At 47.3% G+C, this 57,671-nt stretch carries 59 protein-coding genes (2 of these 59 cut by a window edge); 18 read left to right on the top strand and 41 right to left on the bottom strand.

The window, feature by feature from the left end; all coding sequences use genetic code 11:
- The 4 genes from EV213_RS07865 to EV213_RS07850 all read right to left on the bottom strand — a co-directional run.
- On the bottom strand, positions 1–262 hold the 5' end (the start) of the coding sequence (locus tag EV213_RS07865; RefSeq protein WP_166639212.1) for an AraC family transcriptional regulator. It extends 647 nt beyond the left edge of the window; the window shows 262 of its 909 coding nt (coding positions 1–262); its start codon is at positions 260–262; its stop codon lies beyond the left edge, outside the window.
- A 35-nt stretch (positions 263–297) separates the two neighbouring features.
- On the bottom strand, positions 298–1,692 hold the full coding sequence (locus tag EV213_RS07860) for a sulfatase family protein (RefSeq protein ID WP_166639211.1): 1,395 nt from the start codon (positions 1,690–1,692) through the stop codon (positions 298–300).
- Positions 1,693–1,727: 35 nt separating this feature from the next.
- Positions 1,728–2,759 (bottom strand): Gfo/Idh/MocA family protein, encoded by a 1,032-nt coding sequence (locus tag EV213_RS07855; protein WP_208112727.1) that lies wholly within the window; start codon positions 2,757–2,759, stop codon positions 1,728–1,730.
- A gap of 544 nt (positions 2,760–3,303) precedes the next feature.
- Complete coding sequence (locus EV213_RS07850) at positions 3,304–4,203, bottom strand: AraC family transcriptional regulator (protein ID WP_166639210.1); 900 nt, start codon at positions 4,201–4,203, stop codon at positions 3,304–3,306.
- Between the two features lie 125 nt (positions 4,204–4,328).
- Here EV213_RS07850 and EV213_RS07845 point away from each other — a divergent pair, with 125 nt between their 5' ends.
- On the top strand, positions 4,329–5,165 hold the full coding sequence (locus EV213_RS07845; RefSeq protein ID WP_133579965.1) for a phytanoyl-CoA dioxygenase family protein: 837 nt from the start codon (positions 4,329–4,331) through the stop codon (positions 5,163–5,165).
- A gap of 229 nt (positions 5,166–5,394) precedes the next feature.
- On the opposite strand, the gene EV213_RS07840 is transcribed toward EV213_RS07845, so the two are convergent.
- Genes EV213_RS07840 through EV213_RS07830 form a run of 3 tightly spaced genes read right to left on the bottom strand, consistent with a single transcriptional unit; the run spans position 5,395 to position 8,685 of the window.
- A complete protein-coding gene (locus EV213_RS07840) occupies positions 5,395–6,795 on the bottom strand; it encodes a sulfatase family protein (protein WP_133579964.1) in 1,401 nt (466 codons plus the stop codon).
- 33 nt (positions 6,796–6,828) lie between these two features.
- Complete coding sequence (locus EV213_RS07835; RefSeq protein ID WP_133579963.1) at positions 6,829–7,638, bottom strand: sugar phosphate isomerase/epimerase family protein; 810 nt, start codon at positions 7,636–7,638, stop codon at positions 6,829–6,831.
- A gap of 33 nt (positions 7,639–7,671) precedes the next feature.
- The gene (locus tag EV213_RS07830; RefSeq protein ID WP_133579962.1) at positions 7,672–8,685 is read right to left on the bottom strand and encodes a Gfo/Idh/MocA family protein; all 1,014 of its coding nucleotides are present in this window, start codon (positions 8,683–8,685) and stop codon (positions 7,672–7,674) included.
- A 166-nt stretch (positions 8,686–8,851) separates the two neighbouring features.
- Between EV213_RS07830 and EV213_RS07825 the strand changes: the two genes are divergently transcribed.
- Complete coding sequence (locus tag EV213_RS07825; RefSeq protein WP_133579961.1) at positions 8,852–10,393, top strand: methyl-accepting chemotaxis protein; 1,542 nt, start codon at positions 8,852–8,854, stop codon at positions 10,391–10,393.
- Between the two features lie 69 nt (positions 10,394–10,462).
- Here EV213_RS07825 and EV213_RS07820 read toward each other — a convergent pair whose 3' ends face one another.
- Positions 10,463–11,953 (bottom strand): Msr family ABC-F type ribosomal protection protein, encoded by a 1,491-nt coding sequence (locus EV213_RS07820; RefSeq protein ID WP_133579960.1) that lies wholly within the window; start codon positions 11,951–11,953, stop codon positions 10,463–10,465.
- A gap of 830 nt (positions 11,954–12,783) precedes the next feature.
- Between EV213_RS07820 and EV213_RS07815 the strand changes: the two genes are divergently transcribed.
- On the top strand, positions 12,784–13,665 hold the full coding sequence (locus EV213_RS07815) for a helix-turn-helix transcriptional regulator (RefSeq protein WP_133579959.1): 882 nt from the start codon (positions 12,784–12,786) through the stop codon (positions 13,663–13,665).
- A 486-nt stretch (positions 13,666–14,151) separates the two neighbouring features.
- Entirely contained in the window at positions 14,152–14,502 is a 351-nt protein-coding gene (locus tag EV213_RS07810; RefSeq protein ID WP_133579958.1) for a hypothetical protein, read from the top strand.
- A 128-nt stretch (positions 14,503–14,630) separates the two neighbouring features.
- On the opposite strand, the gene EV213_RS07805 is transcribed toward EV213_RS07810, so the two are convergent.
- From EV213_RS07805 to EV213_RS07765, 9 genes are all read right to left on the bottom strand, one after another.
- Positions 14,631–15,401, bottom strand: a complete 771-nt coding sequence (locus EV213_RS07805) for a hypothetical protein (protein WP_133579957.1) — start codon at positions 15,399–15,401, stop codon at positions 14,631–14,633.
- Positions 15,398–16,354: an ABC transporter substrate-binding protein gene (locus EV213_RS07800; protein WP_133579956.1), complete on the bottom strand. Its 957-nt coding sequence runs from the start codon at positions 16,352–16,354 to the stop codon at positions 15,398–15,400. The genes EV213_RS07805 and EV213_RS07800 overlap by 4 nt, the downstream gene beginning before the upstream one ends.
- Before the next feature lie 105 nt (positions 16,355–16,459).
- On the bottom strand, positions 16,460–18,061 hold the full coding sequence (locus tag EV213_RS07795) for an AraC family transcriptional regulator (RefSeq protein WP_166639209.1): 1,602 nt from the start codon (positions 18,059–18,061) through the stop codon (positions 16,460–16,462).
- Positions 18,062–18,149: 88 nt separating this feature from the next.
- Positions 18,150–18,551: a GNAT family N-acetyltransferase gene (locus EV213_RS21310; protein ID WP_133579954.1), complete on the bottom strand. Its 402-nt coding sequence runs from the start codon at positions 18,549–18,551 to the stop codon at positions 18,150–18,152.
- An 18-nt stretch (positions 18,552–18,569) separates the two neighbouring features.
- Complete coding sequence (locus EV213_RS07785; protein WP_133579953.1) at positions 18,570–18,827, bottom strand: hypothetical protein; 258 nt, start codon at positions 18,825–18,827, stop codon at positions 18,570–18,572.
- A gap of 102 nt (positions 18,828–18,929) precedes the next feature.
- Positions 18,930–19,592, bottom strand: a complete 663-nt coding sequence (locus EV213_RS07780; protein WP_133579952.1) for an HAD family hydrolase — start codon at positions 19,590–19,592, stop codon at positions 18,930–18,932.
- Positions 19,593–19,808: 216 nt separating this feature from the next.
- Positions 19,809–20,213: a rhodanese-like domain-containing protein gene (locus EV213_RS07775; RefSeq protein ID WP_243740029.1), complete on the bottom strand. Its 405-nt coding sequence runs from the start codon at positions 20,211–20,213 to the stop codon at positions 19,809–19,811.
- Between the two features lie 74 nt (positions 20,214–20,287).
- Positions 20,288–21,196 carry a LysR family transcriptional regulator gene (locus tag EV213_RS07770; protein ID WP_133579950.1) on the bottom strand — a complete coding sequence of 303 codons (909 nt, stop codon included), beginning with the start codon at positions 21,194–21,196 and terminating at the stop codon, positions 20,288–20,290.
- Positions 21,197–21,352: 156 nt separating this feature from the next.
- Complete coding sequence (locus EV213_RS07765) at positions 21,353–23,995, bottom strand: cation-translocating P-type ATPase (protein WP_133579949.1); 2,643 nt, start codon at positions 23,993–23,995, stop codon at positions 21,353–21,355.
- Between the two features lie 328 nt (positions 23,996–24,323).
- Here EV213_RS07765 and hmpA point away from each other — a divergent pair, with 328 nt between their 5' ends.
- Positions 24,324–25,550 (top strand): NO-inducible flavohemoprotein, encoded by a 1,227-nt coding sequence (hmpA, locus tag EV213_RS07760; RefSeq protein WP_133579948.1) that lies wholly within the window; start codon positions 24,324–24,326, stop codon positions 25,548–25,550.
- A gap of 231 nt (positions 25,551–25,781) precedes the next feature.
- Here the strand turns inward: hmpA and EV213_RS07755 are convergent, their stop codons facing one another.
- Positions 25,782–26,246, bottom strand: a complete 465-nt coding sequence (locus EV213_RS07755) for an NUDIX domain-containing protein (RefSeq protein WP_133579947.1) — start codon at positions 26,244–26,246, stop codon at positions 25,782–25,784.
- Positions 26,247–26,311: 65 nt separating this feature from the next.
- Positions 26,312–27,295: a phosphotransferase enzyme family protein gene (locus EV213_RS07750; RefSeq protein ID WP_133579946.1), complete on the bottom strand. Its 984-nt coding sequence runs from the start codon at positions 27,293–27,295 to the stop codon at positions 26,312–26,314.
- 481 nt (positions 27,296–27,776) lie between these two features.
- Here EV213_RS07750 and EV213_RS07745 point away from each other — a divergent pair, with 481 nt between their 5' ends.
- Positions 27,777–28,040, top strand: a complete 264-nt coding sequence (locus tag EV213_RS07745) for a hypothetical protein (RefSeq protein WP_133579945.1) — start codon at positions 27,777–27,779, stop codon at positions 28,038–28,040.
- 373 nt (positions 28,041–28,413) lie between these two features.
- On the opposite strand, the gene modB is transcribed toward EV213_RS07745, so the two are convergent.
- Genes modB through mobA form a run of 4 tightly spaced genes read right to left on the bottom strand, consistent with a single transcriptional unit; the run spans position 28,414 to position 30,925 of the window.
- Positions 28,414–29,085 (bottom strand): molybdate ABC transporter permease subunit, encoded by a 672-nt coding sequence (modB, locus tag EV213_RS07740; protein ID WP_424923034.1) that lies wholly within the window; start codon positions 29,083–29,085, stop codon positions 28,414–28,416.
- Positions 29,063–29,839, bottom strand: a complete 777-nt coding sequence (gene modA, locus EV213_RS07735; protein WP_133579944.1) for a molybdate ABC transporter substrate-binding protein — start codon at positions 29,837–29,839, stop codon at positions 29,063–29,065. The genes modB and modA overlap by 23 nt, the downstream gene beginning before the upstream one ends.
- Positions 29,832–30,341, bottom strand: a complete 510-nt coding sequence (locus EV213_RS07730) for a MogA/MoaB family molybdenum cofactor biosynthesis protein (RefSeq protein ID WP_133579943.1) — start codon at positions 30,339–30,341, stop codon at positions 29,832–29,834. The genes modA and EV213_RS07730 overlap by 8 nt, the downstream gene beginning before the upstream one ends.
- Positions 30,342–30,343: 2 nt before the next feature.
- Positions 30,344–30,925: a molybdenum cofactor guanylyltransferase gene (mobA, locus tag EV213_RS07725; protein ID WP_133579942.1), complete on the bottom strand. Its 582-nt coding sequence runs from the start codon at positions 30,923–30,925 to the stop codon at positions 30,344–30,346.
- A gap of 101 nt (positions 30,926–31,026) precedes the next feature.
- Here mobA and EV213_RS07720 point away from each other — a divergent pair, with 101 nt between their 5' ends.
- Positions 31,027–31,749: a Crp/Fnr family transcriptional regulator gene (locus EV213_RS07720; protein WP_243740028.1), complete on the top strand. Its 723-nt coding sequence runs from the start codon at positions 31,027–31,029 to the stop codon at positions 31,747–31,749.
- On the opposite strand, the gene mobB is transcribed toward EV213_RS07720, so the two are convergent.
- From mobB to EV213_RS07670, 10 genes are all read right to left on the bottom strand, one after another.
- Positions 31,693–32,211 (bottom strand): molybdopterin-guanine dinucleotide biosynthesis protein B, encoded by a 519-nt coding sequence (mobB, locus tag EV213_RS07715; protein WP_166639208.1) that lies wholly within the window; start codon positions 32,209–32,211, stop codon positions 31,693–31,695. The two genes, EV213_RS07720 and mobB, sit on opposite strands and share 57 nt — an antisense overlap.
- A gap of 4 nt (positions 32,212–32,215) precedes the next feature.
- A complete protein-coding gene (moaD, locus tag EV213_RS07710) occupies positions 32,216–32,452 on the bottom strand; it encodes a molybdopterin converting factor subunit 1 (protein ID WP_133579939.1) in 237 nt (78 codons plus the stop codon).
- Positions 32,449–32,922 (bottom strand): molybdenum cofactor biosynthesis protein MoaE, encoded by a 474-nt coding sequence (locus EV213_RS07705; protein WP_133579938.1) that lies wholly within the window; start codon positions 32,920–32,922, stop codon positions 32,449–32,451. The genes moaD and EV213_RS07705 overlap by 4 nt, the downstream gene beginning before the upstream one ends.
- A gap of 13 nt (positions 32,923–32,935) precedes the next feature.
- Complete coding sequence (locus EV213_RS07700) at positions 32,936–34,237, bottom strand: molybdopterin molybdotransferase MoeA (RefSeq protein ID WP_424923033.1); 1,302 nt, start codon at positions 34,235–34,237, stop codon at positions 32,936–32,938.
- 5 nt (positions 34,238–34,242) lie between these two features.
- A complete protein-coding gene (locus EV213_RS07695) occupies positions 34,243–35,244 on the bottom strand; it encodes a ThiF family adenylyltransferase (protein WP_133579937.1) in 1,002 nt (333 codons plus the stop codon).
- Between the two features lie 18 nt (positions 35,245–35,262).
- A complete protein-coding gene (gene moaA, locus EV213_RS07690) occupies positions 35,263–36,273 on the bottom strand; it encodes a GTP 3',8-cyclase MoaA (protein WP_133579936.1) in 1,011 nt (336 codons plus the stop codon).
- Positions 36,274–36,566: 293 nt separating this feature from the next.
- Complete coding sequence (narI, locus tag EV213_RS07685; RefSeq protein WP_133579935.1) at positions 36,567–37,244, bottom strand: respiratory nitrate reductase subunit gamma; 678 nt, start codon at positions 37,242–37,244, stop codon at positions 36,567–36,569.
- A gap of 21 nt (positions 37,245–37,265) precedes the next feature.
- Entirely contained in the window at positions 37,266–37,796 is a 531-nt protein-coding gene (gene narJ, locus EV213_RS07680; RefSeq protein WP_133579934.1) for a nitrate reductase molybdenum cofactor assembly chaperone, read from the bottom strand.
- Between the two features lie 19 nt (positions 37,797–37,815).
- Entirely contained in the window at positions 37,816–39,288 is a 1,473-nt protein-coding gene (narH, locus tag EV213_RS07675) for a nitrate reductase subunit beta (protein ID WP_133579933.1), read from the bottom strand.
- On the bottom strand, positions 39,278–42,961 hold the full coding sequence (locus tag EV213_RS07670; protein WP_133579932.1) for a nitrate reductase subunit alpha: 3,684 nt from the start codon (positions 42,959–42,961) through the stop codon (positions 39,278–39,280). The genes narH and EV213_RS07670 overlap by 11 nt, the downstream gene beginning before the upstream one ends.
- 122 nt (positions 42,962–43,083) lie before the next feature.
- Here EV213_RS07670 and EV213_RS07665 point away from each other — a divergent pair, with 122 nt between their 5' ends.
- From EV213_RS07665 to EV213_RS07660, 3 genes are all read left to right on the top strand, one after another.
- Positions 43,084–43,290, top strand: a complete 207-nt coding sequence (locus EV213_RS07665; RefSeq protein WP_133579931.1) for a hypothetical protein — start codon at positions 43,084–43,086, stop codon at positions 43,288–43,290.
- Between the two features lie 69 nt (positions 43,291–43,359).
- Positions 43,360–43,533 (top strand): hypothetical protein, encoded by a 174-nt coding sequence (locus tag EV213_RS20685; RefSeq protein WP_166639207.1) that lies wholly within the window; start codon positions 43,360–43,362, stop codon positions 43,531–43,533.
- Between the two features lie 80 nt (positions 43,534–43,613).
- Positions 43,614–45,119 carry a nitrate/nitrite transporter gene (locus EV213_RS07660; protein WP_133579930.1) on the top strand — a complete coding sequence of 502 codons (1,506 nt, stop codon included), beginning with the start codon at positions 43,614–43,616 and terminating at the stop codon, positions 45,117–45,119.
- Between the two features lie 99 nt (positions 45,120–45,218).
- On the opposite strand, the gene EV213_RS07655 is transcribed toward EV213_RS07660, so the two are convergent.
- From EV213_RS07655 to EV213_RS07640, 4 genes are all read right to left on the bottom strand, one after another.
- Positions 45,219–46,493, bottom strand: coding sequence for an MFS transporter (locus EV213_RS07655; protein WP_133579929.1), 1,275 nt, complete (start codon positions 46,491–46,493; stop codon positions 45,219–45,221).
- Between the two features lie 376 nt (positions 46,494–46,869).
- Entirely contained in the window at positions 46,870–47,196 is a 327-nt protein-coding gene (locus EV213_RS07650; RefSeq protein WP_133579928.1) for a branched-chain amino acid transporter permease, read from the bottom strand.
- Positions 47,197–47,203: 7 nt separating this feature from the next.
- Positions 47,204–47,911, bottom strand: a complete 708-nt coding sequence (gene azlC / locus EV213_RS07645; RefSeq protein ID WP_133579927.1) for an azaleucine resistance protein AzlC — start codon at positions 47,909–47,911, stop codon at positions 47,204–47,206.
- 257 nt (positions 47,912–48,168) lie between these two features.
- A complete protein-coding gene (locus EV213_RS07640; protein WP_133579926.1) occupies positions 48,169–48,576 on the bottom strand; it encodes a hypothetical protein in 408 nt (135 codons plus the stop codon).
- A gap of 185 nt (positions 48,577–48,761) precedes the next feature.
- Here EV213_RS07640 and EV213_RS21055 point away from each other — a divergent pair, with 185 nt between their 5' ends.
- The 3 genes from EV213_RS21055 to EV213_RS07630 all read left to right on the top strand — a co-directional run bounded on the left by EV213_RS21055 (position 48,762) and on the right by EV213_RS07630 (position 50,277).
- Complete coding sequence (locus EV213_RS21055) at positions 48,762–49,184, top strand: hypothetical protein (protein WP_243740027.1); 423 nt, start codon at positions 48,762–48,764, stop codon at positions 49,182–49,184.
- Complete coding sequence (locus EV213_RS21050) at positions 49,184–49,735, top strand: alpha/beta fold hydrolase (protein WP_243740026.1); 552 nt, start codon at positions 49,184–49,186, stop codon at positions 49,733–49,735. The genes EV213_RS21055 and EV213_RS21050 overlap by 1 nt, the downstream gene beginning before the upstream one ends.
- 83 nt (positions 49,736–49,818) lie before the next feature.
- Positions 49,819–50,277: a hypothetical protein gene (locus EV213_RS07630; RefSeq protein WP_133579925.1), complete on the top strand. Its 459-nt coding sequence runs from the start codon at positions 49,819–49,821 to the stop codon at positions 50,275–50,277.
- Positions 50,278–50,338: 61 nt separating this feature from the next.
- On the opposite strand, the gene EV213_RS07625 is transcribed toward EV213_RS07630, so the two are convergent.
- Complete coding sequence (locus EV213_RS07625) at positions 50,339–51,211, bottom strand: helix-turn-helix transcriptional regulator (RefSeq protein ID WP_166639206.1); 873 nt, start codon at positions 51,209–51,211, stop codon at positions 50,339–50,341.
- Positions 51,212–51,345: 134 nt separating this feature from the next.
- Here EV213_RS07625 and EV213_RS07620 point away from each other — a divergent pair, with 134 nt between their 5' ends.
- Positions 51,346–53,223, top strand: a complete 1,878-nt coding sequence (locus EV213_RS07620; RefSeq protein ID WP_243740025.1) for a beta-L-arabinofuranosidase domain-containing protein — start codon at positions 51,346–51,348, stop codon at positions 53,221–53,223.
- 42 nt (positions 53,224–53,265) lie between these two features.
- On the opposite strand, the gene EV213_RS07615 is transcribed toward EV213_RS07620, so the two are convergent.
- On the bottom strand, positions 53,266–54,072 hold the full coding sequence (locus tag EV213_RS07615; protein ID WP_133579923.1) for a class I SAM-dependent methyltransferase: 807 nt from the start codon (positions 54,070–54,072) through the stop codon (positions 53,266–53,268).
- 175 nt (positions 54,073–54,247) lie between these two features.
- Here EV213_RS07615 and EV213_RS07610 point away from each other — a divergent pair, with 175 nt between their 5' ends.
- From EV213_RS07610 to EV213_RS07595, 4 genes are all read left to right on the top strand, one after another.
- Positions 54,248–54,670, top strand: coding sequence for an XRE family transcriptional regulator (locus EV213_RS07610; protein WP_133579922.1), 423 nt, complete (start codon positions 54,248–54,250; stop codon positions 54,668–54,670).
- A gap of 289 nt (positions 54,671–54,959) precedes the next feature.
- On the top strand, positions 54,960–55,352 hold the full coding sequence (locus tag EV213_RS07605) for a hypothetical protein (RefSeq protein ID WP_133579921.1): 393 nt from the start codon (positions 54,960–54,962) through the stop codon (positions 55,350–55,352).
- Between the two features lie 67 nt (positions 55,353–55,419).
- Complete coding sequence (locus EV213_RS07600; RefSeq protein WP_133579920.1) at positions 55,420–55,863, top strand: hypothetical protein; 444 nt, start codon at positions 55,420–55,422, stop codon at positions 55,861–55,863.
- 18 nt (positions 55,864–55,881) lie between these two features.
- The gene (locus EV213_RS07595) at positions 55,882–56,076 is read left to right on the top strand and encodes a hypothetical protein (RefSeq protein WP_133579919.1); all 195 of its coding nucleotides are present in this window, start codon (positions 55,882–55,884) and stop codon (positions 56,074–56,076) included.
- Positions 56,077–56,415: 339 nt separating this feature from the next.
- Here the strand turns inward: EV213_RS07595 and EV213_RS07590 are convergent, their stop codons facing one another.
- Together EV213_RS07590 and EV213_RS07585 are read right to left on the bottom strand one after the other, a co-directional pair.
- Complete coding sequence (locus EV213_RS07590; protein ID WP_133579918.1) at positions 56,416–57,246, bottom strand: ABC transporter permease; 831 nt, start codon at positions 57,244–57,246, stop codon at positions 56,416–56,418.
- Positions 57,243–57,671, bottom strand: the 3' portion of a protein-coding gene (locus tag EV213_RS07585) for an ATP-binding cassette domain-containing protein (RefSeq protein WP_133579917.1). The gene runs 552 nt beyond the window's last position; the window shows 429 of its 981 coding nt (coding positions 553–981); its start codon lies beyond the right edge, outside the window; the stop codon is at positions 57,243–57,245. The genes EV213_RS07590 and EV213_RS07585 overlap by 4 nt, the downstream gene beginning before the upstream one ends.

The following is a 57,671-nucleotide window of genomic DNA, read 5'->3' as shown; positions in this document are numbered from 1 at the left end:
AATTGACGATTTCAATTTGTTTTCCTTTTTCGATATGGTATGTATGAACCTCACCAGGATTAATGATAAACACATCCCCAGCACAAAGCCTGTTCAGCTGACCTTCAAAAAAGTGCTTGGCCTCACCGTAAATGACATAAATCAGCTCCACAAAATCATGACCATGAACAGGAGGTGCATTGTCCTGAGCGTGCAACACCTTGCGGATAGAAAACGGAAAGCTTTTTTGGTCCAAGTGTTCATTGCTCGTTAAAATGCTCACGTACCGCACCTCCATGTGTATGGTCAGCCTTACACTTACTGGCGTGTCATCGCTTGATTGTGCAAGCGGTCGAATCGTTCCTTATCTGGGTTTTCAAGCCACTCTTCCCAAGTGAGTCCCACCTGATTGAGGATGGCTTCAATTCTTCGTCGAAAGGGCAGCCCTTGCTTTTGATAAATCTCCTTCATCGGATCCGTTTTTCCTAACAGTTTCTTCTCCACCCACTGTTGTAATTCCTGCTCGAACTGATCGGCAAGCGCAGATTGCGACGCTGCAAGATTAACGTCTTCCCCCGGGTCGTTCCTAAGATCGTACAGCTCACGGGTAGGACGTACGAAAGGTCCCGAATCATAGGTATGAATATACTTATGGGTGCTAGTGCGAATGCCTCGAGCAGCTTGCCACGCGCATTCACTCAAGAACACTGTATCATGTGTCCCATCTGTCTTCCCTTGAATCGCAGGCCATAAGCTTTTTCCATCCATTCCGACAGGCGCATCCAAATTGAATGCCTGCAGTAGCGTCGGCATAAGGTCCACCTGTTGAACGAGACCAGGCACTCTGCGTCCTTGAGGAATTTGCCCTGGCCACCTTAGGATCATTGGCACACGCACTGTTGTTTCATAAAGACCGCAATGGTCCCAATAGATGTCATGCTCAGTGAGGCTTTCACCATGATCCCCAAACAAGACAAGAAGCGTGTCGTCCTTAATTCCTAGACGATCTAAATGCTGATCCAGTTCTTCCAGCAACCCATCAAGGTACCGAATTTCAGCGTCATACAGTGCGTTTACGTACGCCGCATCCGTGACAGGACCAAGCAAATCATAGTGATGGTGTTTAAAAAAGGGGTACGCACGATGATTATATGCCGCCTCCATGCTTTGATGCTTGCGGTCGTAGGGATCTCTTCTTTGGTCGTAAAAAGCCCCCGTATGTTGCTTTGGGGGTAAATAAGGCGTGTGCGGATCCCAGTAATGCAAAAACAAAAAGAAATCCTCCTCAACATGCTGCTCTATCCATGGCAAAGCAAGATCATTGATCGTACGACCATCAATCCACCTCGTATCACCAATGGTGTTGATATAGTAGCGATAGCCACGTGCAAACCATTCCTTCAAATGGTATAAATTGTCCACAGCTGCCGTCGTATAGCCTGCTTTGCGAAGCAGCGTTGGTAACCACGGCACAGATTTTGGTAAGAAGCTAGCGTCCGAGCCATGCGCGACGACCCCTGTCGTCAGCCCTACCTTTCCCGTGAAAATTCCCGTATGCGCAACCTCTGTCGGAATATCAGCCGCAAAGGCCTGTTCAAACAACACACCTTGTGAAGCGATTTGATCCATATAAGGGCTCGTTGGAAGTGGATACCCGTAACAACCGAGGCGGTCAGCACGCAGCGTATCCAATGAAATAAAGATCGTTTTCAATGGTAACCCTCCTTGGCAATGATTGGCGGTTTTGTTTATCGATAAGATGCATCGTACGAGACGTCGATGACCTTGCCGCCTTCTTGATGAGAACGGATCGCTGCCTCAATGACCAATTGCACGGCAAGAGCATCTGCCCCTGAGGCCTCAATATCACTTGGCGCAATGCCGTCCGTCATTTCTTGGATAAAACAATCAATGCGGCGCTTGAACGTTTCTTCAAATCCGCTCACCCCATTCATGATCGAGTTCCGCACAACAGTAGCTTCATCCTTCTCGTGAGGATACAAATGAAGGTGTTCGTAAATATTGTCGAGGACAAACCTCCCCTTTGTTCCTCCCACTTCGCATTGTTCAATCGGATGGCGCATTGACATGTCGTAGCTTCCCGTTAAGTGACCGATCGCTCCCGAACGGAACTCGACGTGAATCGAGGCGGTCGACCAGATGTCTCGTCCTGGCGCTTTCAGCATGAACGCTTGCACGCGCTTCACATCGCCAGCAAAATAGCGCATTACATCCAGCGAATGTGGATGAAGGGCACGAAGCTGAAGCCAAGGGCTGCTCTCCTTCTGGTTACGGATCATCAGCTTCATATTGACGAATAAAATATCGCCGATTTCCCCGCGTTTGATCCAGTCCTTGGCCGTATAGGCGGCTGGCACAAAACGGTGATTTAAGTCGCAGGCAAGGTAAACGTTTTTTTCTTCTGCCAACGCCACCATCTCTTTAGCTTCATGAATGTTATTGGATATTGGCTTTTCAACAAAGACATGCTTTCCGGCATGAAGGGCCTCCATCACTGGCTGGTAATGATGGCTGCCATTTTCCTCACCCGCAGTTGCAACACTAATAAGATTTACATCTTCCTGCTGAAACATGATCGCCACATCCGTATACGCCTTCACTTGAAACTCAGCGGCGACTCGATCCGCGACAGCCTGATCAAGGTCGCAAACAGCAACAAGCTGACAATCAGGGTTTTGATCATACACTTTACAATGAATTCGACCAATATGATTGACGCCAACAACAGCGACCTTCTGCATACCATCAGTCCTTTTCAATAAGTTTGTTCTCCCTAGTGCCCCATCAGGTAACTTAGATATTATTTTATTCAGGATGGGTTATGGTTCTTGTTTTCGCACAAGATTCCTTTACCAATCGACATTCGTGTAAAAGGCACCAAGTGATCTACCTTGAAACATTGCACTTACTTGCCTTATTTGGTTGCAACACAGCTTTTACCCTCTATACGAGAGAGACCGAGACGCAATAAAAACAATTTATGCAGAAACAAACATCAGCGTAGTCAACATACGTAGACTCTAGTGGGATCAGCGCGAGCTGAAGATCCCCTCGGAAAGCCTGCTTTCCGAGGAAGCTGAAGCCTGCCCCACTGAAAGCGAAGTATGTTGACGGAGCCCGTGCACCCTAGCGCATAAAGACCTCGTCGTGTTTTCATTACCGTTGGAGTCTCACTAGTTACCGCTTTTGGTTAGTGTAAAGAACGAATGAAATGAGAGAGACTTTGTTGGTTCAATGTCGACCATGACCAACTAAGGGAGTAGAAAGGGCATTAGCCAAAATGCACTGGACGCCTTCATTGGCCTAGAGCGAAATGCTTTCTTTCCTAAATTGCGACGGCGTTTGCCCAGTCACTTCTTTAAAATTCCGGCAGAAATAATGCAGGCTTGTGTAGCCTAACTGCTCTGCTACAGATTCAATGCTTCCTGGGTCAAGAAGGAGTAGCTTTGCTTTGCGAATGCGTTCCTGAATCAAGTAATTTTTCGGTGACTGCCCTGTCGCTTCCTTGAACAATGTTGCAAAGTACGCTGGATGATAGCCACATAAGGACGCCAGCTCCTTAGCATCCCAGCTTGAATGCAGCTGTCTTTTCACTGCTTCTAGCGCAGGGGCTATTTTTCTATGCGCCTCCGGGGAACGTCCCTCATTTGCTTGATAGCGAAGAATGATGGCGAGTAGCTGCGATAGCATGCCTCGAACGATTACCTCATACCCAATTCTTCCGAACATAAATTCTCGTGCAATTTGGATAAACAGCGACTCTAGACCTGGCATTTCAATAACGTGAGGAAATGCCATCTTCCCACTATCATAAAGGTCTACAACATAGGCTTTTGGATGCTGGTCCAAAGCAGATTCAGGACATTCACAAATTCCATCCCCTGGATGAACCGGGTCAAACGAAGGACAATCCCAGTCGAAATGAAGGCTAACAAAGGATGACGCATCCGTGTGCGTTGCTTCAATGTGGTGCGGGCTGTCTGCCCCATAGAAAATAGTATTGCCTGCACGCAGAGTGTACTTTTGCGGACCAAGTCGAACAGTGGTCTGGCCAGAAAGAACATACAAAAGCTGGCAATCTGGAATGATCCTTGGTCCCCATATTGTGCCAGCGGGAACCGTCATCTGGTTTGCGTAATTCACAGTTGGGCAGATGGTTGTTAATGGACCCAGAAAAACCTCGGACGGTGTGTACTCATCCATAAGAATCTCCATTCTTTGAAAAGTACAATTCTTTTTATACATTCTGTAAAGACAGCGTTTCCAATCAGTCGTATCCTTGAATTGTGGTCAAAAGGTTTTATCCCAATCTGAAAGGAATGGTCCGAATGTTAACCAATGAACAGGTCGCCTCATTCCACAAAAATGGCTTTGTTAAAGGAGGGCAAGTGCTTGATGATGAACAGGTAGAACAGCTGCGTCATGAACTTGATCTTGTGATGTCAGGCCAATCCGTGAAAAAGCCTGTATTAAACCGCAACATGCTCGAAGGAAGCGAGCTCGACATGAACATGGAACAAAGCAAAAAAGTCGTGCAAATTGTGAACATTTGGATGGCTAGCGACGCCTTCTTAAACCATGCCGCAAACGCAAAAATGTGTGAGGAGGTCGCTCAGCTTGCACGTACAAACACGCTTCGCATTTGGCATGATCAAATCCAATACAAACCACCAGTGACCGGTGGGCCTACAAGATGGCACCAAGATCACCCCGCCTGGCCTATCATTCAACCCGCTGACCTTGTTAGTGCCTGGGTGGCGCTAGATGACGCCACCATCGATAATGGCGCCATGTGGATGGTCCCCGAGAGCCATACATGGGGAAACCATGACAAATTTTTAACGAGCACAGACGATTTCAAGCCCGTTCACCGTAAACCTGAGCTATTGCCTGATCATGCGAGCATTGAAGCAGTCCCGTTTGAAATTAAAAAAGGGCATGTTGGCTATCATCATTGCATGACATGGCACGGGAGTCATGACAATCGATCTGAGAGAAAACGGCGAGCCATCGCGGTTCATTATATGCCTGGACACACACGTTATGAGCCGACTGGCCAGCATCCAATGGAGGCGTTTATTGAAGTGCAAGCAGAAGAACGCTTGATTGGCGATACCTTCCCAGTGGTCTTTGAGCGCAATGCCACAGTGGTTCAAAACGGATAAGGAAGAGAGAGGTGGGCCGTACAGCTCACCTCTAACTGTTTCCTTGGATCTCCATTAAGATAGATTAAGGACGATCACTTAACATAGGGCCTATTTTTTCAACTCAGGTCGATCAATTTGTTCTGCAATGCTTTCACTTTCGCCGCTTACCCAAACACATCGAAGTCTGCCTTGATTCCCCTTGCTCCAACCTCCGTATAACGTTTTTATCTCTTTAAGCTCGTTGGTCTCATTTTTCTTCCAATTCTTTCTTCAGTTTTGCCTGAAGGGTTGCTGCTGCTTTTGGTGAACCGATATGCATCGCATCATACGCTTGCTGAGAGGAGGCAAATGGACCGCCCCCTTGCCCGTGCCAATCGAGGTTCGTATGCATTGGATTTGTTCGTTCCGTTTGCCGCTCCCGCTGTTCAATATGGCTTTCTAGCTTGTTCGTTAGCTCCTTAACGATGTCAGGCTGCGTTTCTGCCACGTTGCTCGTTTCCTCAGGATCATTCACCAAATCATACAGCTCAACCTCTGGTTTGAAATGAATGTCAGGCTCCAAGGCACGAATCAGCTTCCATTCTGGCGTGCGCCAGCCGTGTTTGCGCATCCACGTCGCCTCTGTCAGGTAAAACTCAGATGGGAAGTCACTTGCCTCACCGTTCATCAACGGCACAAGACTCTGCCCGTCAAATGAAATGCCACTGTCTATGCCAAGCAATTCTAGAATCGTTGGCATGATATCCTTGATTTGTGTGACATCCGTATGCCGCTGTCCTTCAGGCGTTTTTCCAGGATAGCGAAGGATGAGAGGAATGTGAAGATTGCTGTCGTATAAGCCATGATGGTCGTAATAACACTCGTGCTCATTTAAAGTCTCCCCATGATCTGAGGTAAGAATAATCAGCGTTTCTTCCTCAATCCCAAGGGCCTCCACCTTCTCAAAAATTGTCTGGATGCTTGCGTCCATATAGGCCACCGCACCATCATATTGCGCATCAATATACGCGGCATCTGTACAACCTTCTGGAAACCATGTCACAAAATAATCAACAAAGGGCTTGAATTGATAGATATCCTTCATTGATTCATTCAGCGGATCAAGTTCATCTCCTCCATAAAACATCCGTTCAAATGGACGCGGCGGCAGATACGGCGAATGAGGGTCCATATGGCGCAGAAACAAGAAAAACGGCTTATCCTCTTCCGCAAGTCGCTCCAGCTCTGGCAACGCTACGTCGTTTAGGTTTTCCGCTTTTGGGCTTCTCCCCGTTTCGTCTGCCGCCCAACCTTCAAAGTCAAGGTAAGTTTGGAAGCCGCGGGACGACGGATTGCCTGAAAAACCGATGCATGTCGTATTATACCCTTGCTCCCCAAGCAGCTCAGGCAAGGTTTTAACATGTGCCCCTAATGGCCCCTTATGCCGGAGGGCAACAACATCGGTGCCAAAGCAGTCCATGCCCGTAAGCATTGACGCATAACCTGGCGTCGTCGGAATGCTCGGGCTGTAGTGTTTTTCAAAAACCGTCGCTTTTTTTGCAAATTGATCGATATGTGGCGTCGTTAAACGCTCATACCCGTATAAGCTCATATGGTCACTTCGCAAGCTATCAATGCCAAGCAACAACACGTTTGGTTTTTTCGTCATCGCATCATTACCTCCTTTTGTCGATGAATTAGGTTATACCTTTGCCGTTTGACGATAAAGCGCTTGGAAGGTCGCATTAAGATACCCGTAGCTTTCAGCAGCAATTGTTTGAACGGCTGGAAGGTCGAGCTTGTTCGCACCGATGACCTCTAGACAAACGGGACCGTTATAGTTGCCCTGCACGAGCGCTTTACAATAGTCATATAGTTGAATATCGCCACGTCCACAGGCTTGGTTTGCCGGCTCTCCAGGACCAGATTGACGACCTCGACAGTCACGAATGTGAATATGCTTCATACGTTTCAGTACAGGCAAAAGCTCCTTCTCCGGCTCTTCACCAGCGCGAAAAATGTGGCTAGGGTCCATATCAATGCCAAAGGCCGGTGATTGGATGTCCTCCAACGCACGAAGAGTCATTGTCGTATTATCAATCACTTGCCCGAGATGTGCCTTCACACAAAGTGTTACGCCATACGCCTCAGCCTTTTCAGCCATGCTCCGAAGCTTTGCAATCTGTTGTTGATAATCCTCTTCACTCCCCGATTTGCCTCCGGGACCAACATTAATGACAGGAATCCCTATTTCAGCCCCTGCCTCGAAAGCGTGGAGGAGACGTTCTTCATCGAGAGAAGCCACCTCCATTGAGAGAAATTCTAGGCCGTTTGCATCGACAATTTCTTTTAATTCGGTGGCTTGCGCCTTCCAGCGGTCAAGCTCTAAATGCTCACACATGCCTTTAATGGCCGATATCTCGACCCCATCATACCCTGCGAGGGCGATGTGTTTGGCCGCCGTCGCAAAATCAAACCCTCCGTATAATACCGAATTTACGCCTAGCTTCATGTCTACATCCGCTCCTTTTCGTTGATTAGAATGCTATTGGACAGACGACGTTTCATTGGTCAGTTCTACAATGGTATTGGTTTCCCACGAAGTGATGCACGCTTCAATAATACGCTGTGCCTGGAGGGCGTCTTTTCCAGAGCCATCAATTTGATCATATGGAATGCCTTCATGAAGCTGTTCAATCCAGGCGCTAATGCGACTGTTAAAGGTTTCATTGAATGACCGCATCCCACCGAGGTAGTTATGCGTTTCTGTTTCGATCGCGTGCCGCGGTGTGAAGGTCAGCTGTTCACAGGCATCATCAAGGACAAAACGTCCCTTCGACCCGACCACCTCACAGCGCTCCAGACCATAGCTTCCGCCCGCATCATAGCTTCCGACCAGGTTGCCAATCATGCCATTCTCAAACTCGAGCAGCACCTGTGTATTCGACCAGATGGAGCGTCCTTCCCCCTTCATCATAAAGGCCGCTACTTTTTTGACATCGCCAGCAAAATAACGAATGACGTCAAAGGAATGTGGATGCAACGCACGCAAATGAAACCACGGTGAGGACTCTACCGGATTGTTGATCCACATTCTCATATTGATCATATGAAGCTGTCCAAGTCGGTCTTGTTCAATCCATTCCTTCGCTCTTTCAGCAGCAGGGGTAAAGCGGTGGTTGAGATTGATGGCGTATGGCACTTTCTTCTCTTCAGCGAGCGCCACCATCTGTTCGCCCTCTGGAATCGTATTGGAGATCGGTTTTTCACCAAGCACCGGGATGCCCGCCTTCAACAGCTGCATCGTTGGTGCAAAATGCTCGCTGCCGTTTTCTTTTCCTTTCGTTGCGACACTGCATCCGTCCAATTGAAGACCACTTGCCAGCAATTCCTCCACACTGTAAAATGCCTTCGCCCCAAATTTAGCGGCCGCGGCATCTGCCTTTTCTCGGTCAATGTCACACACAGCAACCAGCTCTGTTTTCTCATTCGCGTGATACACTCCTGCATGAATGCTACCAATGTTCCCAACACCTACGACAGCTACTCGTAACGTCATTGGAATCCCTCCAGTGTCATATTTGCCTCAATGTTCTCATAATAAAGCGCTTACATTCATTGCCGATTACGCCATTCGATTGGTCAAATGCGTCAATCCTTTTTTGTAAAATCCTAAACGTTTCCAAGAGAATGACCGATACATTCGATAAAAAGGTGGAAACGACTTGGTTCAGCAACAAAACAAAATCATGCTCCTACTCGCTCTATTTACAACAGTTCTCTCTATTGTTGTACATTTGCTTGGTCGTTGGATGCATTTGTTTGATACACATATGCATGGTGATGAGGCGCTAACGACCAGCGCCATTGAAGCTGACTTTGGTCTTGCTCTAAATGGATTGCTCATACTTCCCATCATCTTGTTCATTCTTGCATGGCTGGTGCACGTATTCTCTCCTACAAACAGATGGATTCCGTTGCTAAATACATTGGTTCTTACCTTCAGCAGCATTTCCCTTATCGCAGGGGGCAGTGGACGCGTCGAATTTCACTTTTCCATCTTTATGGTGGTAGCGATGGTCTCCTTTTACGGCCGTATTCCTCTCGTGATGACGATGACGACTCTGTTTGCTGCACAGCATCTATTAGGCTTTTTCCTCATTCCAGAGCTCGTGTTTGGGTCCCATCATTATTCGTTTGATATGCTTCTCATTCATGCGTTGTTTCTGGTATTCACTTCTGGAGCGACGAGCTGGCAAATGTATTCGAATCATAAAATGCGAGAACATATGAAGAGAGAGCAGCAACAACAGCGCGGAGCCATTATCGATACGATTGTGAGTCGCATCACAGCCACATCACAGCAAACGTTGGCTGAGGCAAATAAAGTACATAGCAAGGCAGCTGAGTCAGCAGACGCAGCGAGAACAATTGACATGGCGATTAAGAATGTTGCAGATGGCTCGGAGAAACAATGGAGCCGATCACAGACGCACGCCGGCGTCATGGAGGAAATGAACGTGGGCATGTCACAAATGGCAGTCGCATCGGAAACAATCTCTAAGCAATCCGACGAAACCTCTAAGCTGGCCGAAGCAGGCGCCCATTCGATGAAATCGTACATCGCTGGCTTTCAAAACACGCATGCCTCTGTGAACGCCTCGTATTCTTCATTTCAAACGTTAACTGAACGCATTCGTACGATTGATGACATGCTGCTTGTCATTAAGGACATTGCCGGCCGGACCAATCTACTCGCATTAAATGCCTCCATCGAAGCAACGGCAGCTGGTGAAAAAGGGCGCGGTTTTGCCATCGTTGCAGCAGAGGTACGACAGCTTGCCGAACAGTCGAGCGAAGCCGTGAATCAAATTGCTGGTCGCATTCAAGACATTACGAAAGACACAAAAGAAACAATGGACCGTATGCGCCAAGCCAATGAAGACACGAACGACCAGCTGATTTCGATACAGAAAGCAGGGACTGCCTTCGATCAGATTCTTGCCACCGCAAGCGAAGTGGACGAACAAATGAAAACAAACGCAGCCGCAGCCCAAAGCCTTGCCTCTGGTTCACACGAGGCAGCATCTTCCGTCTCTGAAGTGAGTCGCATTGCCCAACACATTCAAAGCCAAGCGGCAAACATGGTTAATGTTTCGTCATTGCAACAGGAAACCATTGATCAAATCTCAGCGTCAGCAGGCAACCTCCACACGCTGGCTCACGAGCTCGAAGCAATCATAGCTGCCCTCAAAGAGGATCGCTAGTAAGAAACGAAAAACCCCGCTGCGCTCTGGAAAGATTCAGAGGCACAGCGGGGTTGATTGGTGATTCTGTCATGTCTTTTCCTGAGAAATTTCATCGAATGACGCCTGCCGAACTTGCTGGTCCTCTATTCGATAGACGACGTCAGCAACACGTTCAATAAATGTTCGGTCGTGGGAGACAAGCAATACGGTTCCTTCATAAGCGGCTAGAAACTGCTCCAACGCTTCTATGCAAGCAACATCGAGAAAATTGGTTGGTTCATCAAGCACCAGAATATTGTAGCGCCCTAAAAACAACTGACAGAGCAACAGGCGAATTCGTTCACCGCCACTTAGGTCTTGTACGTTTTTCTTAAGATCGTTGCCCGTGATGTCCATCGCGTGCAAAACGGCTCGAATTTTACCTTCTTCCTCATCACTCCGCTCCTTCATATACGTCTGTACTGTCTCCTTCTTTGGGAACTGATAAGCTAGCTGTGCGTAATGTCCGAAAGCGACTTTCGGAGACAGTTCAATGCCTTCGCCGTCCTCTAATATATGTTCCAGTAGCGTTGTTTTGCCGGAGCCATTTTGTCCCTCAATGGCAATAACCTTGCCTACTGGAAATTGAAACCGCGCACCTTGCAACAGCATCTTTTCCCCCTTAACCAACGTCAGCTCGTTCGCCATGATGGGAAATTTATTGTGCAGTCGCAAGGCTGGTGATACATGAAAATGAATCGGTCGATTATCCTCTGGCGCATCAACAGCATCGAGCTGATCCACGCGCTTTTCAATTGCCTTGGCTGCCTTTTGCATCGCCTTTTGGCTTGTGTCCTTTGATTTCGTCATAAACATTCGATTGGCTTTTGCCTTCGTCTCTTTTTTGGACATTTGCTGGCTAGCCTGTGTGATTTTTTCCGCCTTGTTCATTTTCTTCTCTGCTGCCTGCATGAGACGTTGCTTGTCTTTGACATACTGTTCATGTTGCGCTTGCTGCTGTTCCCTTTGCAATGCCTTTTGACCAAGGTAATCAGAATAATTTCCCGTGTATTCTGTCACACGACCACCATCGACCTCCCAAATTTTTGTCACCAGTTGATCAAGCACATGCCGGTCGTGACTGACGAGCACCAATGCTCCGTAATAATAGCGCAGCTCTTCTATCAAAAAATCAATTCCCGCAGCATCCAAATGTGTCGTTGGCTCATCAATCAGCAGTCCTTCATAATAAGTGGAGAAGAGTTGCGCCAGCTTTAGCTTCGTTTGCTCGCCACCACTCAGTTCTTGAATCGTATGCTTTGGCACGGCAAGGCGACTGAGAAGCTCCCCATCAATGCTTTCTTCTTCAGAAATCTCCGTTTGTGTAAAGTAGCCGACCTCGGCATGACGATGCACCTGCCCCTGGTCAGGTAACTTCTCGCCTCTCATCACCTTCAATAGAGTACTTTTGCCGCCACCATTTTTGCCCACAACGCCGATGCGATCAAATTGGTGCACCTTGATATTTTGAATGTCCAAAACAACGCGATCCAAATAACGGACCTTTATTTGATCAAGCTCTAAACATAATGCGTCCATTGGTCAACCTCCCGTTTTTCTCAAAATAAAAAACACAGGCGATCTACCTGTGTTCAAGAGCAAACGGGGGTCCAATCTTCTTTACACGAAAGAAGCCTACTCTAAAAAGAGTAAAAGCCACCCAAAAGACCAAAAAGAAAGACCGCAATGAAAAAAATCAGACTGAATGAAAACACTTAGCTTTCGAAGCGCAACGCCTTGAGAGGTGCGAAATTGCCAACAGGGCAAAGAGCACCAACCAAAGTGAAGCAACGACGAAAACGAGCGTTTTTCATCAGCCTGACCCGTCTTTCTTTATATCCGATAAGAATGTTGAAAAGAACAGACTGATCCCGTTTCCTCTGCACACAAGCAGAGCCTTTGAACGTATGAAATTACGAGTTCAAAGTGAGGAAACGCAATCTGACTGAATGCATCTTTTCACCATCCTCCTTTTCCTTAGATTACCTTGAAGTGTATCTGGTCTATTCGTTATTGTCAATGGGAGTAGACAGCATTGACTCTGGATACTTCATGTATGTCGACCTAATTAAGTACCGGGTTTTGAAAAACAGTTATGAATACTGAAAACCCTAGAATAACTAAAGCAAGTATGATCAATATCACTTTGATCCAAACAGGTATTTTCATCATAGAAAGTCTGCCTCTTTTCTAATGCTATTGTAAGCAAAGTATACATTAATAGGACTAGCCCCTATTACTATTGATCCTATCATTTATTACACATAACGATGTGGATCATTTTGACATTAGCTTCTTTAGAACCGCAAAATAAATCAAAAAAACGCATTTTAATTCTATTACACTAATGGTGGAAGGAGCGATGGGAAATGAATTCAACCTTTGTCCAGAAAAGCATTCAGTATATTGAACATCACTTACAACATGATATTACGTCTGAGGATGTCGCGAAGGAGGTCGGCTATTCCCCCTATCATTTCCATCGGAAATTCCAAGCAGAGGTTGGGCTCAGTGTGACGTCGTATTTGACGCAAAGACGGCTTGTGTATGCTTCACAGCTATTGCTCCATACGTCAGCACCAATTCTCGATATTGCTTACGACGCACACTATGATAGTCAGGAAGCATTTTCACGGGCATTTAAAAAGGTCTACCAACTGCCACCAGGGCGTTACCGGACAATGTTCAAAACACAACAACCTAAACCAAAAGGAGAGTTACACATGCAATCTACTTCCCCAATCAAACACTGGATTCTTAGCGGAAGTCATCCCGATCAATACGAGATTGGTATTGATGAGAAAAACGTTCATCAAGGAAACAAATCCGCCTTTCTCCGATCAGTTACCGTTGATTCTGAAAATTCCTTTGGCACACTAATGCAAAGCTTCCACGCGAAGGAGTATATCGGCAAAAGAATACGTCTGTCCGCCTTTATCAAAACAGAGGAGGTACAGCATTTTTGTGGACTCTGGATGAGGGTAGACAACCTTGCAGGGGATGTTATTCAATTTGACAATATGTACAATCGCAAGCTTGTTGGGAGTCAGCCGTGGAACTTGTACGCCATTGTTCTGGATGTTCCCGACGACAGTGCTTCTATTAATTTTGGCTTATTGCTTACTGGCCAAGGGCATGTATGGCTTGATAGTCTTCGCTTTGAAGAGGTTAGCCCTACTGTACCAACAACAAGTATGAACATGGAAAATGAGCTCAACCATACTCCACAAAACCTATCATTCGAAGAGTGAACATCGTAAAGAAAAAAAGGCTCTATTTATCTTCTAATACCGAATCTTTCATAGGTAATTCAAAAAAGTCCGTGCCTTAAAATCGTCGCATCGGGCTTTTTATTTACTGGTGCAGTTCATTTGTTCATCTCTACGTTTCTAACAACTGTGCGCTTTATTTTCCATATTGTAAATTAGTATAGCTGGTGTATAATTAGAATTGATAAAAAATTCATGAAGGGAGATGTTATGGACCGATAATACATTAAAAAACTGTACGCTAATAGCCATAATTCTAACACATTTGGCAAGTTAGTCTCTCTTGTAGAGCTTTTCGTAAAACGAATTCTTCCACAATAAATACCCTCTGCTCACATGCTTCTCTTTCGATTTCCATCAAAAGATTGCCCACAACAAATTCGTTTTTGCACGCATTTTCCTTACTATAAGTAAGCCTCTTCCTTCGCCCAAACCATGCTATAATAAGCAAACAAGGAGTGTGATCGTATGGACGAACAAAAAATATTCTCTTTGCTCCACGATATTAAAGTCACTACAGACAACACACAAGCAGCCGTCATTAAAATTGATGAGCGTCTGTCTACCATTGAAACAAGAATGGATAGACTGGAAACAAGAATGGACGGGCTTGAGTCTAGAATGGATAACCTTGAATCAAGGATTGACAACATAGAAATAGGGATGCACAGTCTTGAATCAAGGGTAGATACACTTACACAAATGGTCGCATCAAACACTGAACAATTGAACACTCTTACGAAACAAACCGCTCAAACAGACACAGATGTTTTCATCCTAAAAAAAGCGTTTGTGGCAGAACATAAAAACGAAAATTAATTAGAGTTTTTTCCTCTAACAGTCAGCGACCAATCGTTGACTGTTTTTTGCCCTCTTTCATTAGATTTTCCTAAGCAATTAAAAAAACAGCCCTGCCAAGAAGGCTGCTGGTGGGCTATCGTGAAGCTCTATTTTCTCGAACGCTTTGACTGCCTCGGGCAAGTGGAGCAATAGCCATGCCCGATTCCACTCTGTCTCGTCTTAAAAGCAAGACAGCAATGCTTGCGCAAAAGCATTGCATGGCCTTCCTGAGGCACAAACCGGCGAAGCTTGATACCCAGCTTGGTTTGGTCCCTGGAGTCGAGCAAGTCTGATTGATCCGCAACTATTTGCTGCCGGCGCTTTTCAGAGAGGCTGGTCTGCGCCGGATCAGTCAGGCGAAGGTACATCGACTGAATGTTGTGGGCTACCAGTGACCACAGGACTGTAGAATGGGCGCCTGTCTCCGCTGATACGACTGCAAAAAGCGGCGCAAGATGTTCTTCCATTTGCGTAATATACGCAGGAAACGACTCCCTACGGTCTGCATCTTGCAGCGTCGTCCCGCTGACGTCCGCAAGCTCGGTTTCGTAGTGCATTGTCGCTCCGGAGCTCGGATAAATGGCTACGTTATCGTGGCGCAAGGAAAGCGGCGTGTCGTACAAACTGAACGCCGCCGCTCCGGCCATCATATAGACAGAATAACGCTTGGCAAACATCGTTCCGATGACAACATCATCCGGATCGCCAAGCTCGATGCGTTGCAGTTCGATTAAAGTGCGCAACGTTACAGAGTCGAGAAGGTCTGAAACGCGATAAGAGGGGCGCAAAGAAATTCCTTCCTTGCGCAGTTCCGTGACAAAGGTTTGTCGTAGCAATGCTTCAAGATCCATTGATTCAGGACATACGGTGGCCGTCATTCGACCATCTGTAGCACGTCATCGACAATCTCACCGCGCCCGATGGCTCCCCATCCTTTGAACAACCAAAACGAATCTGTTTCGTACACTTGATCGTTCTGAACAGCAGAGACTTCATTCCACAGTTCACTTTCGTTCATGCTTTCCAAGTACTCTCTCCCATTTGGATCGACTTCCATTGCAATATAATCCGCATCCATCTCTGGCACAATTTCCATCGACAGATCGATCCGCTGTTCATCAGGCGTCACATTCCCAGGCTCAAAGCCGAGATCGTGATAGAGTAGCGTATTGGTCGGATGCCCTTTTTGCGCATAGACTTGTAGGAGCTTCTCACGGACACGCAGATAGGCCAACTTTCTGCCTTCCAGTGCAACGATTTTTTCGTTTGCTGCTGCCACTTTTTCGTCAAGAGCCGAAATGGCTTCCTCTGCTGCCTCCGTTTTGTCGTACATGTCTGCGATCGCTAGCAAATCCTGCGTCCAAAACGTCGTATCATCCCCATAGTCCAGCCACTCGTTGCCAAGCACAATCGTTGGGGCGATCTTTTCCAGCTGCCCGTACATTTCCTCTGCCGTCCGACTTTCGACAACAATGACCTCAGGATCTAGTGCCAGAATAGCCTCCAGATTTGGGGCGCTTGCTGAACCGACCGTTTGTACCCCACTCAGTCCGTCCGCTAAATACGGCAAATAATCACCACCATAGCGTGCCTCGACGTTTATTCCAACCGGCTTTTCTCCGATCGTTAACAAATGGTCAGCATAGGCGGCCGACAAGACCACAATGCGTTCAATATCCTCTGGAATCTCGCTCGTGCCCTTCAAATGCTCAACCGTCTGGGTCACACTATCTCCGGATTGCCCTTCGGTTGCAACCGGAGGCTCTCCTGCGCTGCCACAGGCGGTCAACAACAAGAGAAAGCTTGCCGCTGCAAGTTGTGCTAGTTTCATGCGCTTTCGCTCCCTTATCTTATTAACAATAATAATCATTATCAATAGTATAATGGGAAACACCTCTTGCCAATGGACACGATCACTCCAGTTCCATGGACATTATCACTTTGCGGCCAGCAAGAGACCGCCAACACGCTCCATCGCCCACAATTTACCAGAAGGCCCCAACGTTTTAAACAGCAGGTCGCTCGTATCATACACTCGCCCTTGGCGCACTGCCGCCATCGACTTCCATTGTTCAGATTGAAGCAATTCGCGCAGACGCTGCCGAGCAGCATCGGTTGGATCTACGGCGAGCAGCAGATAATCTGCCGCATAATGAGACAGATCATCAAGAGGAAGATCAAGCGCCCACTCGCTGGACGGATACAGTCCAGACTGTGTAAGCCCTAGGTCTCCATACAGTAGCGACCCGGTTTGGTTGTGTTGCCCATACACCCGATAAAAAGTCGGCCCCACACGAATAAAGCATACGGTCGCGTGTCCTAGACGCTCACGCAACTTCGTTTGATACGTATGCTTGAGCGTTTCGTACCGTTGGTTCCAGGAAGCGGCTTGCTCCTTCTTGCCGAACAGTTCGCCGAGGTTGTTGAGCAGTTGTCCTTGATCGTTGGAGTACGGGATTCGTATCGTCGAGGCGATTCGGGTCGTGGCTTCGTCCACCTCCAGACGATCGCTAGTCAAGATGAGGTCCGGACGTGCGCCTTTTAGCTCGTCGTAGTCGAGTTTCGAGGCGACCAATTGTACACACCCTTCTTGACGTTGGTTCTGATCTATCGATAGGCCGGAACTTCCCGTCACCCGCTCGCGGTAGGACAAGGCAGCTACCGGTCTGAGTCCGAGTGTCAGCAGGCAGTCGTCCAACCCGTAATACATTGCTGCAAGTCGCGGGGCGCCCTGCTTCAAATACATGGTCGGCGCGACACCTTCCGCTTTTTTGAAAATACGGCTGAAATAATGCTCGTCTTGGTAGCCAACTTGCTGAGCGATCGTTTTGATTTTGACTTCACCGAAGAGCAGTTCCTTCGCCCTCCGCATGCGCAATTTGGTCATGTAGACCATCGGTGTCAGACCCGTTTGTCGCTTAAAGATGCGGATGAAGTGATTCTCACTTAGACCCGCCATTGCCGCTAGTTGACTTAGCTTAAGCTCACGCGTGTAATTTGCCTCCATATAAACCAGTGCCGTGCGCATCCCGATGTCCCTTTGCCCAAGATCTTGTTGTGATTGGGAGGAGGTCCGCATCGCCATCAATACATTGTGCAGAGCATGCCGCAGCTCGACACGATTGTCCGTTCCTTTAAACGAGAACAAGTGCTGAATCGCGCTGGATATGGAGCTCTCCCCTGCCGAATCATCTAAATCGAGACGTCCGCACACCGAAAATCGTGCCTCCAATGCGGTCCATGCTTTGTCCGGTCTAGATAATTGCAAGCAAGTGAACAATACCAACGTTAATGCAGTATGCTTGCCTCCAGGCGTCTGGCACTCAACCGTCGTGCCTGCCGGAAAGAAATATACTGCACCCGGCTGTGCATACTCCATCATTCCATTTATCGTCAGCTCCGCCTGACTATCTCGAACGAGGATAATCGCGTTTTTGCACAAGTCTTTCCGCTTCCAGTGCTTAACTTGATTACTCTGAAAGCTAACCATGCGCAAAGCGGGAACATAAAGATGCTCCATTCTCTCTCTTGACCCCAACGCCATCCCCTCCTTTCGTCTAGTCTAGCTGTTTTTCATGTGGAAGTAACGTATCGATTTGGTCAAACAGAACGCTGAATGCTCACCTTCACCGAAAATGAAGAACTGTACCATACTGAACCAGTCCCAATTTCTTTGCGAGGGCTTGTGAGGCTATGTTGTCCCAGCTTGTACTATAGAGCGGGCTCCTGCCACGCTTACGAACTGCCAAGGCCCAAGCTAGAACTACAGCTTGTCCGAAGCCGCGCCCTCGAAAATCAATATGCGTTTCCAAGCCCGCTTCACTCGCCTCATCGTTGGTTCGTGCGCAAAAGCACACAGCGACGGCCTGGTCATTTTGAACAACGGCGGCGCAAGGCTGTCTTTGGGCAAGGTCGGGGATGAACGATGAGAAATGCTGTTCTAGCAGCTGGGCATTATCCGTGTTAACTAGAACAGTGTCATGAGCAGGTTGACGAATCTCCTGTGGAAAACGATACGCAGGACCCAACCATAACTGAGAAAGAGGCTAACTCCCTTTAACCAATCGAACAAACTCAGCTACATTCAAGGGGGAATGACTATCGTCAAGAAACGCTTTCACCTTCTCAACTTGGCGACCTTCCAAATGCTGATGGAAACGTAAAACCCTTCCTTCACTTGTCTGACCAAGAAAGAGCAGCGGGGCATCGTCACCCTCAGGTCCATTGGCGGACACCAAGCGGTTTTTCACCTGTTTGAATAACACATTCACATGTATTTCCATAAGTTTTAGTGAGGTGTGCATTCGCCATCTCCTTTCTCCGGCCTCAAATCCAACACTATGTCTATAACGAAGGGGCACGAATCTTAGGCCATTTTTAGCCTCTTGTGACCCACTCTTACGTCCTTATACCAACGCCATAATCTCACTCGGTTCGTTTAGCTTTGGAAAGCCATGATTCCCTTGGTGTTCTGGAGGCAAAAACCACGTCGCTTGGTAAGGTGTCAACCCTGCATCACTTGCTCCCTGAAGCTCGTTTGACCCGCCATCGCCGATAAACAGGGACGTATGAGGTCTTACGTTGAGATTACGGCAAGCAGTAAGATAGATCGATTTATCAGGCTTTGCCTGCTTCACATCACACGAAAACACGGCATTATCAAACAGCTGTGCAAATGGATTCGAAGCCCATCCCTCTACTTCTTCTGGTGAGCAATTGCTAATTACACCTAGCTTGATCTTTTGTGCTTTTACCTGCTTCAAGGTCTTTAAAAGACGCTCATCTATGTCATCAAACACGAGTGCCTTTGCGTCAACACGCCTTTGGTGAATGAGGTCGATGACTCCTCCATCCACGTCTTTTCCATACGCCTTCAATATATCTCTTAAGACATCTTGATGACTTGAAAAGGTGCCATCCATGCGCTGCTCTTGTCTTTCTCTCCAAGCCTGACGATAAACAGCGGGCTCCAAACCTAGCTCTTCGACGGAATACGACGTCCGCTTCCTGCCACCATCCCATTCTGTAACAAGCGTTTGAAACAAGTCGAAAAAGATCGCTTGAACCAAATGCCTCCACTCCCCCTCTTAAATAATTATTATTATTCTCGATGTGCATCCAACTAAGGCGATTTTACAAACAATGGCTTTCATTCTTCTATTTGTCTCCTTCTTCAATTCATCTTTTAAATCCTCTTTGCAATGCCCAAAACAACACAAAAAAAGGCTTCTACAATTAAGAAGCCCGCCAATTTTACTATCGCGTTCATCAGTGCGCACAGCCTACTAGACTAGTCTCCCTTCCACCGGGCCGGAAGCCTTTCGCCAATACTCGATGCCTCCGAGCATTTCTTTTACTTTAAATCCTAGCTCAGATAGTCGAGCGGCGCCTTTTGTAGCAGCGTTGCACTGAGGCCCCCAGCAATACACAACAAACAGCGTATCCTTCCCATAAGGAGCCAGCGTTGCTTCATTCATTTCATGGTACGACAGATGAATAGCACCCTTCGCATGGCATTCGTCATAATGTTGTTTAGATCGCACATCGAGGAGAACAAAGTTTTCAACACCATGCTCCAAGTCATGTTGAACGTCGCTAACGTCTGTTTCAACCGCCAGCCTGTTACTATAGTGTTGATTTGTGAGCTTTGGATCTGCAAACGGTACATACGATACTTGCGATTGGTTCACGCATATCCCTCCTAAAACGGTGACGATAGCACCTTGTAAAAGCATCGTACCACGCAATCCTTCTGCACCGTTATCTACTCTTTTTGATACATTCCATCAGTCTGGTCGATAGGTTCTGGAGGGAACATATCAAGAAACGCTCGTAAAGCGTCCGACACCCATTTATTTTTCGCATACACCATTTGAATATAAAAATGATTCATTGGGTGGACATAGGGAGTAGCAATCAGACGGTGTTGCTGAAGCTCTTCTTCAACGACCATCTGCGGAAGTAGTGCGACGCCAGATCCTTGTTGAATGCTTTGCTTCATGGCATGAAGGCTGCCAAGCTCATAAGAAATGACACATCGGACGTTTGCCTCCGCCATTCCCTGAAGCAGCATAGCTCGGTACGTACACCCTTCCTCGGTTAAGATGAGAGGTTCATTGTCTAAATCAAAGACAGTCAGTTCCTGCTTATCTTTGAAACGATGATCCGGACGTGTGACGATCATTAGGGGCTCCCTTCGAAGTTGTACGCATTGAAGACCTTCATGGACACCGGGAGGGTCAAGAATGAACCCTATGTCTAGCGTGCCGTTTTTAATGGCAGCGAGAATCTGTTTTTCTTGCAATGGCTCGACGGAAATACTCACGTGCGGCCAGTTGTTTCGAAAGGCTTGCAAGAACGCAGGGAGATAAAAAGCTGCCACTGATTCCACAGTACCGATGGAAATGGAACCATTCGTCTGACCAGCGACCTTTTCCAGCGATTCCTTATGAAGACGGACAATGTCCTGTGCATAAGGGAGCAAAAGCCTTCCTGCAGACGTGAGCCTCATGTTCCGTCCAAATCGCTCAAAAAGAACAATGCCATACGCAGCTTCAAGCTTTTGAATATGCGCGGTTACGCTCGATTGGGCATACCCCAATGTAGATGCAGCATTCGTATAGCTGCCTTGCTTTTCGACCTCTAGAAACGTCTTCATATACGTAAATTCCACGTTCATCAGCCTCCACGTATTATCATACCAAACTAATTCTGAAAAAGACGTTTGCACCTTTCCGTCAGCCAATCCACTTCTTCAATACTTTGATGAATCGCGTAAAAAACCCCAAGCATTGTCGCGCAACGCTTGGGGCCTTTCATTCTTTTCTTTTTACGCCGCTTTCCGGTTTGAAATCACCTTAATAACTTCCATCAAGACAACTGCTGCTACAGACAAGCCTGTGGCAATCAACCAGTCCATGAAACCAAATTCAGCAGGGATGCTGAAGATGTCTCTCGTGAACGGCAGGATGGTGATGCCATACAACACAAAACCAAGAACGACAGCACCGAGCACGTATTTATTGCCAAAAAAGTTGGCACCAAACGCTGTGCGTGTGTTGGAGCGCGCCGCAAAGGTTTGCAGCGTACGGGCAAGAATCAATGTCGTAAAGGCCATCGCTACGCCCATCTCCGTTGATTCGGCAAGACCAATATAAAGGGAGACGATTGCAGCAATCCCAATCAATACACCCCTTATAAGCACCGCAGTCATTGTGCCACCTGCAAAGATGCCTTCATCCAGCGAACGTGGCTTACGTTTCATCACGTCGGGCTCCGATTTTTCCATCCCTAGCGCAATGGCTGGAAGCGAGTCATTGACAAGGTTAATAAACAGGAGCTGCAATGCCGTAAATGGATTTGGCAAATTGAATGTCACCGCATAGAGAATGGCAATAATCGCCCCGAGGTTTCCGGCGAACAAATAGCCAATCGCTTTCTTAATGTTATCAAAGACGGTTCTTCCCACCTGAACGGCATTAACAATGGAGACGAAATTGTCATCCGTCAAGACCATCGCTGAGGAGTCCTTCGCTACGTCGGTCCCACTTCCCATCGCAATACCAATATCCGCTTGCTTCAAGGCAGGGGCATCATTGACACCGTCTCCTGTCATCGCTGTGACCGTATTACGTTTCTGCCACGCACGCACGATACGAATTTTATTCTCAGGCGATACACGCGCATAGACAGAAATATGGTCGAGCTTCTTCTCTAACTCTTCCTCTGACATCGCATCGAGTTCTTGGCCTGTAACGGCTAGGTCATCCTTCTCCATCAAACCAATATCACGACCAATGGCTTGAGCGGTCGTTTTATGATCGCCTGTAATCATAATGGTACGAATGCCGCCTTTTTTCGCCTCTTCAATCGAGCCATACACGGCTTCTCTAGGCGGATCCATCATCGCTGTTAACCCGACGAGAACGAGTTCGTGCTCGTCGTCAACATCAATATCCGTTTTTCCATCAGGCAAGCGTTTGTACCCGTATGCGAGCACACGCAAGGCCTGGTTTGAGAAATTCTCATTCGCCTCTGCAAAATACCCTGCGTGATCGTCATCAAAAGACTGTTCGTCTCCGTCCACAAGCACATAGGAAGCCCGCTTAAACATGACATCAGGCCCACCCTTTGTCAGCATAAAGCGCTCTCCATCGATGGTGTGCACCGAGGACATTAGCTTGCGGTCTGAATCAAATGGAATTTCAGCTTCTCGCTCATACGTCGACCGAAGTTCCTCGTAATCGTGATCATGTTTGTTCGCGAAGTTGATGAGTGCAACCTCCGTTGGGTCTCCAACTTCTTGATCGTCTTTATTAATGTAGGAGTCATTCGCTAATGCCGCTATGTACACTAACAAGCGCTCAGATTCGTTCCATTCATCCTTACTGTCTGGCAATCGCTCTCGCTTTTGATTAGGGATAAAATGATTGGTCACCGTCATCTTGTTCTGCGTTAGTGTCCCTGTCTTATCCGTACAAATGACACTCGTTGAACCAAGGGTTTCTACAGCTGGCAGCTTACGAATAATGGCGTGCTGCTTTGCCATTTTGTTTGTGCCAACCGAAAGAACAATCGTTACAATGGACTGCAGTGCTTCTGGGATGGCTGCAACTGCCACCGCCACAGAGAACATGAGCGCATCCAGCAAGGCCGTCGTTGTGTCGCCTTCTCCACCACCGAACCAAATACGTGCGGCTTGCACAGCAAAAATCAACACACATAGCACAAGAATGCCGAGACCAAGCTTTTTACTAAAGCTATCTAGCTTGCGCTGCAATGGCGTTGCTTTTTCTTCCGCCGTATTGATCAGCTCAGCAATTTTACCAACTTCCGTGCTCTCGGCGGTGCCAGTCACGACGAAAGTTCCACGACCGTTGACGACTAGAGAGCTACTAAAGACGAGATTAATGCGGTCGCCTAAAGCCACTTCGCCTTCAACAGGGTCTGTCGTTTTCTCAACAGCTTCCGATTCCCCCGTGAGCATGCCTTCATTGACCTTCAGTGCGTTGCTTTCTAACACACGGCCATCCGCAGGGATATAATCGCCCGCTTCCAAAAACACAATGTCCCCCTGCACCAGTTCTCTTGCCGCAATCGATTTTTTCGTGTCGTCCCGTAGCACCGTTGCCTCTGGGGCGGACATGTCTCTCAAGGCATCAAGAGAGCTCTCTGCCTTTCTCGTCTGGACGACGCTAATTACAGAATTCAGCAGTAATACAAGGAAAATAACGAGCGATTCGACGAGTTCGCCAAGAACCACTTGAATGATGGCCACGGCCAACAGGACAACGACCATTGGATCTTTAAACGTATTGATAAAAAGCTTCCACGTCGGTACTTTTTCCTTGTCCGCGATCTCATTATAGCCATCGCGTTCTAGGCGTGTTTTTGCCTCAGCGCCGGAAAGCCCTCCTTCACTCGCGTCAATTTTGTTAAGTACATCCTCTTTGCTTTGCTGGTAAAATTCCATCCTCGTGCTCCTTGTTTGTGAATTTTCCCCACGCATTTTGAGTGGATCAAAGTGTTATGTATATTTTTCCATAAAAAACATCATTTCTCCACTTTTAGTACCCGTTTTAACCTAGCAAGTAAACAAGGTTTTTTTGGTATCGTTCCGACTTTCAAGAGCAGAGCTGGTTCTCTTTGTGTAAATTTGATCATTAGGAGGCTTTGATCACTCTGCGTCGTTCCTTGTGATCACTTTCACAAATCTGTCAAATGTATCTCTTCTTTCCCGTTATTGTTCGCCGTACAATAAAGATGTATTTAAAATACTTCTTTAAGAAAGGGAGAGCATTTTGGAGAATTCAAATCAGGTCTTGGATGAAAAAACCATTGCTGTGATTAAACAAACGGTACCCGTACTGCAAGCACATGGAAATGAGATTACGAAAACGTTTTATAAACGAATGTTAACAGGGCACCCTGAATTGAATCATATCTTCAACCAAACGAACCAAAGTAAAGGGGCTCAGCCGAGGGCGTTAGCCCAAACGGTTTACGCGGCGGCGGCAAATATTGATCAGTTGGACACCATTCTTCCTCATGTGAAACAGATCGCTCAAAAGCATACGAGCCTTAATATTCGTCCTGAGCAATACCCAATTGTCGGGCATTACTTGTTAGGAGCGATCAAAGAAGTCTTGGGCGCCGCGGCGGACGACACTATCTTGGATGCGTGGGCAAAAGCGTACGGAGTCATCGCTAACATTTTTATTTTCATTGAAAAGGAGATGTATACACAAAAACGAGTTCAGGTAGGCGGCTGGGAAGGGTTCCGTGATTTTACGGTCATCAAAAAGAGAAAGGAGAGCGATGTCATTACGTCATTTTATCTAAAGCCCACAGACGATGGACCTGTTGCAGCCTTCGAGCCTGGGCAATACATTACCGTGAAGGCTCATATTGAAGGTCAATCGTTTACGCAACTGCGCCAGTACAGCTTATCTGATGCACCAGACAAAGCGTATTACCGCATCAGTGTGAAAAGAGAAGATGGGAGCGATCAATGTCCATCGGGGATCGTTTCTACTTACCTTCACAGGCATGTTCAAGAGGGCGACATTCTTCCTCTTAGTGCCCCATCTGGAGAATTCACGCTTCAGCACCAAGAAACCAAACCGCTTGTGCTAATCAGTGGAGGTGTTGGATTGACGCCGCTCATGAGCATATTGGAGACGGTCATTGAAAAACAGCCAGAGCGACAAGTGCTCTTTATCCACGCTGCGCATACAGGGACACAACATGCCATGAAGGATAGGGTTCGCACGATTGCGAAAGAACGATCAAACGTCACAGCGTATACTGTTTACGCCCAGCCCGAAGAAAAGGATATTTTCGACAAGCAAGGCAGAATTGATGATGCTTGGCTCCAACAGGTGTTGCCAGCATCTCCTGCATCCTATTATTTCTGTGGACCTAAAGGCTTTATGAAGGACATTTACCTTGCTTTGAAAAAAAAGAATGTGCCCACTACGGATATTCACTTTGAAATTTTCGGACCCGCCGAGGACATTACTGCTTAACGAGTTGAGCGTCATTGGCCGTGAGCGTTAGCTACCTTACGAACCACTATCGTTCTGCTCTGACTTCGCCTCAATTGTACACGTCACACAGAGCAGCGTCCGATTCTCTAGAAGCGTGCCTTCTACGATACCTCCATTGCAATACACGGTTCTTCCGCATCGGGCGCACGGTCCTATTTGTTCCTTTTCCATGGTCTAACAATCGCCTCCTTATGAATAGAAGCTCTCAAGTCAATTTACATCGCCCAAATAAACAGGCACAGAACCTCCATGAAGACGCTTTGTGATGTACTGTTTAAGCGCTTCAGGATAGAGTCTACACGCATGAAGCTGCTGGATCGATACCCACTCAACCCCTACCTGATGGTCATCTGGAGCTATCGGCGGCTGTTCATTCCATGGCTCGTTAGCAAGCTCACATTCAAAATAAAATTCGACCTGATGCACATTGACGTCAAACGAAGCAAATTCATGGTTCTTGCCAATGTATTCACGGAGATGGAGCAATTCGCCAACCCTGACGTTTTGCCCAATCTCCTCCACACACTCTCTTTTGAGCGCTTCGTTTAGCGTTTCTCCGTGCTCCTGGCCTCCTCCAGGGAAGAGGTAAAACACCCCATCTGTGTCGACGTTTTTGGTCAATAGAATCTGGTTATCTCTGATGATTAATGCTTTTGCTGAGTTTCGTATGTTCATGGTAGTCTTGCTCCTTTTTCTAAATGTTGAGCCTTATTTTTTAATAAAGAAACTCTGCTCTGGTTTTAAAGCTCCGTGCCAAAGCTAGTCGCAGCAGCGAGCTTATGCTTCCTCAATGCCTCTCTCAATTGCACGACCCAGTGGGGTTCATTGTCCCACGTTTCCTCTTCGGAGCGTAAGACGCGAGTATATTTATAGAGGTTGGCGAAGCGGCTGCAGGCTGGCAATAGAGACATTTCCTCATCCGAGACGTCATATTCCGTACGATAGCCTTCCAAAAAGCATTGCTTTTTCTTTTCAAAACGTTCCGGTGGGATGCAATCCTGTAGGCTATCAAGCGCTCGCTCAACGTCCATAATATACCAATGATACATTGCATCGTCAAAATCAATGACGTTGCAAGTATTCGACGCTTCATCATAAAAAACATTATCGAATTCAAAATCATAGTGAATCAACCCAACATTGCTTTTCGTCTTTGGTAGAGAGTCAAAATAGTCTTTGAGAATTTCAGCTTCCTTTATGGCTAACGTTTCTTGTGGAAATTCCTTTAAGGTCGTTTCCACCCAATGGAGCACATCATGGTAGGACCAGCACTTATGCATTTTTGGTAGATAGGTATTCGATAATTGATGGAGTCGACCTAACGCTTTCCCATAACTAAAAATAATGTCACCTCGTAAGTCTGTCTCGTTCATCTGGACACCGGCGACCTGCTTAAATACAGACGCATAATAGTCGCCCCATGGCGTCTGCATCTCCACCAGTTTTTCTCCTTTAAGTGACAAGACCGTTTCTAACACGCCATAGTGTTTTGAACGTAGGTAAGAAATAAAATCTAGCTCGGCGAACCAATGGTCTCGATTCTTCTCCGTCTGTGGGGCAAATCTTAAAAAATGTGTATCACCTTTGTCACGAAACGGATAAATCGCATTTGAGGATATTCGATAATACGTAAACATCTCAAGCGAATCCTCATCAAATGCCCAATTCTTTACTAACATCTCCGCTAAATCTACGTTGTGAAACAAGTATTTCAGCTTCAGCATCTTCGTCCCAGCTCCTCATTTTTCAGTTAGAATTGAGTGGAGAAGAGCCACTGGATTGAAATCTCGAGCCGTTTTCAGGATGCCTTTACATAAAAAATAGCCACAGGGAAGAAAATCACCCTGTGGCTCAGCTAAAAGCTTTATTCTCATTTCATACGTTTCAAAACAATCCGTCTGAGTGAGAGGCAATCGATTTCTTTTCCAGGGGTCTCTTCATTTCGTTTGTCATTGCTACATCTCACTCCCTTCTTAAGTATTATGAAAATTTTATCATTTCTCTTTTATGGCGTCAAACTTTATCGAGATATTTTTCCATATAATTCACAAAAACCACCAAACTATGCTACAACTAAACATAGAGAAAGGAAGTGGAAAACAATGTGTCATATGAGAATGGTTTCCCTTATGCTTAGCCTGTAGCAGCGTACTTTTCCTGGAGTTGTTACGGGCTGAGCCTCTAATCCAGGGAGCGTGAGGGAAATTGTCAGCAAAACCGTTTAACCGTACTCGTGCCTATTATCGGCATCACAGACAAAGAGTGATTCAGCGGAAGCGAAAGATCGTGAAAAAGACGGAATGGCACGTGAAGGACAATCAATTTGGAAGGCTTCACAAAGGGAAAATTCACTGTTCCTGTGGAATGTGCACAATGAAAACACATAATCTCGGGTTTCCATGGTCAGAACAGAAGCTTATTGAAGGAATGAAGCAGGAGATAAGAGACTTTTACAGAGGATTGCTTTAAGTGAAACGGGAGGGCACCATCGAGGTCACAACTTGGACTTCGGAGGGGCTCTCCTTCTTTTAAGATATGCCAAAACTGCCTTAGGCTCGCTCCCGCACATTAACGACTCGCTTCAGGTTTGCGAAGGCTCGCTATTGAGAGTTTTGGGCTCGCTTCCACAAGTTGAAGGCTCGCTTTCTTCTGATTGGCTCGCTTTCTTCTGATTGGCTCGCTTCTTGACGTTATGGTCTCGCTTTTAGTCCATCACGGCTCGCTTTTGCCACTTTAGGGCTCGCTTTCAGGTCATACCGACTCGCTTTGCTTTTCCCATCCTTCGCTGCTGCCATCCCAAGGCCTCTCCTTATTACATCTGCCCTTCCCTACCCTACGCCATCTACGCATCATTCCGACGAACCAATAAAAGCATAACAAAGGACAACGCAATGATCATTAGCACCCATAACCAAGCCAACTTCATATCTCCTGCATACAACGCGATATAAATGGCGGTTGGAATGGTCTGCGTTTTTCCGGGGATGTTTCCGGCAAACATGAAGGTCGCGCCAAATTCCCCGAGTGATCGAGCCACTGCCAGTATGGCCCCTGAAAGCAATGCATGCTTCGCTAGCGGGATAGACACAAACCAGAGCGTTTGCCACCGCCCTGCCCCATCAATACTTGCCGCTTCTTCTGCCGCCTGAATATCGCCTTGAAACCCGACCTTCGCCGCATGATACATCAATGGAAAAGCAACGACTGTTGCAGCGATAACAGCTGCGACCCAGGTGAAAATGACCTGCTGCTGAAACAGCCATTCGATCATGCCGCCAAGCCAGCTGGTCTTCCCGAAGACCATTAACAACAAGAACCCAATAACCGTTGGAGGCAGCACGATGGGAAGCATTAAGATCGTTTCAACGACCGCTTTCCCTTTAAACCGCTTGTTGGCCATAAACCGTCCTACCAAGGTGCCTAAAATGATAACGATGATCCCCGCAGAGGCAGCGATTTTAACGGATAACCAAACCGGTGTCCAGAAGACCTCAGGAGACAGTGAATCCATCATCCTGGAAAACCTCTAGGGCTTCGTCTGTTTGGAGAAATTCATAGAATTCGATCGCTGTTTCTTTGTTCGGTGCATCCTCGGTGACACCGACGGGATAAACGATTGGCGTATGAGTGTCTGCCGGAGCAGATGCAGCAACTTCTACACTGTCAGAAGAGAGTGCATCGGTTTTATACACCATCCCTGCCTCGGCATTGCCTGTCTCGACATACTGCAATACTTGCCGCACGTCTTTCGTAAACACAACATAAGGCTCAATCTCTTCCCAAAGCTGCATAGCCGTAAATGTCTCCTTGGCATAAGCACCAGCGGGAACCGTTTCCGGCGTACCGATGGCAAACGTTTCTACCTCTGTCGCATCCTCTAAGCTCTCAATCTCCAACTCACTTTCTTTTGGAACAATAAGCACGAGCTCGTTCTGAAGTAGCTCTACCGAATGGTCAGACGACATTTTGCCTTCTTCCTCAAGTACCTCGAATTTATCTTGCGCTGCGGAGAAAAACAGATCTACTGGCGCGCCTTTGCTGATTTGCTGCTGAAGAGCTCCTGATCCGCCAAAATTAAAATTCAGCTGTACATTTGGATGCTCTTTTTCGTATAAGGACTTAATCTCCTCCAACGAATCTTGCAAGCTCGCAGCTGCGGAAATAGTGAGCTCCACTTCTTGTCCTTCAGAGCTACCGGTCGCTTGGCCACAGGCCGTAAGCAAAAGCATAACAATCAGAATCATACAACCCCAACGACGTTTATTCATTTTTAGTTCCTCCCTTTTCAATTTCATTGATTAAATGAACAAGCTCTGGAAGAATTAATCGTTCCATGGCAAGCTTGACCGCTTTCGTCGATCCCGGTGTGCAAAAGACGACCTTATTGTTGATCACACCCGCCGTTGCTCGTGACAGAAGGCTGGCTGACCCGATCTCCTCGTGATAGCTAAGCATTCGAAAGAGTTCACCAAACCCGACAAGCTCCTTATCAAACAAAGGCTGCACCGTTTCTACGGTCACATCTCTAGGGGAAATGCCAGTCCCACCATTCATCAAAATGATTTGCACGTCTGGGTCTTCCAACGCCGTCGAGAGCGCCAGAACAATTCGCTCGTGTTCGTCGGGTACAATGGTGTATTGAGTCACCGCATGCCCGGCATTCTCAAGCATTTGCAACATGGCACCGCCACTACTATCGGTGTCTGTCGTCCTTGTGTCACTGATGGTCACTACAGCGCAATGAACGACTCGGTGCGTAGACGTCTTCATTGTCAGTCCTCCCTCTCCATACACTCATAATCCGCCGGGGTATTAATGTTTTGGAATGCTTCAGCATCATCGAAACGGACATACCTTACACGTAATTCATTCAGCATTTTATGAACAGATCGTTTTCCGCCCTTTAGCTGACGTTTAATCACTGGCTTTACCTGTGCGGCGTAAAGTCCAACTAATGGTTCCGCCACTTCGTTTACCATCGGAATAATGGCATCGCATGACGGGCATGCATTCGCTTTAAGCTCAGTAAAAACGGCCGTTGTCATTCGTGGCAAGTCGGATGGCACAACAATGTACCAATCGGCTTCTCTATGTTCCATGGCGGTATACAGTCCCGCCAACGGGCCTTGCTGACGAAACATCGATACATCGACAAGGCAACTGACCCCTCTGTTTATGAATTGGTCTTGCAACCCTTCATTCGTTACGACGATCGTTTCATCCACCAGTGAGGAAATCGCCTCAACCGCAAATTCGTAAAAGAACTTGCCTTGCGTCTTTGCAAATGGCTTAGGAGAACCAAATCGGCTGGACAAGCCCCCAGCGAGAACGACACCCATAACGTTGAGCTTCATTGGCACCCTCTCCCGTCATTAAATTGTAATTAATTTCATCGATAGGATTCTTTATCCATGTTAAAATAAAGATAGAGATTGGCTAAAAGGAGATGATCGACGTGCAAACGAGTGTCTTAGAACAGCCGACCGCCAAAACATTTAACTTATCCACTGAGCTTCGCGATTTGCTTTATCGACTTGGTACCGAACGCAAAATTGAGAAGGATACGTATTTGTTCCACGAAGGTGATAAGGCAGATGAAATTTATATTCTGAAAAGTGGCCTTATCCAAATCAATAAGTTGACTTCAGATGGAAAAGAAATGATCCTCCGTATTTGCAAAAAAGAAGACATTTTCGGAGAGCTGACGTTGTTTGGTGAACAGCCGACGTACCTTTTAAGCTCTCTCGTTATCGAGTCGGGTGAAGTCTTTGTGATTAAGACAAAGTTATTGGAGGAGGCCTTAATGAGTAATGGGTCTCTGACGCTTGAATATCTAAAATGGGTCAACAATCATATGCGGAAATTCCAGTCCAAAATTCGGGATCTATTATTGAACGGCAAAAAAGGCGCGCTTTATTCCACATTAATCCGGCTGGCGAATAGCTACGGGACGGAAACAGCCGAAGGAATTCGCATCAATCTCAGCCTTACGAATCAAGAGTTGGCGAAGTTTTGCGCCGCGACGCGAGAAAGTGTAAACCGAATGCTCTCTGAGTTGCGGAAGCAGGGCGCCATTCGAATGACGAAAGACAATCATATTCTCATCCTAGATATGGCTTATTTAAAACAGCAAATCAATTGCGAACATTGCCCGATTGAGGTGTGCAATATCAACTGAAGCAACCCAGTGGTCCATTTCTTCATAGCTGTAGACTGCACAGGAAGGCTTTTCCTCCAAGGGGATTGCTGAAACGATTGCTTTACAATTCGTTACGGATGTCAAAAGCGGAAGGTCTTCCTGGTTACGGATCAAGACAATTTTCGGATAATCTGCCTCCTTGTACCCCTCCACAATCAACAGCTCTATGGTAGCGAATCGATACAACTCAATAAGCGTATCCAGGTCCCAAGCAGTTGCAGCCAGCTGTAAAATTCCGTCGCCTTCTACCCCTGACAATAGGGCACCAGCGGCAGATTGCTTTGCGCTGTCTGTGTCCACCCATCCGACAGGCTGCCCACCATGACCGTGATGCTTCAGCGCCCCTACACGATGGCCTGCTTTGGTAAATAACTCGACCAACTTCGCGACCAGCGTTGTTTTTCCACTATTTTTGTATCCAACGACTTGCAGCACCTGCACATCTTCACCCCCCACTAACCGGCGGAATAAAGGCAATCGTGTCACCGGACTGAATGACTGTCTCCTCTGTCGCGTAGTTTTCATTGACCGCCACCATGGCCATTTGAGATGCAAACAATGATGGGTAAGTTTCAGTCAAACGTTCTTTTAGCTCGCCTACGGTATTATCCTGTAGCTCCATGTTGATCGAGGGAACACCAATCGTCTCCTGCATCTGTGCGAAAAACAGAATTTTAATCACGTCTGTTTCATCTCCTTTTCAGGTTGGCCATCTGGGTAGACGACGGTACCTGCCTGATTTCCAATCCATTTTTCCCCATTCTCCCAATGCTCCTTCTTCCAAATGGGCACCATGTCTTTAATTCGCTCAATCGCATAGGCATTTGCCTCATATGCCACACGCCGATGTGGCGAAGAAACAGCGATGATGACGGCAGCCTCACCTATGTTCAACGAGCCAATCCGATGTGAGATGGCCACTTTGGTTCCTGGCCATCTCGTGTTAACCTCATGACCAATCTGCTCAAGCATCGCAACAGCCATTGGCACATACGCTTGGTATTCGAGATAAATCGTTCGTCTGCCTTTCGTCCATTCACGGACTGTACCGATAAAAGTCGTTATCGCTCCAGCTGCCGGGCTCTCCACTTTTCTAATGACGTGCTCCAACTGCAGCGGCTCGCTCGTTACTTCATGCATCTCGCTCGTCATACCGCTCCCCCCTTCAATGAATAGCGATTGTCTGCTCAAATCCACTACGTGATGCGCCCTTTTCATCCTCTAATAAAAACACCGTCACCTGCGCGCCTCGTTCATATCCCTTTGTGCCGTGCGGGAGCATGATGAGACAATCCGCTCCGGCAAGCGAGGTCACCACATTTGATTTATCCAAACCTACCGGCGTAGCAATCAAGACACCTTCTTGTATCGTAAGCGCCCCTCTGACAAACCGATCGTACGGATTCGCTTTTGGAAAATCCGCGCCAAGAAACGCATGTGCTTGACGGCGATAAGGCGAGTCTGAACGGAGGAAAGACCTGATCAATGGATACACGTAAAGCTCGAAGCCAATATAGCAAGCCGATGGATTTCCTGAGAGACCGAACAAGATTCTTCCATCCTTCTCGGCGGCAGTTGTCACACTGCCCGGCCGCATCGCTATTTTGTTGAAAAGGACGTTCGCCTGCATCCACTCATAAATGGCGGGTAAGTAATCAAAATCCCCAACAGATACGCCACCGGTGGTTAGCAGAATATCCACCTGTTCAAAGGCGGCTTCCACACGTGATAAACTAGCCTCCAGGTCATCTTCACATTGGCCAAAATAAATGACTTCCCCACCCGCTCTCTGGATTTGCGCCTGCAGCATAGCCGCATTGCTATTTCGGATCTTTCCAGGCTCCATCGCTTCCCCGATCTCCAGCAACTCACTTCCCGTCGAAAGAACACCAACAGTCGGTTTGCGGCTAACAGGAACTTGAGCGTAGCCAAATGTCGCCAACAGAGCGGTTACCCCTGGATTGATGGGTTCTCCTTCGGTGACAAGGACGGCTCCTGCCTCTGTGTCTTCACCGGCAAAGGAAATGTTTTCACCTGTCTTGACGACGTAATTAAAATCAACGAAATCCGTCCCCGCTTCATGGTAGTGGCGACCTCTCTCGAGCATAACTACGGCATCACAACCATCAGGAATCGCTGCTCCTGTCATAATCCGAACGGCTTGATATTGTTGCACCGTTTCTTCGAACAGCGCTCCTGCCCCAATCGTTCCAATGACTTCAAAACGCTTCGGCTGAACCCGTGTGCACTCACTCGTATCACAAGCTCGAATGGCAAACCCATCATACGGCGATTTATTGAACGGCGGGACTTGGTGACTTGCTACCAGCGGTTCTCCCAAATGGCGACCATAACATTGTTCAATCGGTATGTGCTCGACTGTACCTTTCCTCGCAAAACGCATGACGTGAGACATTGCTTCCCCTACTTGAATTGGACGTCTAGGTTTTCCATTTTCCACTTGCACTTTTATCACCCCAATAACTGATAGTAAGCACGCTTTGCTTCTGTGACGGAGCTTGTGCCGTGAACTAGTGTGCGTCCATCTCTGAAAAAAACAAGGCGCATTTGATTGTAAACCGTGGTCAAAAAAAACTCATTCTCGCTCGTCACCATATCAAGAAGTTTTGTTCGTAGCATACTTAAGTCAACCGCCTCACCTCGCCGAATCAGAACCGTCTCTCTGCCGCACAGCACCGTCGCTTTCATCGGGCGTTTTCGCAAATAAGGATACGTTCGTTTTTTCCCACAAGAAGGGCATGTTTCCTGACGAGCCTGCTGCATATTAAATTGATGATAGCGATTCCCCCAAAGGTCGAACGTCACTAAGCTTGAACGAAGCGCCGACGTAGCTTCGACGAGGAGCTTCAATACTTCTGTCGTCTGATGGGCGACCACCATTTGTACGGCTGGTCCAATGATACCCATTGACCCACAGGTTGCTCCTCCGCCTGTTGAACCAAACAAACAATGGAAACACGGCGTTTGACCAGGCAGAATAGTGTAGCTCATGCCAGTACTGCCTGCACAGGACCCGAACACCCACGGAATCTCCATTTGCTGCAACAGGTCGTTTAAGAGCAGCCGTGTGTCAAGATTGTCGGTGGCATCGACGACGACATCGACTCCTTCCAAAATGTCCGGCAAGGTAGTCGCTGTTGCTTCCATCACATGCGCATGAATCACTACTTCAGAATTGATCTGGACCAATTTCTGTCTCGCCGCAATGACTTTTGGCACTTCTCTTCTAGCATCCTCTTCCGTAAAAAGCTGCTGTCGCTGGAGATTGCTGTATTCGACGTAATCCCTGTCCACAATCGTAAGCGTGCCAATTCCTGCACGCGTGAGCGCTTCCGCATTTGCTGATCCAAGCGCGCCGCACCCAATAATCACGACATGCTTCGAACGAATACGCTCTTGGCCAGCGAGGCCAATGCCAGGCCAGCACTCCTGTCTCGCGTAACGACTTTCCATGCTGCTTCCCCTTTCGTATTAACCGCCAATATAGGACATTTCAATTTTCTTCCTTGTCCGGGCGGTAGCTTCTGTCCGCTCATCCGAGTAACGATCGGTTCGCTGCTGCCACGACTGAATGAGCACCTCTCGTATGTCATCATCCGTTGCCCCGTTGCGAAGCCATTCCCGAAGATCTAGCCCACCAGAGGCGAATAGACAGTTGTATAGCTTTCCGTCCGCAGCGACCCGCGCTCTTGAGCAGCTTGAGCAGAACGATTCCGATACAGAGGTGATAAAACCGACCTCGACGTCGGTCCCTTTGTACCGGTAGCGTTTCGCCACTTCGCTGCGATCCTTTGATTCGACTTGTTCCAATCCGAAACGTTCATTGAGCATCTCGTACATGTCCTTTTTTGTGACCACTTTGTCGTACATCCAGCCATTGGTTTGCCCGACGTCCATGAACTCAATAAACCGAAGTGTAATCCCCTCATTACGGAAAAACTCAGCCATCGGCAACACTTCATGCTCATTTTTGCCCTTCATAACGACCATGTTCACCTTAACCTCTAGCCCAGCCTCTTCCGCCTTCTTCATATTCGTAATTATCCGCTCCGGACCTACATTTGTATCGTTGATCGTACAAAGCACATCTTTGTCCAAGGCATCTAAACTGACATTCACCCGTTTCAGTCCAGCCTGTTTTAGTTCTTCTGCCATAGCGCCAAGAAGCACACCGTTCGTCGTCAGGCCAATGTCTTTTAAGCCCGGCAGCTTTGCCAACTGCCGAACAAGCTCTGGAAAGTCTTTTCGCAGGAGTGGCTCCCCGCCGGTCAGCCTAATTTTCTTCACGCCAAGAGAAAGAAACAATTTTGCCAAACGCACAATTTCTTCAAAGGACAACAGTTGCTCCTTGGGCATAAACACAAACTCTTTTCCGAACACGTCACGAGGCATGCAGTACGTACACCGTAAATTACACCGATCAATCACAGAGATACGCAAGTCCTGTAAAGGTCGCCCGAGCTTATCCGTAAGTATCGCCATGCGTAACAACTCCTTCAATTCTTGCCTCTATCATAACGTGAAACAGGGGCGGCCCCTGTGATCTATGTCACACATTCTTACGTAAGAATATTGAACATATTTACATATCGTCTTCATTGACTCGCTTTCTCTACTTGGGCTCGCTCTCTCCCGTTATAGGCTCGCTTTTCCCCATTATGGACTCGCTTCAGTGCTTTTCCGACTCGCTTTTTCATTCTAGGGGCTCGCTTCACGAAAAAGCGTACCGCAGGACTTCTCCTCGGTACGCTCCGTTCATCAATTTCTGCCGACCTCTACCTTACATCCGCTTTCCGCTTATAAATCACATAGCTTCTTGACAGGTAATGGATCGGGAAGCTAAACGCATGCACCAATCTCGTAAACGGCCAGGCACTATACAAAACGAAAGTCATGAAAATATGAATCTTGAACCAAATCGGTACAGTTGCCATCAACGACGGGTCAACACGGAAGATAAACAAGCCGCGCAGCCACGGGGCAATTGTCGTCCGATAATCAAAGCCGTGTGAATCGACATTGAACGTTGTCGCGAGCAGACCCGTACCGATAACGAGCAGCAACAGGATCAACGTGACCCAATCCGATGGCGTTGATGTGGCCCGTAATCGCTTGACACTAAATCTTCTATACGTCAACAGTGCCACACCGATGATTGTTGCAATTCCCGCTGGCAATCCGAAGATGATCGCCATGAGGTGGTACGTATGCTCAGACACACCTAAAGATTCATACACTCCAATCGGTATGAGCAGACCCATGACATGACCGCCAAATACGACCATTAACCCCCAATGGAAAAGCAGTGAGCCGACTCTTAGTCTACGTTTCTCCAATAATTCACTCGATTTTGTCGTCCATCCCATTTGATCCTTCTGGTAGCGATAAAGATGGCCTCCTATAAAGATCGTTGCTACGATGTACGGGAACACACCCCACAATAGTGTTTCCATAGCTGTTCCTCTCCATTTCTATCAACTGACCTGCCGTTCGATCTCCACACCTTGCGCCTCCATTAAATGAAACAATGCATCCAGTAACACGGCATAATAGCTGCTTTGTTCAGCAAGTTTGTTGCGAATCTCGTCAATGGCATTTCCGTGCATTTGCAGCAGCTCCGTGCGTGCTTTTTCCGGGGCATGAGCACAAAATTCAAGCATGAGGGGCAGATAATCCGGCAAATCTTTCTCTGTCAGGGAAAAGCCGTTTTCTTCATACATCATCTTCAGCTTCAGCAGCTCCACCCCCCGCTCCCGTTGCTCCCCAAGCTTGAGATACGTGACATATAAATTTGTTAACCGACCGAAATCAAAATGCCCAATATAATGATCTGTTAACTGATCTAAGTCGCGTTTTTCCACTTCGTCTAGGAACGTCAATAGGCTGTCTTGGACGCTTTCTTCCTTCATTCTCGTGCAAAAATCGCGAATGTCCGGTAGAGCAGCTTGCAGATCTTCATCTGGATAACGCAAAAGATAGGACATCATCTGGAACGTCATATGCATCTACATCTCCCCCTTTCCTTTATTTCAAGACGCCACAGCCACCAGGACCACCCGCAAAGTCAAGACCACAGCTGCCTTGCATCGCGTATAAATCAGTCACTTCTTCTTTATGGCTATGTGGAATGACAAACCGATCTTTGTATTTAGCGATGGCGAGCAGTCGGTACATCTCCCGAATGTCATCCTCCGTTAAAGAGAGATCCTTTAGCAAGGTTGTATCAAATGCTTTTCCAATCGTATCGGCCCGCATATAGCTCCGCATGACCGCCATTTTTTTCAGCACTGAGCGGATATGATCCGTATCTCCTGCCGTCAGCAAATTCGCGAGGTATTCAATCGGAATCCGCATCTGATCAATCGCCGGGAAAATATCGGCTGTATCGGCGGAGCTGCCTTTGCCCTCGATCATGTTCATGACCGGACTAAGTGGCGGGATATACCACACCATCGGCATCGTTCGGTATTCCGGATGGAGCGGCAAGGCAATCTTCCAATCAATGATCATCTTGTAGAGAGGTGATTGCTGGGCCGCTTCAATCCAATCCATTGGAATCCCGTCCTCCTTCGCCTGCTGAATGACCTTCGGATCGTTTGGATCAAGGAAAATGCCAAGCTGTGTATGATAAAGGTCCTTCTCATCCGTCGCAGAGGCCGCTTCTAGCACCCGATCTGCATCATAGAGCATCACGCCGATATAACGAATTCTGCCTACGCACGTTTCGGAACAAATTGTCGGTTGGCCGTTCTCAATGCGCGGAAAACACATCGTGCATTTTTCTGCTTTGTTCGTCTGCCAATTGAAGTACACTTTTTTATAAGGACAAGAAGAGACACAGTGGCGCCATGCACGACAGGCGTTCTGATCGACAAGGACAATGCCATCTTCATCACGCTTATACATTGCGCCTGAAGGACAGGACGACACACAGGATGGATTGATGCAATGCTCACAAATTCGCGGCAAGTACATCATAAACACATCCTCGAACTCCGTCTTAATCGATTCCTCCATCTTGAGGACGTTTGGATCACGCAAACCCGTCACGTGTCCGCCAGCCAAGTCATCCTCCCAGTTTGGCCCCCATTCCAAGTCCATGAATTCGCCAGTGATCGTTGACTTGGCACGGGCAACAGACTGGTGTTTTCGCTCCTTGCTCGTCGTCAATGTTTCATAGTCATACGTCCATGGTTCATAATAATCATCCAGCTCTGGCAAATCAGGGTTGTGGAACAAATTCAGCAAACGATTTGTCTTTGATCCCGATTTCAAACGCAACTCGTCGCCTTTTAGCTCCCATCCCCCTTTGTACTTCTCCTGATCTTCCCATTGCTTCGGGTACCCGATCCCCGGTTTGGTTTCCACATTATTAAAGTACATATACTCCGCACCTGGGCGATTCGTCCACGTATTTTTACACGTAACACTGCATGTGTGACAACCGATGCATTTGTCCAGGTTCATCACCATGCCGACTTGCGCTTTAATCTTCAAGCCAATCAACCTCCTTCAGCTTTCTGATGATGACGTTCAAATCTCGTTGGTTTCCGGTTGGCCCGTAGTAGTTAAAGCCATAGCTCAGCTGCGCATAGCCGCCAATCATATGTGTTGGCTTCACGTGAATTCGCGTCGGACTGTTATGCGTACCCCCACGATTTTTCGTTAGCTTCGTCCCCGGGACATGGATATGCCGATCCTGTGCGTGATGCATGAACGCCATTGAACGGGGAATCCGGTGCGAAACGACTGCCCGAGCGACGACGACCCCGTTTTGATTGAAGCATTCGATCCAATCATTGTCCTCGACATCGACCTCGGCGGCATCATCTTTATTCATCCACACGGTTGGGCCGCCACGGAAAAGCGTCAGCATCGGTTGGGCGTCAAAATACATGCTATGGATGGACCACTTGTTATGTGGCGTTAAATAATTGAGCGTAATCTCTTTGCCTTCAATGTCCGGTCGCTGTCTCCGGAATGGCTTATGGTTCAAGATGGGTTTAAAGACGGCGAACGATTCACCGAATTCCTTCATCATTTCGTGATCAAGGAAATACGATTGACGCCCCGTAATCGTACGAAATGGGATTAATTTCTCAATGTTGGTTGTAAACGGTGAGTAGCGACGGCCTCCCTTTTCGGAGCCACTAAACGCAGGCGAAGTGATGACGGTTTTCGGCTGAGCTGTAATTTGATCAAACGTAATCAGCTCCTCTTCTCTCTCTTGCGCCAAATCCTTCAATTCCAGGCTCGTCTTCTCCTCCAGCGCCTCCCAAGCCTTCACAGCGACCCTTCCGTTTGTCGTCGAGGAAAGCATCAGAACCGCTTCACATGCAGCGCGCGCATCCCTGATATCGGCGCAGCCATCGGCCACACTGCCATTTTTAATCGTTCCAAGCACATGCTTGACCTGATCGTATTCGTGCTCCATTTTCCAGCTAATGCCCTTGCCACCATAGGGCTTCGTGCCAACATTTGGCCCAAGCGCGACCATCTTGTCGTACACTTCTTTGTAATCTCGCTCTACGACATGAATTTGCGGCATTGTTTTGCCTGGAATTGGCTCGCATTCTCCTCTGGACCAGTCCTTGATCTCGCCAAACGGCTGTGCCATTTCAGCGGGGGTGTCATGATTCAGCGGCGTGGCGACCACTTCCTTGACCGCATCTAGATCGAGCTCCTTCGCCATGTCCTGAACGCCTTTGGCAAGGGTAGAAAAGATGTCCCAATCCGATCTGGCTTCCCATGGAGAAGCAATCGCTGGGTTGAAAGGATGCACAAAAGGGTGCATGTCCGTACTCGATAAATCATGCTTTTCATACCAAGTTGAAGCTGGCAGAATGACATCGGAATACAACGCTGTTCCAGCCATCCGAAAGTCGAGATTGACCAAAAGGTCCAGTTTGCCTTCTGGTGCTTCGTCTCGCCATTTAATTTCCTCTGGTCGCAGGCTATCCTCATCTGTATTGAGCAATCCGTGTGACGTTCCGAGCAAATGCTTCAAGAAGTATTCATGCCCTTTTCCTGAGCTGGAGATTAAGTTTGCTCGCCATACAAACAGCGTCCGCGGGAAGTTCACGGGATTGTCCGGGTCCTCAATGGCGAACTGCAGCTTTCTTTCCTCTAGCTGCGCCGCAATATAGGCTCCGATTTCCTCCGTTGTCCGATGTCCTTTCGCCACGGCTTCCTCATAGAGCTCGATGTTGTTTCGATTGAATGTCGGATAAGACGGCAGCCAGCCAAGCCGGGCGGCCAGCACATTGTAATCCCCGTGATGATCGTAACGTGCGCCATCAGCGGTTGCGGCAGTCAATTGACTAACTGGTGTCTCCTCGAAACGCCACTGATCTGTTGCGAAATAAAAGAAGGATGTGCCGTTTTGCAGCTTTGGAGGTCCTCCCCAATCCTTTGCGGTCGCAATTGTGCTCCACCCTTCTGCTGGGCGAAGCTTTTCCTGTCCGACATAATGCGCCCAGCCTCCACCGTTCACGCCTTGAGCCCCGACCATCAGGACAAGGTTCACAACCGCACGGTAGATGGTATCCGAGTTGAACCAGTGGTTGATGCCCGCCCCGACGATGATCATTGATTTCCCGTTCGTATCGACGGCATTTTGGGCGAATTCCCTAGCAATTTTGATGACAAGGTTGCGATCCACGCCCGTAATGCCTTCTTGCCACGCAGGTGAGAAAGGCGCGATATCATCGTATGTTTTTGCGACTGCGCCACCAATGCCACGGTCGACACCGTAATTTCCGAGCATTAAATCGTAGACGGTAGCCACGTAGACGGTTTCGCCATTCAATTTCAGCTTTTTCACCGGAATCGCACGTGGGACAGCTTTGTTTTCTTCCGCCTCAAAGTACGGCATGCTGACGTGCACCACTTCGTCCTCTCGACCTAAAAAGCTGAGTACTGGTTCAATCGGTCCTCCCGTTTCCTCATCGACCATCTTCAAGTTCCACTTTCCTTTATCATCCCAGCGAGAGCCCATCGTGCCATGAGGAATAGAGAAGCCGTTATTGTGCTTGTTGTACATTGCTGGTTTCCACTCATCATTTTCCGTTTGGACGCCCAAGTCCTTGGCGTGTAGAAAGCGATCAGCTGTGAACGTATCCCCCGTTTTCTTTAGCTTGACGGCAAATGGAAAGTCCGTGTAACGCTTTGCGTAATCCTCAAAATAAGGCGTGCGCTTTTTGTTGTAAAACTCGCTCAGAATGACATGCCCCATCGCCATCGCCACCGCACCATCCGTGCCTTGTCGAACAGACATCCAGTCATCAGAGAACTTGGTTGACTCGGCATAATCAGGACTGACAGAAACGACCTTCGTGCCTTTGTAGCGGGCTTCGGCTAGAAAATGCGCGTCCGGTGTACGCGTAAGAGGGACATTCGATCCCCACGTCATGATATAGCCTGAATTGAACCAATCAGAGGACTCCGGTACGTCCGTTTGGTCGCCCCAGATTTGCGGAGAAGCTGGCGGCAGATCCGCATACCAATCGTAAAAGCTCAGCATCGGTCCACCGATTAACGACATGAACCGGCTGCCGGCCGCATGGCTGATCATACTCATCGCCGGAATTGGTGAGAAACCAACGTTTCGGTCAGGGCCGTATTTTTTGATCGTATACAGAACGGAGGCTGAAATGAGCTTTGTGACCTCCTCCCAAGTTCCTCGGACTAGACCACCCTTGCCGCGCGCTTGCTTGTAGGAATTTGCCTTTTCCTTGTCCTCCACAATCGACGCCCATGCCTCCACTGGGTTTGAATGAGTTGCCAGCGCCTCCCTCCAGAGAAGGAGAAGTTTCTTCCGCACATAAGGATATTTGACGCGTAGCGGACTGTAGATATACCAAGAGAAGCTCGCTCCACGCGGACAGCCCCGCGGTTCAAATTCCGGCATATCCGGCCCAGTCGTCGGGTAATCCAGCTGCTGCCCTTCCCAAGAGACAATGCCATTCTTCACATAGATGTTCCAGCTGCATGATCCCGTACAGTTGACGCCATGCGTGGAACGGATCACCTTGTCATGCTGCCATCTATTCCGATACACATTTTCCCAATCCCGATTTCCATCCTGTAATTGACTATGGTTCTTCGCATATTTTTCAATTGGCTTAAGATAATTCAATCGTTGCCATAGCGGTGACGGTTTCTTTTTCATCGTAATCCCTCCAAACGAAGTTCTTACGTTCATTGAACCACCAATTAAAAAACAAGGTTGTGAAAAACATCACACTTCTAATAAAAAAAATAGTCTGGCCTCGAGTGAAGCATAACTGGCACATGGGCAATGAGCATATGAACAAGGAAATGCTAACGACGAAAGCGAGCGTTTCCCAAAAGCCAACCCCAGGCGCATTGAAAACGTTTGTCTTTCAAGGCGCGAAGCCGAGAGAGGAGCGGAGTTGCCGCACGGGCAATGAGCATCCGAACGAAGCGAGCAACAAAGAAAGCGAGCGTTTCTCAAAAGCCCGAACCCAGGCGCATTGAAATCGTTTGCCTTTCGAGGCGCGAAGCCGAGCGAGGAGCGGAGTTGCCTTACGGGCAATGAGCATCCGAATGAGGCGAGCAACAACGAAAGCGAACGTTCCCCGAAAGCCAACCCCAGGCGCATTGAAAACGCTTGTCTTTCGAGGCGCGAAGCCGAGTGAGGAGCGGAGTTGCCTTACGGGCAATGAGCATCCGAATGAGGCAAAGCAACGACGAAAGCGAGCGTTTCTCAAAAGCCTGTGATATTTTTCACAGACAAAGTACTAACAACAATTTAAAATCATGTCCATACACATATCACTGCAATAGAAAGGAACGATCACATGAAAAAATCGACGTTTCAGCTCTCCCTGCAAACGTCCAGTCTTGTCATCGGCTTCATGATTTGGGTATTGCTCTCTTCCTTGATGCCTTACATTCGTGAAGACATTGCCTTGACTGCTGGTCAGGCCTCCCTTGTCACAGCCGTTCCTGTTGTCTTAGGTTCGGTGCTACGCATCCCGTTCGGCTTTTATACGGATCGCATCGGGGCTCGCTTCACCTTCTTGATCAGCTTTATCATTCTGTTAGTGCCTGTTCTTGCCCTTAGTTCAGCTGACAGCTTTTTCGATTTAATTGTTGGCGGTCTTCTCCTAGGTGTTGGTGGCGCGACTTTCTCCATTGGCGTCACGTCTCTACCGAAATACTACCCGAAGGAAAAGCACGGCTTTATTAACGGGATTTATGGCATCGGCAATATCGGAACAGCCTTGACTATGTTTGGGGCACCAATCATCGCGAGCTCTATCGGCTGGCAAAGCACCATCCGTCTGACTTTGTTCATCCTACTCGCCTATGCGCTTTTGACGTTTCTTTTCGGCGACAGGCAGGAAACGAAAGTAAAACAATCCATGATTAAGCAAATGGGGGCTGTGTATCGGAACCCAATTCTTTGGATGATTAGCCTCTTTTATTTCATTACGTTTGGTGCATTCGTGGCATTCACTGTCTTCCTGCCAAGTCTATTGGTCGATCAGTTTGGCTTGGGGCCAGTCGACGCGGGCATTCGCACAGCCATCTTTATTGCCATCGCAACGGCCTTTCGTCCAATCGGTGGTTGGTTAGCCGATCGATACAATCCTTACATCCTTTTAATGATCGTTTTTATCGGTGTGGCATTATGCGGCATTCTCTTGTCCTTTTCGCCCTCACTGCCTTGGTATACCGTCGGGGCGCTTGCGGTGGCATTCACTGTCGGGGTTGGCAACGGAACGATCTTCAAGCTTGTGCCGCTATATTTCAATAAGCAGGCCGGTATTGTGAACGGCATTGTATCGGCAATGGGTGGTTTAGGTGGATTTTTCCCGCCTTTGCTACTGACTTCTGTCGCATCGTTCACGGGGCATCATGCAATTGCTTTTATGCTGCTGTCGGAGTTCGCCATCGTCAGCTTCGTCATTGTCATTTTCCTGTACTACCGGGAGCAGGTCGACCTCAGCAGCAAGATTATTGATGGCACAGCTGAAGGCATTATGGTGACGAACAAGCAGTTAGTGATCCAGCAGATCAATCCTTCATTTACCCGAATTACGGGGTATTCCAGTGAGGAAGTCAAAGGCAAAACACCAACAATCCTCCAATCGGGACGGCATAACATTGCGTTCTATGAAGCCATGTGGCGCTCGATTGAAGAGGATGGCTTTTGGGAAGGGGAAATTTGGAACAAGCGTAAAAATGGGGAGATTTATCAAGGATTACTGACGATTAGTCCGATGAAGAATCACGCAGGGGAAACGAAAAGCTATGTCGGGGTGTTTAATGATGTAAGTCGATTGGTCGCAACGAAGTAAGGAACATGGGCTGCTTCATGAGTTGGAATTGAATTGAAGGGCTGTCCCAAAAGTCATCTTAATGACTTCCCGGGCAGCCCCAATTCTCCCTAAAACTCCTCACTCCTCCGTGATCCTCGCATTGCGGATATGTGGATTTAACGAAGAATAACAGGCGATGCCGAACACCCAAATGCCGGCGGTGACAAAGAGGGGAACCACACCGACAATATCTGCTAGCAACCCACCAATGAACGTACTGAAGGGAATCGCCAGCACTGAAATCGCAGAAATGACTCCCACGACCCTTCCGCGGAAATCTTCCGGGATTAATGCCACCTCAACCGCTCCCATTGAAATATTTCCGATGATCACGGAAAGCATCAAAACCCCCTGCAAAACTGCAGTGACTGAAACCGATGTGGAAAAGGCCATACCGATCAAGGCGAGGCTCGCGAAAAACCACCCAAAGGCAAGGATTTTCCCTGCCCCAAAGCGACGTTCAATGACTCCACAAAGAATTCCTGCCAGCATGGCTCCTACGACCCCTGCCGCTTGGATAATCCCATACGCTGCGGGACCCGCGTCAAGCTGCTCGCTTACAAGGACAGGATAGAGTGGCCCCGTAAAGGTGACGACGTTGATGAGTAAATTGATCCACACCATTGATTTGATGAGCGGTCTTTCCGAGATCACACGCCACCCGTCCCCCAACTCTTTAAACAGTGCCAGACGCATCGGTTTCCCTGATGGTGGTGCGACTGCCTTCGCCTGTGCCGGAAGCTTTGCCGCTAGAATGCATAACGCCGCACCGAAAAAGGTAAAGGCATTCCCGGCAATGGCCCACACGACCCCTGTGAAGGCGATAACAATACCGGCTGCCGCATTCGCAAGCAATGCGATGCCTTGTTGGACCGTCGAGAAAAAGCCCTGTGCCGTAATAAGCAATTCCTTGCCAATGATTGAAGGCATGATGGCACTGCGTGCGGGCCTCATAAACGAGGTAAGGCAATTGATCACAAACACAGCGACGTAGGTGACCACTGGCGAAAGATACCCCATGGCATAAATCACAACAGCAAAAATGGCAACGACGATAGCAAGGAGGAAGTTGGTCACGACCATGATCTTTTTTCGACTCCAGCGATCCGCGTACACACCAGCAATTGGCCCGAAAATAATATCAGACACATGCCAAACCACACCCACAAGCGCAGTTTGCAAAGCAGAGCCGCTCTGTTGGTAAATCACCCACATGACGGACAAGTTAAAAAAAGTATCCCCGATCGTCGCAATTGACTGTGCTCCCCACAGCCACATTAATGGACTATTCTGAAATATACGCCGATACCGAGAGCCCCCAGATGTCGTCTTTTTGTTTATGTTCAATCCCATGTGCTTTAGCCCCCTCTCATACAGCTTAATCTATGTTAGCCAAAATCCTACTTTTTTCACATTCATTCGACACGACATAAAAAACAGAACTGCCACATTCTCTGAACGCAGTTCTGTACTCTTTTCGCTTAACGTCATGCCAATCCCTTGTATAAATGACAATATTTTTCTAAAAATGCTTAATAATCTCCGTTGTGATAGATGTTGATGAAAATAATGACTGCGACTCTAAGACGCCCTCTGAAAAGCGGTATCAAAGTGTCTAAAGTTTTTATGGAGGTGACAACATGAGAGGACCGACCGATCAACTCACACAGGCATATCGTGTTCCTATCATAAATTTCCTTTGAACACGCTTTGTTTATAAAATACGCACCTAAAAAATCATTTGAACTAAGATCATATAAAAAATGGTTCCTCCCGCTATTGAAAGAAGCATATTCTTTTTCCACAAATGTAGCCCAATTACTAATAATGTCGCAATCATTTCAGGCACCCCTTGACTCCCCGCGTAGAAATTAATATTCCTTAGCGAATAAACAACTAACAATCCAAATACGGCAGGAGGTAAGACTTTTCCTAGATACTTCACATAGGGTGGAGTAGGTTTATCCTCTGTAAAAATAATGAAAGGTAAAAACCGAGTAGCCATCGTTCCGACCACAACAAGACCAATGATAATTAACTCTTCTAAGATCGTCACTATTCATTCACCACTCTGTGCTTTTCTCTTGCGGTTTGCGCTTTATAGTAAGAACAAACAAAATAAGTATCATGGCTGGAATAATAAATCGTTCAGCACCAAACAATAGTAATGCCACAAAAGACACGCACAAACCCGTGAGTGAACTAAAGGGTTTTTTTTCTTTTGTCCACTGATCAAGAAATATAACTAGGAAAAGAGCCGTCATAACAAACTCTAATCCTTCAGTGTTTATAGTTAGCATAGACCCGAATAAACTACCAATGGTTGCACCAATCACCCAATATGAATGGTTTAGCAAAGTTACAAAAAACATAAACCAGCCTCTGTCTACATGCGAAGGAATGTTTGCTGAACTATTGATAGCGAAGGATTCATCGCATAGCCCGAAAATCAAATAGATCTTTTTTTTACCTGTTCCTTTATATGTTTCTAACATTGATAACCCATAGAATACATGTCTTGCATTGAGCATTAAAGTTAGGAATAGAGCATTTAGAGGATTAAATGCAACCATTAATAAGTTGGCAGCTACAAATTCCATTGAACCAGCGAAGATAATCAAACTCATGAGGATGGCATAAATCGGTTCAAAACCTAAGGCATTCATAAAGATGCCATAAGCTATACCTAAAAAGGTAAACCCAGCTAAGATAGGCAGCGTACTTGGGAATGCAGATTTACATGCCATACTTATTGTTTCTCTATTAGACATTTAACCCCATCCTTGTTTCACATGTATGTATTTATAACATATAGGGGGTCACAGATCAAAACGCAGAAAACTTACGCTAAAGGTTATTTTTAGAAAGCGATCCATTAACACTTTATCGCTAAAGAATATTCATACCCCTAAATAAAGAATGGATGAAATTTAAGCGAAGTGTTACAAGAGAATCACTAATAAACCGAACAATTTCAATTGAATTGTTCGGTTTTTTTAACTGACAAATTAGGTGTTCAAACCCCGTTTTAATTCGCTTCCTTTTCCGCCTCATTTGTCGTCATAAAGGTGACGATCATAAACAAGAAGAAGGAGATCAGAAGGATGAATCCTCCGACGATAAAGAGGATGAGCACAAGCGTGTCATTCCAATTGAATGGATTCAAATTGTAGAGCCACATTCCTGCGGTTAAACCGAAGGCGCCGATCATCGCTGTGATGCTATGAATGGTGACAAGCCTTTTGTATTTAACCGTATACACTTTGTAGAAAATGCCCCAAGCAAATACAGACAACCAGCCGACCAATAAAATATGCGCATGAACTGGGCGTAGGGCATAGTCCATGCTACCTGCCATTTGTGCCCCTAAAAAGGTGCCAAACAATCCGAAAAACGTTGAAAAACGAATCAAACGAATACTCCACAGTTTCTCCATCTTTTCCCCCTACTTTTTTTGCCTTGTCCTTTAGGATAGGCATTTCTATGAAACTTCTTGCTCTAAGACTATCACGGATTTCATAGGATAGAAACGATGGATAGGATGGTTTATCAGTTTCATAATCTTCTCCTTGCAGGTGACGTTACGTCATCACTTAATGTAGAGGTAAGGAGTTGATTTTATTGAAACGAAAATGGGTTAAACGCTTGGGGATTTTAGCATTGATTTCGGCTGGGGGCGTCATCCTTGTCGGCTTCCTTTTTAGAGACGACGGGACACTCAGTCGGTTTTTATCAGACGAAGCGGAGACCGAATTCAAAGAAGTGTATGCTTCGGCGATGAACGAGCTGCCAGAACCACATACCCAACAGCGTATTGAAACGACCTTTGGTGTCGTCCAGATGTATGGCTTTGGCGATGTAGAGTCAACGAAGACTCCTTTGCTTTTGCTGCCTGGCAAATCTGCCTCAACACCGATGTGGGAAAGCAACCTTGCCGACCTAATGAAGGAGCGCCCCGTTTACACGATAGACTTGCTTGGTGAGCCTGGACTGAGCACTGTTGAAAAACGAATGGAGACGAGGCCATTTGGCTACATGAGGTAATGATGCAGCTTCCTCACGAGCAACTGCATGTGTTGGGCCTATCGTTTGGCGGTTGGAATGCGGCTAATCTCGCCTTGCATCAGCAAGACAAGATCGCTTCGCTCGTCCTCGTCGACCCCGTGTACGTGTTTGATAGCATTCCCTTCACAATGATACTCGCGTCCATTCCGGCATCAATCCCCTTTATCCCAACGTCCATTCACGAGGAGGTGCTTAGCTATATCTCTGGTGGGGCCGAAGTCAATGAAGCTGGACCCGTTGGTGCTTTAATTGAAACAGGCATGCGGACGTTCAAAAGTAAAACCCCTATGCCAGGGCTTCTCTCTAAAGATGATCTACAAAGTCTTCAAATCCCCGTGCTTGGCATTTTAGCTGGGAAATCAACAATGCATCACCCCGACGAAGCCATGGCTACCGGAAGAGAAAATTTGAGCCATTCATTAAGCCCAATGGTGTTGTTTGAAGACGCCTCGCACGCCATTAATGGAGAGTACCCAGAAGAGCTGGCAAAGGTCATCGCTGAATTTCTTGACGAGGTTGATGAACATTAGGGACATTCGATGTGTGAAATAGAAACAAAATGCAGAAAATAATGGTAAAATTAAGGAAAGTTTACTCCTCAGGAGATGTTGGTATGTTCAAAAGAAAACTGATCACCGCTGTATTCGCAACGCCTTTAGGTCTCATGTTCATTTTCGCACTGTTTTTCGGTGAGTGGCAACGACCATTAGAATTACTGTCTATGTCTTTTATGATTAGCCTATGGGTTGCACCATTTATCGTTTTGTATGGCGTACCTGTTTCATTTTTATCCGACTTTATCGGTAGACGATTGCAGGAGTCAATACGAAGGACCGTTGCATGTGGCGTTCATCTGATTTTCGGCGTTCTATTTGGGTTTGTATACCCTATGAATGTGCAGCATTCCATTTTAGGTGTTGAAATCGACAGGGGATCGCTTTATGCCACCACTGTGGCTTTGTTCTTTTGGATAATTGATGAGCTTCTACGGAAATGGACGTTCCCTTCCCGCTGCTATGCTCGATTCGCCTCTCGTTTCCCCTGCAAGCTTCTCAAGTCACCACAATTGTAAGACCCCTGGGGTTTCGGGTGCTAAGTTGCGACCATCTCAGCACCCGAAACCCAATCCCACACTAATCTGTGCCTTTTACTCCTCGGCGACGGAATCTCTCTCTGTATTGTTTTGGCGACACACCCTCTGCCTCCTTGAATCTGCGCGTAAAGTAGACCCGGTTTTGAAACCCTGCTTTCTCCCCTACCTCGGCAATGGGAAAGCTGGTTGAGATAAGTAACATTTTTGCTTTGGAAATGCGATAGCCATTCAAGTAGTCCAACAGCGTACACCGATAGACTCGTTTGACACAGCGCGCAATATACGTCGGATGGAAATGCAGCTGTTCGCCAAGACCTTCATAGGAAAAGGGCTTTTGGTACTCGCGGCGCAATAGCGCAGTCGCAGCGTCTGCTAGCTTGACCACTGGATCGTCCGGTGCCATCTGGTCCTGAATCAAGCTTTGAAGAATCTGCTGAAAGTGCGTCTGCTGTGTCCAGCGCGCGGCAAGCCCTGACTGCTTCTCCATTTCAATTAAATCCCGAAACCCCGCAAGCGTCTGATCTGGCGCAGGTAGCCGAATATGCTGAGGGAGCTGAATGAGAAACATGCCGGGGAGCTGTGTTTGCACCGCGGGTTCCTCTGAACGTCGGTGTTCCATGTGCCACGGTTCATTCGTATAAAAGTGCAGCCAATGAAAATGTGTTCGTTCCTGACACGGTTCTGTTCCGAAATGATGCTGGTCCGGGCGTAAAATGAGCGCCTCGTTGGAGCGGATCGTCCACTTGCGGTCGCTTTCTCCGATATACAGAGCGCCTTCTGTGACGACAAGCAAATCAAACACACCTAAAGAGTCACGGCTCATATGGCGTTGTCCTGGGCGATAGGTATCCTGCCCATTCGACAAATAGGACGGAAAAGGAGGCGCCGAAAATATCAGCTTTGATTCATCCATGTGCTCACATCCATAAGTTATGATTGTATACATCCTAGTTCGCAAACGCTCTTTTTGTCAACGCTTTCAACACCTACAATCATAGTAAGCATAGCGAAGTACAGCTTCGCTTACACAAAAGGAGTGATTCATTGATGAAAGGTTCTATGCAATCCTCAAAATCCACCATCGGCTACAAAGCCGCCCCGCTTACCGAGCTCCCCCTTGGTCAAATTCAGCCTGAGGGTTGGCTGCGAGATCAGCTGAAGATTCAAGCTGAAGGCTTTACTGGCCAGCTCGATACGTTTTGGGAGGACGTCGGGCCAAACAACGGCTGGCTTGGCGGAACTGGTGATGATTGGGAACGAGGTCCCTATTATCTTGACGGTCTTCTCCCGCTCGCCTATGTGCTCCAGGATGAGGCATTGATCAAAAAAACAACCCCGTGGATCGAATGGACACTCTCAAGCCAGCAAGACAACGGACAGTTTGGACCAACGTCCAATACAGACTGGTGGCCACGAATGGTCATGCTGAAGGTGCTCATCCAATATGCAGAAGCGACCCAAGATGACCGCGTTGTTCCATTCATGACAAAGTATTTTCGTTACCAGCTGAACACCATACAGGCGCAGCCGCTTCGTGATTGGGCTGTCGCCCGGGGTGGAGAGAATATCCTCTGCATACAATGGCTTTATGAACGGACACAGGATGCCTCTTTGCTTCAGCTCATCGACATTCTCCATCAACAAACGATTGATTGGACTGGCATTTTTAACAAGTTCCCTTACTGGAGATATCAAACGTCCTATACGCACCGTGTCCATGTCGTGAACATTGCAATGGGTTTGAAGGAACCGATGCTGTATGCCATGCACACCGGCGACAAAGAGCATCGTGAGGCGCCTCTCTCTGGCATTCGTGCGTTAATGACGCACCACGGGCAAGCCCACGGCATGTTTTCAGGCGACGAATGGTTGGCCGGCACTCACCCGAGCCAAGGGGTCGAGCTCTGTGCCGTTGTCGAATATATGTTTACACTTGAGCATCTTGTTCGGCTGTCGGGAGAAGGGGTGTACGGGGATATTCTTGAAAAGGTGGCCTTCAATGCGTTGCCAGCAACAATTGGCTCGGATTGGCGGAGCCATCAATACGACCAACAGGTGAATCAAGTTATGTGTACGCTCGCCAAACGGCCTTGGACACAAAACGGCGACGACGCAAACCTGTTTGGCCTTGAACCGCATTTCGGCTGCTGCACCGCCAACATGCATCAAGGCTGGCCAAAGCTGGCTGCTCGACTGTGGATGGGTACAAGAGATGGCGGACTTGCCGCAGTGTCGTATGCGCCGTGCACCGTTCAAACCACCGTTGCGAACAGTGTGAACGCCAAGCTTACCGTAGATACGGACTATCCTTTTAATGACCGCATCAGCATTCAAGTCAATCTCGCTAATAGCGCTGCGTTTCCAATAAAGCTGCGTATTCCCGAGTGGTGTCACGATCCTTCCATAGTAATCAACGGAAGCAACCAGCCGATTTCGTTGAATGACGGCTTCACCACGATCGAAAGAACATGGCAGAACGGGGACGTGATTCAACTCACGCTTCCAATGGAACCAGTCGTGGAACCGCGAGCAAACGATGCCGTCTCTGTGTCCAGAGGCCCGCTCGTTTACGCTTTGCCTGTGCAGGAGCGTTGGCAGAAGCTGCGTGGCGAAGAGCCTTACGCAGATTGGGAGATTTACCCCGAATCTGCCTGGAATTATGGACTTTGCCTTGATTCGGAGAACCCGGCGCAAGGCTTGGTGGCCGAGCAGAAGGACATTGCCCGCCAGCCATTTTCACCCGAATCTGCTCCTGTCGTTCTTAAAGCAACCGGCCGAAGAGTACCGTCATGGAGGCTTGAGAACAACTCTGCTGGGGATCTGCCTCACAGCCCGGCACACACCTCTATGCCAAAGGAAGACCTGACACTTATTCCCTACGCCTGCGCCAGGTTGCGCATTGCAGAATTCCCACGGGTCGAATGATGAGTGTAAAGCCCCTCCAGACATTGCGTCTGGAGGGGTTTTTTACGGTCTTCTGCCGATGTACAACAAATGAGAGGAAACCCCAAGGATAGAGCGGTCGTTCGCGAGGTCAATCAGGACGTTCATTAACTTCTCCGTCTCCCCTTTTTCCTCCCAAACCTGCCATTGCTCATGACTCATCAACCCACCGATACTTGAGGAACCGATCAGGTCAATAGTTTCAAAGCCGTGGTCTTCCATAAAAGGCTCGATATCATTCAGGTCGAAATAGTAGGCTCCTGTAAACCGCCCCTTATCCGCATGGGTAAACGTCCCCGTGTTGCGGAACTCATTAATCTCATCAATTGTGTCATTTGGCTTCCAGTGGTCCGGGTGCTGAAGCGAATTCAATGTCATTCTCACCCTACTTTGAAAAGCAACAAACACGATGCCTTCCTTTTTCGTAACTCGGAATAACTCTTTTACTGCACTTTTTCGTTCGCCTTCCGTCTGCAAATGATAAAGAGGACCGAGCATTAAAGACGCATTAAACTCCTCGTCTGGAAAGCCTTCCAACTTCGTCGCATTCAACACATGAAAGCCACTGAAATGATCCGACAAGCCTAAATCGTCTGCCTTACCCTTCGCCGTTTCAACTAATTTCGGGGTGACATCAGAAAGCGTGACCTGATACCCTAGCTTGGCTAACTCCATAGAATACTTCCCAGGCCCTGCCCCGTTGTCCAACACATGCCCATGAGAAGGCAAATTCGTTTTCATGTAATGCCAGTTAATGAGAAACTCTAGCGGCTCGCGATCCAAACGGCCCCATTCGTCATAAAGGGAATAATAATCAATCACATTTTTCATCTGACTCCACCTCCATTAGTGTTTATGCATCAAAAAACTATGAACACAAATCCCCCTATTGAGTTTTAGTTTGTATCCAATATGCTAGTACAGTTCTTAATTAGCGCAAAATATCTTTTACACTATGTGACCAATTCTATATAATTAGATTATAAAGAAAAGGGTGGTGAAATCTATGAGCATAAACTTTTTTGAACACAAAAAAACAATTGCTATTAATTTGCTTACCTTTATTCGCAAAAGAGGGTATTCTAAATTATCCTTGTCGAAGTTAACCGGCATCTCACGACCAATGATAGATCTAATTTTGAAAGCTGAGAGTCCAAGCCCAACTACGTATAATGGGCAAATCACTAAAATTAATGAAGCATTCGACTTACCAGAAGACTATTTTCTTACGACACAAGGTATCACATCATCGTCTGATAGATCAATTAGTTCTGCTTTGGATCGTGGGATTTCTAAAGAAAAAAGTGAACGCACAAAAGAACTTTTAGAGGGACTAGATATCATATTGGACATTTATTCAATGTACGTATATAAGGAAGGTGGAAATTTAAAAAGCATTGAACAAATTAATAATAAGCTACGTAACTAAAACCCCTCCAATATCGTATATGAGTACTGATGTATGTATCTTCAACGCCTTTTTAAAAAATCTTATACAACCCCAAGACATTCCCTACATACGACCTAATCCTGAATCATCTATCGTTGTTGAGCATTTTTCAGACGGTAGTTCAGCATTGCATGAAATCGTGCTAGAAACGCATTTATTTGCGGAAATATGCGAAAACACACAAAAATTTACTATTATTTTCTGATACAATGAATTGGAAAGTAATACAATCATCAAGCGTACGACATTGATTGGAGTGGTTTCCTCCTTGAAGAAGCATATCATCCCGATCCTTTGTATCACGGTGCTCGTATCTGGCGTCGCGTTGACTTATGGAGGCCTTACCTTTTGGAATTCCTGTAATAACTTTCTGAGAGAGCCACTGATCCAAACAAACGTTAATGTGGTTGAGATGACAATGAATGGAGCAACTCATTCCACGCAAGATCCAGAGAAGATCGATCACCTTGTCACGCAAATCAACCAATGCCAACGACTGAACGCAAAAGAGATGTCTTTTGCAAGCGAGCCAACGAATTCGTTTACGCTCTACTCCGGCAGTGATAATGAATCTCTATTTTTTTACGGGAACGAGTCAGCGCATTTTCTTTATGATGGATTTTATATAAAAACGAATGTACAAGTGAACGCGCTTTTCTAGAGTGATTGCATTGGTACAACATGTATTCTCATAATAGTACATTTTTTCAGATCATGGGGGGATTGGTTTGAGATGGATCTTTTTCATAGTGCTGTTGATCCTTGCGGGGTGTCAAACTGGTGAAACCGTTACGGCAAGCCATGAACATGATGATTTCACCATTCAGGTTTCCGTGCCAGAACATGTTCAAGCGAACCAACCGTTTACCATAGTGACTGAATTATCAAGCCATCATGATCAGGAGATTGAAATCATCACAGGGGAGCCCATCTTCCATCACATGATTTGGGACAGTAACGGGAAAGCGATGAATTATATTGTTAGCACGTCTATTGGGATTCACCGAACTCTTAAGGCGCAAGAAACCCTTTCAGAAGAAAAGAGCTACACATTGAAAGAGCCGGGAACGTATGAAATATCTGCGGTAGTCACATTCACTCATGTTGGTGTAAATGATGGTTCAGAATATAAGCTGGAGACGCCTAAAAGAACAATTGAGGTTACAGAATAAAAGCAAAGGAGCGAACCAATGGCAAACACAGTGACTTTATCTTTTCGAATAGAGGGGCCTGCAGAAAAATCAGGAATGTTCACTTTTGAAGAATTAGGGATTACAGATGATATGGATCAGGACGCCATAGAGAAACATATTGAGAAGATCTTCGAGTCTTGGGTTTGGGGGAACATTGCATTTTCGCGAGTGGTTAGGTTTGAGGAAGAATAATTTAGACGCCCTTCTAAGGTTCAAGATGCAGCAGTGATCTCTATGGTTAAATCATTTTCTACATTATTGTTGAGATTGTTATTAAAGCTTGTTGCAGCCTTCGTGATTTTTTACCTTACAACCCAAACAGTAAGTAAGCTTTCCATCCTAGTCCCTTGGAATCGGTTCACCGATCTCTTTTTCATGATTTTTTTCCTTTTGTCTGTCTACTTGTCTTTCGTGTTTTCAAGTCTACTTGTTGACAAACTGTTGCGTAAGTAAGCCATATAAAAAGGACTTCATCCCTCTAAACCAGGCGTGAAGTCCTTTTTTGTTTGAAACCTATCTCAGCCTGTTCCACTAATGCTTCCGACGGTACAAAAACATCGTCAGCGGGGCGAAAATCACTACAAACAGCCCGGAAATGACGAAGACCCAAACGACTTGCTCCACGGTGACCGTTCCATGCATGCAGCCACGCACAGCATTTGCCAGAACTGAGATCGGGTTGATGGAAACGAAGCCTTGCAGCCATGATGGCAACGTTGACGGATCGACGAACACGTTACTCACAAAGGTCAGCGGGAACAGCACCATCATGCTGACCATCATAAGCGATTTGTCGGAGCGCATGATGATGCCTAGCATCGTCCAAATCCATGACAGGCTAAAGGAAAAGATTAACGTCAGTGCAACAGCGGCGAGGACGCCAATCACACCACCTTCTGGTCGAAATCCAAGCAAGAGACCGAGTAAAATCATGACGGCTGAGGCGATGGAATAACGGATCACGTCAACGAGCAGACCGCCGATAAGTGCGGACGGCAGCCAAATCGGCAAGGTCCGAAAGCGATCGAAAATCCCCTTGCGAATGTCATTGTTCAAATCCAAACCCGTGTAAATGGAAATCTGTGTCACTGTCATCACAAGTATTCCAGGGAGGAGAAACTGCAAGTATTCACTCGTTGAACCAGCTATCGCCCCGCCAAAAAGGAACGTGAACATTAATAGAAAAATGATCGGAAATACCGTCACATCAAACATCTGCTCCGGCAACCGCTTGATTCGAAGCAAGGCGCGCGTCACAAACGTTGACGTTGAAGCCACAGCACTTGGCCGATCAGGTCGTTTCCCAGATGTAATGACGTGAATCAGATGCTCCTCTTTTGACCGCTCTTGACTGCTACTCATGCTTGCCCCTCCTTTACGCCCGATTCCTGCTCTGCTGTTTCTCCAGTTAAGGTCAGGAACACTTCATCCAAGCTCGGCTTGCTTAATGAGAAATCACTAATTTCGATGTTTTGTGAGTAGATCTCGCCCAAGGCTCCTACGACTCTTGACGTATCGTTGACCTGAGCTGTTACTGTCGTCTCGTCCTGCTTATGAACAGATACCTGAAGCGTCTGCTCCAAAATAGCAACTGCCTGCGCTAGGTTGTCTTCCTTCTCTAGTTGAACACTTAACGTATTGTTTCCGATAGAAGCTTTCAAGTCATTGCTCGTGCCTTCAGCGATTACTTTGCCGTGATTGATGACCGCGATCCGATCCGCGAGGCGATCAGCTTCTTCTAAGTATTGCGTTGTTAACAATACGGTCGTTCCCACGTTGGCGAGTGC

The sequence above is a fragment of the Aureibacillus halotolerans genome, from assembly GCF_004363045.1.
In the GTDB taxonomy this organism is placed as follows: domain Bacteria; phylum Bacillota; class Bacilli; order Bacillales; family DSM-28697; genus Aureibacillus; species Aureibacillus halotolerans.
Note: the sequence above shows the minus strand (reverse complement) of the source record. Positions and strands in the feature narration are given on the sequence as shown.

Coding starts and splice junctions, on each gene's coding strand:
- EV213_RS07840 (WP_133579964.1), bottom strand. CDS start 6,795: ATGACGAAAAAACCAAACGTGTTGTTGCTTGGCATTGATAGCTTGCGA.
- EV213_RS07750 (WP_133579946.1), bottom strand. CDS start 27,295: ATGCTGAAGCTGAAATACTTGTTTCACAACGTAGATTTAGCGGAGATG.
- moaA (WP_133579936.1), bottom strand. CDS start 36,273: ATGGCGATACTTACGGATAAGCTCGGGCGACCTTTACAGGACTTGCGT.
- EV213_RS07830 (WP_133579962.1), bottom strand. CDS start 8,685: ATGACGTTACGAGTAGCTGTCGTAGGTGTTGGGAACATTGGTAGCATT.
- narJ (WP_133579934.1), bottom strand. CDS start 37,796: ATGCATATGACGTTCCAGATGATGTCCTATCTTTTGCGTTATCCAGAT.
- EV213_RS07655 (WP_133579929.1), bottom strand. CDS start 46,493: ATGGGATTGAACATAAACAAAAAGACGACATCTGGGGGCTCTCGGTAT.
- EV213_RS20685 (WP_166639207.1), top strand. CDS start 43,360: ATGAGGCGAGCAACAACGAAAGCGAACGTTCCCCGAAAGCCAACCCCA.
- EV213_RS07625 (WP_166639206.1), bottom strand. CDS start 51,211: ATGGATGAATCAAAGCTGATATTTTCGGCGCCTCCTTTTCCGTCCTAT.
- EV213_RS07765 (WP_133579949.1), bottom strand. CDS start 23,995: ATGGAATTTTACCAGCAAAGCAAAGAGGATGTACTTAACAAAATTGAC.
- EV213_RS07835 (WP_133579963.1), bottom strand. CDS start 7,638: ATGAAGCTAGGCGTAAATTCGGTATTATACGGAGGGTTTGATTTTGCG.
- EV213_RS07820 (WP_133579960.1), bottom strand. CDS start 11,953: ATGGACGCATTATGTTTAGAGCTTGATCAAATAAAGGTCCGTTATTTG.
- EV213_RS07670 (WP_133579932.1), bottom strand. CDS start 42,961: ATGAAAAAGAAACCGTCACCGCTATGGCAACGATTGAATTATCTTAAG.
- narI (WP_133579935.1), bottom strand. CDS start 37,244: ATGGAAACACTATTGTGGGGTGTGTTCCCGTACATCGTAGCAACGATC.
- EV213_RS07805 (WP_133579957.1), bottom strand. CDS start 15,401: ATGACGGCCACCGTATGTCCTGAATCAATGGATCTTGAAGCATTGCTA.
- EV213_RS07640 (WP_133579926.1), bottom strand. CDS start 48,576: ATGGAGAAACTGTGGAGTATTCGTTTGATTCGTTTTTCAACGTTTTTC.
- EV213_RS07800 (WP_133579956.1), bottom strand. CDS start 16,354: ATGAAACTAGCACAACTTGCAGCGGCAAGCTTTCTCTTGTTGTTGACC.
- EV213_RS07785 (WP_133579953.1), bottom strand. CDS start 18,827: ATGCACACCTCACTAAAACTTATGGAAATACATGTGAATGTGTTATTC.
- modB (WP_424923034.1), bottom strand. CDS start 29,085: ATGATGGATTCACTGTCTCCTGAGGTCTTCTGGACACCGGTTTGGTTA.
- EV213_RS07845 (WP_133579965.1), top strand. CDS start 4,329: ATGTTAACCAATGAACAGGTCGCCTCATTCCACAAAAATGGCTTTGTT.
- EV213_RS07630 (WP_133579925.1), top strand. CDS start 49,819: ATGTTCAAAAGAAAACTGATCACCGCTGTATTCGCAACGCCTTTAGGT.
- EV213_RS07620 (WP_243740025.1), top strand. CDS start 51,346: ATGAAAGGTTCTATGCAATCCTCAAAATCCACCATCGGCTACAAAGCC.
- EV213_RS07615 (WP_133579923.1), bottom strand. CDS start 54,072: ATGAAAAATGTGATTGATTATTATTCCCTTTATGACGAATGGGGCCGT.
- EV213_RS07730 (WP_133579943.1), bottom strand. CDS start 30,341: ATGAAGACGTCTACGCACCGAGTCGTTCATTGCGCTGTAGTGACCATC.
- EV213_RS07590 (WP_133579918.1), bottom strand. CDS start 57,246: ATGAGTAGCAGTCAAGAGCGGTCAAAAGAGGAGCATCTGATTCACGTC.
- EV213_RS07695 (WP_133579937.1), bottom strand. CDS start 35,244: ATGGAAAGTCGTTACGCGAGACAGGAGTGCTGGCCTGGCATTGGCCTC.
- EV213_RS07595 (WP_133579919.1), top strand. CDS start 55,882: ATGGCAAACACAGTGACTTTATCTTTTCGAATAGAGGGGCCTGCAGAA.
- EV213_RS07610 (WP_133579922.1), top strand. CDS start 54,248: ATGAGCATAAACTTTTTTGAACACAAAAAAACAATTGCTATTAATTTG.
- EV213_RS07810 (WP_133579958.1), top strand. CDS start 14,152: ATGGACGAACAAAAAATATTCTCTTTGCTCCACGATATTAAAGTCACT.
- EV213_RS07815 (WP_133579959.1), top strand. CDS start 12,784: ATGAATTCAACCTTTGTCCAGAAAAGCATTCAGTATATTGAACATCAC.
- EV213_RS07755 (WP_133579947.1), bottom strand. CDS start 26,246: ATGAACATACGAAACTCAGCAAAAGCATTAATCATCAGAGATAACCAG.
- EV213_RS07705 (WP_133579938.1), bottom strand. CDS start 32,922: ATGACGAGCGAGATGCATGAAGTAACGAGCGAGCCGCTGCAGTTGGAG.
- mobA (WP_133579942.1), bottom strand. CDS start 30,925: ATGAAGCTCAACGTTATGGGTGTCGTTCTCGCTGGGGGCTTGTCCAGC.
- azlC (WP_133579927.1), bottom strand. CDS start 47,911: ATGTCTAATAGAGAAACAATAAGTATGGCATGTAAATCTGCATTCCCA.
- EV213_RS07850 (WP_166639210.1), bottom strand. CDS start 4,203: ATGGATGAGTACACACCGTCCGAGGTTTTTCTGGGTCCATTAACAACC.
- EV213_RS07665 (WP_133579931.1), top strand. CDS start 43,084: ATGGGCAATGAGCATATGAACAAGGAAATGCTAACGACGAAAGCGAGC.
- modA (WP_133579944.1), bottom strand. CDS start 29,839: ATGAATAAACGTCGTTGGGGTTGTATGATTCTGATTGTTATGCTTTTG.
- EV213_RS07660 (WP_133579930.1), top strand. CDS start 43,614: ATGAAAAAATCGACGTTTCAGCTCTCCCTGCAAACGTCCAGTCTTGTC.
- EV213_RS21050 (WP_243740026.1), top strand. CDS start 49,184: ATGATGCAGCTTCCTCACGAGCAACTGCATGTGTTGGGCCTATCGTTT.